Source organism: Flavobacterium sp. HJJ (assembly GCF_015351475.1).
Classification (GTDB): Bacteria; Bacteroidota; Bacteroidia; order Flavobacteriales; family Flavobacteriaceae; genus Flavobacterium; species Flavobacterium marginilacus.
The window spans coordinates 288,012-345,682 of sequence record NZ_JADKPR010000002.1; the positions used below are offsets into that span (position 1 = coordinate 288,012).

The window sequence follows — 57,671 nt, forward strand, 5'->3', positions numbered from 1 at the left end:
CGTTTTTCCGGTTGTCCAGTATAAGGTTGGGTACTTTTCATCTTTGATTACTGCGTAGTAGGAATCGCCGATTTTACGAATGAATACATCGATGGTTCCCATATCCCAATCGAATAGACGGTTTGGAGTTCCTTCGAAGGTTTTTAAATCTTTGGATAAAACATATAAAGTTCGTTGGCTCGCCCAATAGCGTTCCCCATCTTCCTTAGTTCCTTCAAGATGTGGAGTGTGCCACGTCATGATGAATTTTTCAGAATCTTTGTCGTAATACAGTTTTGGGGCGCCAATTCTTTGTAAAGCATTTGAATAACCAGGCGTACTTTTTAAATCAGGAGTGTAATCGGAATGTTTTTTCCAGGTAATCAAATCGTCCGAAACCCAAATGTTTATGCTTTTGGCATCATCACCTGTGTTTCCTGCGATATAGTATTTTCCATCGGGTCCTTTGCAGATGTCGGGATGACCTTTGTATTCTTCAAAAACACGTTTTCCATCATTCAGGTTTTCCCAATGCAAACCGTCAAGACTCACAGAATAATATAATCTGCCGTAATCATTGTGTGTCATGTGTGCAAAAAGATAGGCCTCGTTTTTAGGTTTTTCGTTTCCTTTCACCTGCCCGGGAGGATCCGGCTGTTGTGCATTTGCAGAAAATCCTATCAGAATTACTGCTAAAAAAAAGAGTTGTTTTATTGTGTTTTTTTTCATGTTGCTAAAAGTTTTGGAAGTTTTCTCGCCACGAATTCCACTAATTGTTTTTTGCCACAGATTACACGGATTAAAATGATTTAATCTTTTTTTAATCTTTTAATCTGTGGCAAAATAATTTTCTAATTATCAAATTGACACATTATCTAATTCTTCTTATTTGCTTCCGAAGTCATTTTTTTGATCAAATCGGTTTCGGCTTGAATGTATGGTGTTCCGTCAGTATGCAGTACTTCGTGAAACCAAAGTTTTGGTTCAGCAGTATATGTTTTTGTCCAGCTGTCCCAAGCGTATTTTGTCTGAGTTTTTCCGTCAACAAATCCCCAGTTAATCATACCGACATTGTATTTTCTGGCAATTGGAAGGAATCCTTCGAAAGTGCTTCCGTTTGGTCTCGCCATATATTCTGAACACAATAATGGTTTTCCGTAACGCTGTAATTGTTTGATCACTTTTTCGAAATCCTGCGGTGTGTTGTAGTTATGGAATGAAACAATATCCGATTGTTCGATCTGCATTTTGTGCATTGGTGCCATTTTTGTTTCGTCGCTCCAGTCACCAACCCAAACACCTGAAGTCAGAGGCTGAGACGGATTGCTTTCTCTTGCCCACGCAAAAACATCTTTTAAAAGAGGAAGGATCAAATCGGCTTTGTTTTTAATTTCAACTTTTTCATAAGATGGTCCCGTCATATTATCCGGTTCGTTCCAAACGTCCCAGCCTAAAATACGTTTGTCGTCTTTAAATTTTGCAACCGTTTCTTTTACATATTTCTCTAATCGAGGATATTGTGTTTTGTCCTGAAGCGCTTTTTGTCCCGGACTCTGAACCCAGCCTGAGTTGTGTGTGTGTGGTTTTGGATCACGCTGTTTCCCTAAAGCAGGAAACGGATCCCAGCAGGAATCAAATAAAACAAAAAGCGTTTTGATATGGTGTTTATCTGCAATTTCTAAAAAAGTGTTCATGCGTTTGTAAAGACCTTCTGCATCTTGCTGGTGTAATAAATCGTGTAGATAGACACGCATTACATTCATGCCAAGGCCTTCTGCCCAGCCTAATTCCTGATCAATTCTTTTTGGATCAAAAGTGGCTGACTGCCACATCTCTAACTGATTTATAGCTGTGCTAGGAGAATAATTTGAGCCTACTAACCAAGGCTGTTCTGCATACCATTTATTAGCTTGATCCTTGGTCCAGATTTCTCTTTTTTCGATAGATGCTGTTTCATTTTTATTTTCTTCAGAATTATTTTTTTTGTTGCAGCTAAGCAATGCCAGTCCTGCTAACATAAATGTCAGATACAATTTTACTTTCTTCATTGTCATTTTTGTTATTTTGAACAATTGTTCTTTATGATAAGGGAATCAGATAAGTGGCATCTGATTCCCTTAAAAAAATAATTTTAATATTCAGGGTGTTGTTTTAAGTTTGGGTTGTTTTCTACCTCAACTTGTGGAATTGGCAATCTTTGATTTTTACCAACTACGAAGTTTTTGAAATCAGGGTCACGAAGTGCAATTTTGTCAACAGAAGCTTGAGTATTCAAATCTCCCCAGCGTTTTAAATCTTCCCAGCGAACACTTTCTCCGGCTAATTCTAAAACTCTTTCTATTTTCAAGCGCTCTAAAAATTTATCATGATCGTTTCCGATTTCAGGATGAGCAGATGCCAGTGTATTCATGTTTACACGTGCTCTAACCATATCTACATATTGATATGCTTGTGCTGTATTTCCAGTTTCATTTAAAACTTCGGCATAACGCAATAAGATATCAGCATAACGGATTAGTCTGTAGTTTACCTGACTGTAATAATCTTCATTGTTTCTGTAATAATCTCGGGCACCTTTTCTGAACCAGGCTTCGTTGTTGTTCCATTCCCAGTTTTTACCGTAAGTTTTATCTCCAAAATCAGCTTCTAACTCTGGATAAAACAAAGTATATCTCAATCTGACATCCAGGTTTCCAGTTTTGTTTTTCTCTTGTTTGAAGGCATTTACTAACCAAAAACGAGCCTGACCATCTGACCATCCAATACTTCTTGGTGCAAAAAATTGAGCACGGTTGCTTGAAACGGCAGCACTTTGACTTTCGTCAGTTCCGCCTTTTCTTTGATCTCCAAACTGAATTTCAAAAACAGATTCGCTGTTGTTTTCATTTGCATCTGTAAAGTTGTCTCTGTAGTTTGAAACCAAACTGTACTTTGCACCAGCTCCGGAAATTAAATATTCCAAAGCCGATTTTGCTTCAGGCCATTTGTGTTGCTGCATGTATAATTTTGCTAAAAATGCTTTTGCTGCACCTTTATCAGGTCTTCCTGTTTGATCTGAAGCCCAATCTGCAGGCAAATCAGCGAAAGCCTCATTTAAATCTTTTTCAACCTGAGCCCATACTTCGGTCACATTTTTTTGTTCCGGAAGGTCATTTGGCTGTGAAGGAGTCAAAACGATTGGAATATTTTCCCAAAGAATAGAAGCATAGTAGTAGTGCAGGGCTCTTAAAAACTTGGCTTCGGCTAAAATTCTCTTTTTGTTTTCTTCATTTTGAAAAGGAATGTTTGGAACATTTGCTAAAACCTGATTACATCTGAAAATAGCTTTATAAGTATCTCTCCAAGTAACCACGTTTCCTTCCCAGAAATTGTAATTGATGTAATTAAATCTGGTCCAGTCTGCAAGTTCAATCCACGGGCTGTTGCTGTAACCTTCATCAGAGGTTAAATCCAGACGGAAGTAAATCCATCTTGCCCATAATCCATCTTTATAAAACATGGCATAAATGGAGTTTACTCCTGCCTGTGCATCACTTTCGGTTTTCCAATATTGTTCTGTTGTCAGAGCATTTGGATTGTCAAGATCTAATTCTTTTTCACATGAAGCGGTGAAGAAAAGACCCGTAAAAACTGCTATTATTAATACTATTTTTTTCATTACGCGATTTTTTAAAAATTAGAAGCTAAATTCAACACCAAATGAATACGTCTGTAAATTTGGGAAAGCCCCATTGTCAACACCTCTTTCAAAAATGTTACCGTTACTGAACTCAGGATCTAATCCTTTGTATTTAGTAATTGTAATTATATTTTGTGCAGATAATGTCAATCTAGCTCTTGTAATTCCAGATTTTGCCAAAACACTGCTTGGAAGATTATATCCAAACCCAATATATTTTAGACGGATAAAATCACCGTTTTCTAAAAATCTGTCGCTGTCTCCTCTTGAGTTCAAAGTTGTTCCTTTTACAATTCTTGGGAAATCAGTATTTGGATTTTCAGGAGTCCAAGGCTGGATTCCTCTTCTGTAGTTACTGTCATCATCAAAACGGTCTACAACACTTCTGAATCCGTTATAAACAGTTGCACCGTGAGAAGCAATCCAGTTCATAGAGAAATCAAATCCTTTGTATTCTGCTCCTGCATTGAATCCCATTTCAAATTTCGGCCAAGGACTTCCAACGATGTCTTTGTCTTCGTTTGTAATTTCTCCGTCACCATTTACATCTTTAAAACGGATATCTCCCGGCTGTGCATTTGGCATAATTACTTTTCCTCCAGCATTTTTGTAACTGTCAATTTCCTGTTGATTCTGGAACAAGCCATCTGTTTGTAAAACATACCACATACCTACTGGATTTCCGGCACGGGTGATAGTATTTCCCTGAATGCTTTCGTTTTGTCCGTTTCCTAATGAAACCAGTTTGTTGTTTACTTTTGTAAAGTTGACTGATGCATTGAATGAAAAATCATTGATTTTTTTGCTATATGCCAATTCTAATTCGAAACCTTTATTTTCAACAGTTGCAGCATTTGAAATTGGATTTCCGCCATCATTACCTGTTGTGAATAAAATTGGGAAACCAAATAATACATCTTCTGTACGGGCAATAAAGTAATCTCCTGTAAAACGTAAATCGTTCTTGAAGACACCTAAATCAACACCCACATTGGTTTGTTTTAATTTTTCCCAGCGCAATTGCGAATTTGCCAGTCTTACCTGAGCAGCAGATGGATACAATGTTTGTCCGTCTCCCAGAACGATAGCTCCATTAGTATTGATGAAACCTTGATATTCGTAGTTTCCAATATTTCCAGAACCTAATTCTCCATAACTTACTCTGGCTTTTAAATCGCTGATAAGTTCTGATTTAAAGAAAGGTTCGTTGCTGACTCTCCATCCTGCGGATACGGAAGGAAAATTACCCCATTTGTTTTCATTGCTGAATTTTGAAGAACCATCACGTCTGAAAACAGCGTTGAACAAATAACGGTTGTCATAATTGTATTCTAATCTCCCTAGGTAAGAAGTCAAAGCAGCTTCATTTCTAAATCCGCCGACTTCCGGTGAATTTCCTAAATCCAAAACATCAAAATACTCGCCTGTACTTGGGTTTACCAAAAGATTCCTCTTTGTTCCATTAATCTGATTGTAATTATCTTTTTGGAATGTTTGCCCAACTAAAGCCGTAATACTGTGTTTTCCGAAATCCTTTTTGAAGTTTAAAGTATTTTCATAAAGCAATGTTTCAGATCTTCCTTTGTTTTGGTTGATGAAAGACTGCTCATAAGGCTGATTTAATGTCCAGTTTCCTAATTTTCTCATGAAATTATAGCTGTCAAAGCTGGTTTCATATCCAAAATTGAAACGGTATTTCAGCCATGATGCCAATTTTAATTCAGACCAGATATTTCCTCTGATTCTGAAATTTTCGTTTGTCGCATTAGCAAAATCAGCAAGAGCCAGCGGGTTTGTACCAAATGTATTGGCAACACCTTGTTTACCGTAACCATATCCTCCAGGATTGCTTGCATCGTGAACTGGAATTGTAGGTAGTAATCTGTACACATCAATAATTGGAGCTCCAGACATTTCATCTGTTTTTGCGTTGCTGATGGCTAAGTTTTCTCCAATGCTGAAAATTCCTTTTGTTCCGCTTGAATTTACCCTGAATGAGATTCTGTCGAAATCAGTTCCTTTAACTGTTCCTTCATTCCCGAAGTAATTTCCTGACATGAAAAATGATGAGTTCTCATTTCCTCCAGAAAAACTTGCATTATAATCCTGAATCATACCCGTTTTGAAAACTTCGTTCTGCCAGTCTGTGTTTACTGCCATATTTAAGTTTTGTCTTGGTATTCCGGCATTATCATAAGCCATGTTGTTGTATTTTGCAAATTCTTCAGTTCCCATTAAATCATAACGAGGCATTGTAGTAAAACTGGTTTTTGCTGAAACTTCAATCTTAAGCGGTCCTTTTTTACCTTTTTTAGTAGTAATGATAATTACCCCGTTTGCAGCTCTGGAACCATAAATAGCAGCTGCCGACGCATCTTTCAAAACCTGAATGCTTTCTATATCATTAGGATTAAAATCTCTGTTTGCTGTAGTTACTAAACCATCAATTACATACAGTGGATTGGAACTCTGAAGATTTTTCAGACCGCGAATTTCAATATTAGCTTCCTGACCCGGACGTCCGCCGCCACGAACCTTAACGCCGGGAACCGTACCTTGAAGTCCCTCTGCAACTGTTGTAATTTGGCGTTTTTGAATTTCTGTAGTTTTTACCAGTGAAACAGCTCCAGTAAGGTCTTTTTTGTGCTGTGAACCGTATCCGACAATTACTATTTCATCGAGTTTTGTAGTAGCTTCACCTAAAGTTACATTAATAGTAGTTTGGTTATTAATACTGATTTCTGTTGTTTTAAATCCCTGTGAGCTAAAAACTAAAGTCTGGTTTGAGCCTGCTGTGATTTTATAACTTCCGTCAAAATCAGTTACTGTGCCGTTTTTTGTGTCTTTGATTTTTACATTGGCAAATGGAATCGATTCTCCGTTTGCAGCGGTAACTTTACCCGTAATGGCAGTTTGCTGCTGGGCATACGTTTGCTGTAATAATAAACTAAAGAAAAACAAGAGGTAATATCTCTGCTTTAAAATTTGAGTGAACTTTGTTTTCATTGATTTTTCATTTTAGATAGTTTTCAATTTTTGGTTGGTTTTACAATAAATAATTAAAATTTTAATCATCTCTGATTCGGGCAGAAAAATAATTGACTCTGCTCGTAAAGAATAATGTGTTCATTTTGGTTTAAAATTATATTTGATGTTTTTTTTCAAATTAAATTTTACAGATAGTATATTTTTTAAGCCTAAAAATTATCGATATCATTTATTTGAAAATTCAAAGTAGGTGATTTTAATTCAAAATAAAATGCTTCATTTGTGTCAATATTTATCTCAAATGGTTCAAATTGTATAAAAAAGACCAGAAAAATAAGGGCTTGCAACATTTGGTAGAATATTGACACGATTTGATTAGATCTATTTTTATTATAAAAAAATATAACGATGCGTAAATTCTTTCTTTTTACATTTTTATTCTTTTTTTCGATAAATTTTATCGAGGGTCAGGAATATTATTTTAAACATTTTCAGGTTGAAGAAGGACTTTCTAATAACACTGTTTTAGCTTCAGCACAAGACGAAGACGGTTTTATGTGGTTTGGCACAAAAGACGGTCTGAACCGATTTGACGGATACCGTTTTAAGACTTATAGAAGCCAGTCTGACCCGATTCACAGTCTGGGAAGCAATTATATTCAGTCAATTCACGCTTATAAAGGAGTGATTTGGGTAGGAACAGATAAAGGTTTGTACCAATACAATAAGAAGACCGATAAGTTTATGGTTTTGAACGAAGCTATAAATGACAGGATAAATGATATCAATCACGATAAAAAAGGGAATATCTGGTTTGTATCCGGCAGTATTCTTTATAAATATTCGACTTTGAGCAAGGAGACCAAAACCTTTAATCCAAATAAATATTTTGTGACGACCTCTATTTCAAGAGATGAAAATGGTGAAATATGGGCTTCATCATTAAATAAATTATATCATTACTCTGAAGAAAGCCTTTCATTTGAAAATGTTGCTATAAATCCGCCGGCTAATAAAGCCAGTTTTAGGATTACATCTATTTATGCTTTTAATAAAAATACAATTTTAATTGGAACGCAGGATCATGGCGTATTGGTATATGATTTAAAAAGCAAAACCACATCGTCACTGCAATTTGCCGGAAAAGATCCGGTTTTTGTTCGTCAGTTTAAAAAACGTGGCAACGATGAGGTTTGGATTGCAAGTGAATCGGGTGTTTATGTTTATGATTTTAAAACTAAAAGAAACATCAATCTTAGAAAAAATTATAACGATCCTTATGCTATTTCAGATAATGCTTCCTATTCGATCACGATCGATAAAGAAAACGGAGTCTGGATTGGAACCTACTTTGGCGGTATCAACTATCATCAAAAACAATATACCCAATTTAAAAAGTATTTCCCTCAGAAAGGTCAAAACTCGATAAGCGGGAGCGCAGTCAGAGAAATTCACAAAGACGATCAGGGCGATCTCTGGATTGGTACCGAGGATTCGGGCTTGAACCGTTTTAACCCGAGGACGCAGACTTTTACTTCCTATTTACCGAACGGGAGCAAAAGTGGCATTTCGTATTATAACATTCACGCTTTAATGCCCAGAAAAGATAAGATTTGGGTGGGGACTTTTGAGCATGGTCTCGATATTCTGGACCGAAAATCGGGAAATGTAATCAAACATTATAGTGCCAATGATCCTTCGACCGGTTTGCGAAGCAATTTTATTTTTTCATTTAGCGAATTGCAGAACAAAGATCTCATTGTAATTACTACGATGGGGCTTTACCGTTACAATGAACAAAAGGATTATTTTGATATTTTGAAGACATTTCCGGAAACGGTTCATTATACTACTTTCAAGGTTGACAGTGAAGGGAATTACTGGGCAGGAAGTTACAGGGATGGGTTGTTTTTTTATAATCCAAAAACGAGAAAAAAAGAAGTATTTATCTCTGATTATAAAAATCCAAATAGCATCAGCAATAATTCTATCAACTATATTTTTGAAGACAGTTCGAAAAATTTATGGATTGCGACTGAAAATGAATTGAATTTATTTGATAAGAAAACCCGAAGCTTTAAAAAGTTTACAACCAAAAATGGCCTTCCGAGTAATGTTGTTTATTCGATTTTGGAAGAGGCCAATAAAAATCTGTGGCTGACCACTTCTAAAGGGCTGGTGCAATTCAGTCCGGATCATAAAAGCATCAAAATTTATACTACTGCAAATGGCTTGTTAAGCGATCAGTTTAATTATGCATCAGCTTTTAAGGATTTAAACGGCGATATGTATTTTGGGAATCTAAACGGAATGATCAGTTTTAATCCAAAGAATTTCACTAAAAATAAATATACGCCTTCTATTTTCATTACCAATCTTCAAATTAATAATAAAGATGTCGATCCAAATGAAAATGATTCTCCTATAAAAGAGTCGGTTTCGCATATTGATGAATTAGAACTTGATAATAATCAGTCGTCATTTAATATTGAATTTGCGTCGCTCAATTATACTGCGCCCGAACTTACAGAATATTGGTATCAGCTTGAAAACGTAAACAAAGACTGGGTTTATCTTGAGCGAAACAATAAAGTCTTTTTTACGGAACTGGCTCCGGGTAATTATGTTTTTAAAGTAAAATCATTAAACAGTTTTGGGGTTTGGAGCAAAGAGATAAAATTAAAAATCAGGATTCTGCCTCCATTTTGGGCGAGTTCGTATGCTTATTTTTTCTATCTTTTATTGATTTTAGGATCGTTTTACTATATCATCCGTTATTCGCAAAACCTGACTCAGATCAAAAATAACCGCAAGATCAAGCATTTGAATGACGAAAAAGAAAAAGAAATTTATCAGGCTAAAATTGATTTTTTTACCAATGTTGCGCACGAGATCAGAACGCCTTTAACACTTATAAAAGGACCGTTGGAAAAACTTTTGGCAATGGATTATCAGTCTGCCGAAGTTCCTCAGAACCTTTCTATAATGAAGAAAAATACTTCCAGATTACTAAAACTGGTGAATGAATTATTGGATTTCAGAAAATCTGAAATTGGGGGATTGAAACTTACTTTCGTAGAAGCCAATATTTCTTCACTAGTTAGAAATCTGCATTTAAGGTTTACGCCGCTTATTGAAGAAAGAGGAATTGACTTTGAACTGGCATTAGGCGAGAGAGACATTTTTGCTTTTGTTGATAAAGAAGCTTTCAAAAAAATCCTTAGTAATTTAATAAACAATGCTATAAAATATTCTAAAGATAAGGTTTCAATAACGCTTTTCAGAGATGAAAAAAAACTGACTCTGATCGTTAAAAATGATGGAAATCTGATTCCGTTTCAGCTCAAAGACAAAATCTTTGAACCCTTTTTCAGAGTTGATAATACTGATAATTCGTCTGGAACAGGAATCGGTCTTTCGCTGGCACATTCGCTGGCACAACTGCATAATGGAAATCTGCAGTTGCTTGCCAATGTTAAATGGAATGTTTTTGAGCTTACTGTTCCATTGCATCAGGAAGAAGAATTTATGCTTTACACTGATTCAGAAAAGGAACCGAGCCAGTCTGAGTCTGAAATAGCCGAGTCCGAGACAAAACTCGAAAAACCTCAAATTTTAGTGGTTGAAGACAATCTGGATCTTTTAAATTTTATTACTGCCGAAATGGTTTCAAATTATACTGTTTTGAAAGCTGAGAATGGTGAAGACGCATTGAAAATCATTCATAACGAAAATATTCAGCTCGTTATAAGCGATGTTTCAATGCCTGTTATGGACGGAATTACAATGTGCAAAGAGATTAAGACAAATTTAGAAACCAGTCATATTCCAGTTATTCTGCTAACGGCCAAAAACTCGCTTAAATCACAGATAGACGGCTTGGAAGTTGGTGCCGACGCTTATATAGCCAAACCTTTTTCGACGGATTATTTAAAAGTTCAGGTTAATAATCTGATTGAAAACAGAAGGCAGATTATGAATTATTACGCAAGTTCGCCTCTTTCGCACATCAAGAGCATTGCGCATAATAAGACTGACGAAAAATTCCTGAAAAAACTCGATGAAGAAATCCTTAAAAACATAGTCGATCCTGATTTAAGTGTAGAATCTCTGGCAGAAATAATGAACATGAGCCGTTCAACTCTGTATAGAAAAATTAAAGACATTTCAAATCTGAGTCCGAACGAGCTGATTAATATTGTACGTTTAAAAAGAGCCGCAGAACTGCTTTTGAACGGAAATTACAAAATGTATGAAATTGCCGAAATGGTAGGCTATAGATCACAGACGAGTTTCGGCAGAAATTTTCAAAAACATTTTTCGATGTCGCCATCTGATTATATCGCGATGAATAAATAAGGAGTAAAAATTTTGCATTATAAAAAAACCGTCCAGTTTTATTAAATGGGACGGTTTTTTTATATGTGCTGTTTCTATATGTGTTATCAATTTGAAATAATCAGATAATTGATTTCAACCGGTTTCAGTATTTTGTCTTCGCTGACACAATCGACCAAAAAGCGCAGTTCTTCCAGTTCTTTTCTGTTGAGCAGAATAATAAAATTAGACTGCAGAGTAGGAATTGGAATTTTCTTTTCATAAATGGAATTTTTATATTCCCTTTCCCAATAATCAATGTCAATCTGATCGATATAATTGGCAAAACTAGTCATTTCAATGCCGCTCAAGTCAAAGGTAAGATTATTGAACAGCAGCTGATACATATCTCTATGCTGACAAAAGAGCAAAATGCCATTTGAAGTCCGGTTTAATACTTTTAGATTGCACATAAGTGTGGTTCTTTGAATTATTATTTTTATTCAGTCCTTAGCTTTTAGTCCTTAGTTGTACAGCATAGAAAGAATCCGTTTTTGTGAAATTTCGAATCTAGACTTAGAAGCTAATCACTATTTAATGACAAATGAATCAATGATTGCATCAACTTCTGCTTGCGTTGCAGTTGGTTTTAAATCAAATAAAAGAGAGAAAAGTGATTTCTTGTTTACTTTATTCTGCAGCGATAAATCTTTATTGCTGCCATAAACTTTCTCCCATTTGCTTCTCACTTTTGCCCAGACTTCCTTATTGTTTTTCCACCAGTTTTGTGCCAATAGACATTTGCTGTCTTCCACTTTAGTATAAACATCAAATCCTTTTTCTTCGGCCAATAGATAATCTTTTCCGCTTTCGTCCCTTACTAGTTTTTGATTATCCTGCTCGTGATTCCAGCCGGTAGGGGTGATTTCGTGAATGTTTCTTCTTTTTAGAACGTTGTAATCGTTTCTTTTAGTGTGTTCTCTTCTTGGCAGCGGTGCATCAGCGGTGTTTAGCCAATAGTTTTTCCCGTCAATATGTGCCCAGCTTGAAGAGCCTTCGTATCTCGGACTGTCATCCACCTGATATACTTTTTGTGACCATTGTCCTTTTACGTTTTTGGCTGTCAATTTGTTAAACTTCCACGTATTGTCTTTGTAAAAAGAATATAAATCGGTGTTTTCATAAAGCCAGTCCTGTCTCCAGTGCTTTACAATGTCGTTTTCTCCCTTCCCAACAATTAACAAATGCTGTAATACTATTTTGCTGGGTTTGTCCTCCAGTAATTCTATCCATTCAAGTGCAGATTCATGTTTTGTTTCTGATGGTTTGTAGCTGGCAGAATCTTTTGGATACTTGAAAGTTTCAGTGAAGTTGAATTTTACTTCATAGCAGCCACACATTGACTTGATGGCTTTTATGTCTTCTTTTTTAGCGTCTTGACTGAATCCAATAAGGCTTGTAATAGTCATTAATACAGTTAGATAAGTCTTTTTTGTGTTCATAATTGGGTTTTTATTTTTAAAAATTTTTTGACAAATATATTAAATTTATTTAGAATAAATAAAAATAACTATATATTTGCAATGCTTATTAAGATTAAATAAAAATAATGAAACATAGAATTACTTTCTTTTCTGCTCTCCTTTTTTATCAGATTTCTTTCGCCCAGCAAAAGAAAAAAGATAGTATTCAAACTAATGAATTGTTAGAGGTAATGGTGGTTACAGGAACAAGAACAGAGAGAGTTCTTTCGTCATTGCCGTTACCGATGACCATAATTACTTCGGCAGAAATTGCTAAAACTGGCGTAACGAGATTGAATGAAATTTTAAATGAGCAGACAGGAATTATCCTGATTCCGGACGAAAGTGGTTTTGAGGGTATTCAGATGCAGGGTTTAGATTCGGCTTACACGATGGTTTTAATTGACGGCGTCCCTTTGGTAGGAAGAAGTGCTGGAATTCTGGATTTGTCAAGAGTTTCTGTTGGAAATATCGAAAGAATTGAGATTGTAAAAGGAGCTTCATCTGCTTTGTACGGTTCCGAAGCCATGGGCGGAGTGATTAATGTCATTACAAAAAAGCCGAAGAAAGATATGTTTTCGGGCAGTCTTTCTTATCGATATGCTTCTTTTAATACTAATGATGCTAATGCAAATCTTCTTTGGAAAAAGAAGAAGTTTTCGGCTAATTTGTTTGCTAATTTCTATTCCTCTGACGGATACGATTTAGATAAAAGTACGCCTTTAAAAAATCTCGAAAATTTTTACAATTATACCATTCAGCCCAAGCTTTACTATGATTTTTCAGAAAATCTAAAGCTGATTGTGAGCAATCGTTTCTATAATCAGAAAATGGATAACGTTGCCATAATTGATGCTGAAAATTACAAAGGAGACGCAGCAGAAAACGAATGGAATTCCCAAGTAAAATTGGAACACAAATGGAATTCAAAACTCTATTCAGAATATGAATTATATGCCACTAATTATAAAAATGATTCGTTTTTGAATGATGAAAACGATGTTCTTTATGATAAAACCTACTATAATCAATGGCTTTTTCGACCAGAAGCCAGAACAACTTTGGCAATAAATAATGACAAGCTTACTGCTGGAATAGGACTGAATTATGAAACTTTGGACAGAACTTATTTTAGTAAAAATGTAGAATTCACTTCTGAATATGTTTTTGTGCAATACGATTGGAATCCAAGCGAAAAATGGAATATTCTTGCGGGATTTAGATATGATAATCACAGTGAATATGCCTCGCAGTTAAGTCCAAAATTAGCCGTAAATTATAAAATCAATACTGATTTTTCTGTAAAAGGATCTGTTGGTTACGGTTACAAAGCGCCTGATTTCCGCCAGCTGTATTTTGATTTTTCTAATCCGTCGGTTGGTTATACGGTTTTGGGCTATAATGTTGCTGAAGATCGTTTGAATCAATTGGATGCTGAAGGCCAAATTTTGAAAAGAGTAGAAGGGATCAGTTTTAATACTCCATTGGAAGCCGAAAGTGCCGTGAATGTCAATTTTGGAACTTTTTACAAAAGAAACAAACTGAAAGTTGATGCAAACGCATTTTACAATTCGATAAGTAATTTGATTGATACGAGAGTGGTGGCTCAAAAAAACAATAGCCAGAACGTTTTTAGTTATTTCAATGTCAGCGAAGTTTTTACTTATGGATTAGAATTTAATTCGGCCTATAATTTTACCAATGAATTTTCTGCATCATTTGGTTATCAATATTTGACTGCGAAAGACAAATCGGTTGTCGATAATTTTGAGAATTATCAATACATCAGAAATGCTGAACTGCAAACCATTAAAATTAATAAATCGGATTATTTCGGTTTGTACAATCGTTCGAAACATACTGCCAATATTAAAATGGCATACACGATTCCGAAAATAAAAACAGATGTCAATCTGCGTGTTTTTTACCGAAGCAGATACGGTTTGTATGATACTAATGGAAATCAGATTCTGGACAAACACGACACTTTTGTAGATGATTATTTTACAGCTAATTTATCTGTTTCAAAATACATAACAGACAAAATACTATTTCAGGCTGGTGCCAATAATTTACTTAATTATACCGATCCAAGTCAGATTCCAAACCTTTCCGGAAGACAGCTTTTTGCACGAATTCAATACAATTTTTAATTAACCCTTATTTAAACACTTTTACAATGAAAACAAATTTTTTAAAACTTTCGATTTTAGCCTTGACACTTTTTATCGCATCGTGCAGTAATGATGATAATGATCCAATACCTGCTGTAGTAACTCAAAAATTTTCTAATCTTTATGCACCGCAGACAGGTGGACAAGCAGTACCAGCGGGTGGCGAATTTACAAAATTCAGTTTTTCTGAAAACAAAGTTGTAGCCAATGATAATTGGGATATTGCTTTCCGAGGAACGACTATAATCGTAAATGGAGGAGCTAAATACAATGCCGCAGATGCAGGTGAACCAGCGAGAACAGGATCAGGATTAGTAAGTTCTGTTTCTGGAACATTTGCTAGTGTAACTACTTTTCCAGTGGCAACTAGTTTTAAAGCAGATGCAACTTCAGTTTATGCAATTCCTACAGGAAGCGGAAATGGTTGGTATTCGTATAATTCAACAACACACATTATTTCGGCTATTGCAGGAAAAGTATTTGTGGTAAAAACGCATGATGGCAAGTATGCAAAATTCGAAATCTTAAGTTATTATAAAGATGCGCCTGTAACACCAGATGCTACATCTGTGTCGCCTTATTATACTTTTAATTTTGCTTATCAGGCAAATAGTACAACGACATTTTAATTAGATAAGCAAATTAGTTAGTTTTGTTTTTTTTGAAGAAGAGAGCAGTGCAAATGGGCAGCCCTTTTTTTGACATACTAATAACGGAATTTTGAATCTTTTTATGTAAAAAATTAAGGAGAGACCGTCTCAAACTACAGACCGTCTCTCCTCTGGTTAACTAATGGTTAGTTGATTTTTTTTTTTGGTTTTTTGAGCTACAGCGATTTTTAATTCATTGCTAATCCTTCTGATTTGCTTATTTTAGTAATCTCGCCTATTGAACTCACTAATATATTTTGAGTTTTGTTATTTTTTTTAAGTTTCAAAAGGTATGCTTTTTTCAATATTTGCCCTTTTTCTTGTGAATATACAAACTTACTTTGGGTAACTGTCCATTCAGGATAGGCAAGATAAACTGTTTTCATAAGTTCTCTCGGCAATTCCACATTTACATATTTTTCGGAAACAGACATTAATATTCCTTTTTCATTGTAAGTAGCTGTTAAAGATCCCTTTTTGCTTTCTAAAGTCACTAAATAGCTGTCAAAATCTTTGTAGCCATCATCCACTTTATACGAAAGAAATTCGTTTTGGGTATTTCTGACAACTGCATCAGGATTGTTGTCTGGGATGTATTTAGTAAAATCATTTTTTGATGATACTACTACTTCAGGCAGCTCTTCAATTTTTGTTTCTTTATTTACTTTTTTTTCTTGTGAATAAGATACAGTAAATAAGCTTACACATAAAGCGAAGGTGATAATTGTTCTCATAATTTTTTTTATTTTTTATGTTATATTTTTGTGTTTTTTATGTTTTTTTGTTAGGATAAAAGTATAAACTATTTTTCAATCGACAAAATATTTTGTTATTAAATTTATAAAAAAAATGTGTTTTTTTTATAAATATCAAAATATATAACGTTTTTTATGTTTTTAAATTAAATTATATTTAGTATTTTAACAAAAGTTATTATTTTAAAACTGCTCTTTCTGCAAACGGCTAATTAAACGAAAACGTTTGAATTAAATTGATGCTAAAAGTGTAAAAAATCCGACAAAATTATCCATTTATAGATTGCGGAAAGAAGTAGAATAGAAAATCTTAAAATGATATTTATAGTTTGGATTTTTAATTCATTTGGGTACTGATAAGGAATCAAAATTTGTTTTTTGTATAGTTGAAATACAATTTTTTTACGGTTCATTTTGGCAGTTTTCTGCAGGTTTGTGAAATTCCTGCTGAAAATTGTAAAGGTGTTTCTTGAACGACAAATTTTATTTCAAAATAATAAGCAGATGGCTTTTTTGCTTTAATTTTCAAAACAATTGATTTTTTATTTTCTAATACTATTTAAACTTCAATATCAAATCATTAAATTTGCGCCTTAATTTAAGAGAAACACCATTATGTTCGATAATTTAAGCGATAAACTAGACAAAGCCTTTCATATATTAAAAGGACACGGGAAAATCACTGAGGTAAACGTTGCAGAAACTTTGAAAGAAGTTCGCCGTGCTTTACTTGATGCCGATGTTAACTTTAAAATTGCCAAAGATTTTACAACCAAAGTAAAAGAAAAAGCAATTGGTCAGGATGTATTAACGACATTACAGCCCGGGCAATTATTGGTAAAGCTTGTTAAAGATGAGCTTACTGAACTGATGGGCGGTGATGTTGCTGGTGTTAATCTTCAGGGAAATCCATCGATTATATTAATGTCAGGTTTGCAGGGATCTGGAAAAACTACTTTCTCTGGAAAATTGGCAAATTATCTTCAGACAAAAAAGAATAAAAAACCGCTTTTGGTTGCTTGTGATATCTATCGTCCGGCGGCGATTCAGCAGTTGTATGTTGTGGGAGATTCGATAGGAGTTGAGGTTTACTCTGAACCAGAAAATAAAAATCCGGTTGAGATTGCACAAAATGCAATCAAACATGCCAAAGCTAATGGATTCAATGTTGTAATTGTCGATACAGCAGGGCGTTTGGCTGTCGATAAGGAAATGATGGATGAAATTGAGAAAGTTCACAAAGCAATCCAGCCACAGGAAACTTTATTCGTTGTGGATTCTATGACAGGTCAGGATGCTGTGAATACTGCAAAAGCATTCAACGATATCTTAAATTTTGACGGGGTTATCTTAACTAAATTAGATGGTGATACCCGCGGAGGAGCTGCGATTTCGATTAAATCAGTAGTGAACAAACCAATTAAGTTTGTTGGTACAGGCGAAAAAATGGATGCGATTGATGTTTTCTATCCAAATCGTATGGCAGAGCGTATCCTTGGTATGGGTGACGTTGTGTCTTTGGTAGAGAGAGCTCAAGAACAATATGACGAAGAAGAAGCTAGAAAAATCCAAAAGAAAATTGCTAAAAACGAATTTGGTTTTGACGATTTTCTTTCACAGATTCAGCAGGTTAAGAAAATGGGTAATATGAAAGACTTGGTAGGAATGATACCGGGAGCTTCAAAAGCAATGAAAGATATCGAAATTGAAGATGATGCTTTCAAACATATTGAAGCGATTATCCATTCGATGACACCGATTGAAAGAAGCAAGCCTGCCGTAATTGATGCCAAAAGAAAAATTAGGATTGCCAAAGGTTCCGGGACAAAAGTGGAACAGGTGAATCAATTGATGAAACAGTTTGAGCAAATGAGCAAAATGATGAAGATGATGCAGGGGCCGGGAGGAAAAAACTTGATGAAAATGATGGGCGGAATGAAAGGCGGAATGCCTGGAGGTATGCCAGGAATGAGATAATAAACATAGTTTCAAGTTTCAGGCTGTTGGTGCTGAAACTTGAAACTTTTTTAATTTAAATAAACAAGCTTTTTAGACAATACACAACAAACAATAAACAGTAAAAATGCAGCTACTCGACGGGAAAAAAACATCGGAAGACATTAAAAATGAAATCGCAGCCAAAGTAAAAACAATGAAAGATAATGGGGAAAAAGTACCTCATTTGGCAGCAGTTATTGTGGGAACAGACGGAGCAAGCTTAACGTATGTGGGAAGCAAAGTGCGTTCCTGCGAACAAATTGGTTTCGAATCTACTTTAGTAAGCCTGCCAGCCGATATCACCGAAGAAGCTCTTCTTGCTAAGATTAAGGAATTAAACGAAGATGATAATCTTGATGGCTACATCGTTCAGTTACCGCTTCCAAAGCATATTGACGAGCAAAAAATCCTGATGGCTATTGATCCTGACAAAGATGTGGATGGTTTTCACCCTGCCAATTTTGGAAAAATGGCTTTGGATATGGAAACGTTTTTGCCGGCAACTCCATTTGGAATAATGGAATTATTGGAGCGTTATAAGGTAGAAACAGCTGGAAAACATACCGTAGTTATCGGGCGCAGCCATATTGTGGGCCGGCCAATGAGTATTTTGATGAGCCGTAAGGGAAATCCTGGTGATTCAACGGTTACTTTGACGCACAGCAGAACTAAAAACTTGGAAGAGTACACCAAAAATGCTGATATTATTATTACGGCTTTAGGAGTGCCTGAGTTTTTAAAGGCTGATATGGTAAAAGAGGGCGTAGTAGTAATTGATGTGGGAATTACCCGTGTTGAAGACGCTTCAAATCCAAAAGGATATAAAATTACAGGTGACGTTGATTTTGACGGCGTAAGCAAAAAGTCATCTTTCATCACTCCCGTTCCAGGCGGTGTTGGGCCAATGACAATTGCAATGCTGTTAAAAAACACATTATTGGCAAGAGAAATCAGAAGCAGAAATAAATAAAATTGTTTTAGACAATTTATCCGTATAACCTCAAATGAAAGTTTGAGGTTTTTTTTGCTTAAGACTTTATTAAATATCCATTCCTTCCTGATGTTTTTAAAATATAAAGGATATTTTTGCAAAACTTAAAATGAACAGCTCAATGGACGATTATTATTCGGAAATATTGAAAGAATAAAGCACTTGAAAAACTTTCAAGATGCTATAACTTAACCTATGGAATTTTGAAATGAAGGCTTTTTACAAAAACAATAACGGATTAATCGAGTCTAAAGAGTGGACTCCAAACTGCTGGATAAATATTGAATGTCCAACAGAAGACGAAAAAAAATACCTCTTAGAAGAATTACAAATCCCTGAAGAATTCTACAATGATATCGAAGATATTGATGAAAGACCCCGTATAGAAGTAGAGAATGGCTGGACTTTGATTATTATTAGGATTCCAGTAAGTACAGATAATGTAAAACTGCCTTTTAACACAATTCCTGTTGGTGTTATTTTTAAGGAAGAAATTTGTGTTACCATTAGTTTTCATAAAACGGAAATGCTGACGGATTTTGTAATCTACACTCAGCGGAAAAATAAAGACATCAAAGATAATTTTGATTTGGTTTTAAAACTGCTCTTATCATCAAGCGTTTGGTATTTGAAATACTTGAAACAGGTTAATCAAAAGATAAAATTGGCCGAAGATAATTTGGAAGAATCTATCAAAAATGAAGAATTACAAGCCTTGCTGCAAATAGAAAAATGTTTGGTTTTTTTTATGACTTCCTTGAAAGGCAATGATATATTACTCCATCGAATCAAGAATGTTAAATCCCAAAGAGATTCTTATGACCCTGAATTGTTGGAAGATGTAGAGATTGAGTTGCGTCAAGCGCAAGAAACAACTAATATTTATAGCGACATTTTAACAGGAATGATGGATGCTTACGCCTCGGTTATTTCTAATAATTTGAATGCGATTATGAAACAGATGACTTCTATCTCCATTATTTTGATGATTCCTACAGTAATTGCCAGTTTGTATGGGATGAATGTGCCAAATAACTTAGAAAACAATAATTACGGTATGCCAATTATTATACTTGTTTCAGTTTTGCTTTCTATGTTTGGTGTTTTTTTATTTAAAAGAAGAAGATGGTTTTGATACAAAGAAAAAGCCGTTTCAATCAATTGAAACGGCTTTTTTAGTTTAATAATCTCTTCTCTTCTTAAATCGGGGATCATCCTTTTTGATGAATTCAGTTCTTCTTTTTTGAGGTTCTGGTTTTGGCAAACTTGCTTCCTCTGTTTTGCTGGAAGGTTCGATTAATTGGTTAAGTTCTTTTATTTCGGCATCGGTTAAATCGCGGTAGCGTCCTATTGGAATGTCCAGTGAAATATTGATAATTCTGATGCGTTTCAGAGCGGTAACTTCGTAGCCTAAATATTCGCACATTCTTCGGATCTGGCGGTTTAAACCTTGCGTCAGAATGATTTTGAAGATGTATTTACTAATTTGCTCTACTTTACATTTTCGGGTTACAGTGTCTAAAATAGGTACGCCATTGCCCATTCGCTCAATGAAACGGTCGGTTATGGGCTTGTTCACCGTTACGGTATATTCTTTTTCGTGATTGTTGCGTGCCCGCAGTATTTTATTAACGATATCGCCATCATTGGTCATGAAAATTAATCCTTCACTGGCTTTGTCTAAACGGCCGATTGGAAAAATGCGTTTTGGATAATTGATGTAATCCACAATATTATTGCGGACTTCCAGATTGGTGGTGCATTCTATTCCTACTGGTTTGTAGAAAGCAAGATATATAGGTTTTTCGGTTTTCTCACGGATTAGTTTTCCGTCTATACGCACTTCGTCATCTGGCGAGACTTTCGTTCCTAGTTCCGGTACTGCTCCATTGATGGTTACCCGGCCTTCTTCTATGAATTTATCGGCTTCACGGCGGGAACAGTAGCCTGTTTCGGCAATGAATTTATTGAGACGTTTTAGATTTTCTTCCATAGTGCAAAAATAGTCAAAATTTAGACTTCTTGGATTTTTAGATTTTTAGATTGCTTTTTTTTGATAGTTATGCAGTTTGCTAATCTAAAAATCTAAAAGTCTATTTTTCAAATAAAAACTGATAGATTTCCTTATATAGTTTATCGTCGTGCATGGAATGGCCTAAATCTTTGGTAGTGATGAATTTTCCTTTTTTCCAGCCGCTGGCTATTTTTTGTCCTTCAGAAAACGCAACTACTGTATCGGTGGTATCGTGGGCGATGATTCCGTCAATTTGGATATGTTTGGCAAATGTCTCTCCTGAGAAATCTTCCAGTCTGAAATTGAAATTTTCCAGATATCGTTTTTCTAAAAGTGCAAACATTTTGCGGTTGAGACTCAGCATTTCAATATAATTAGTGATGAGTGTTTTTAAATCGGAAGGTGCGCCGAGAATCACCATTTTTTTGATACTGGTTTCTGGATGCAGATACTGATGATAGACACAGGCCGAACCGCCGATGGAGTGCCCGATAATGATGCTAGGACTGTATTTCTTTACAGCTTTATTGATGAATTCGACATAGCGGGGTACGTTGAATTCTTTGCCGCTGCTTTGTCCGTGTGCAGGGGCGTCTATTGCGATGATGGTGCTTCCTGATTTTTGGAGATAGGGAAGGGTTTTCTCCCAGCGGGCCGAATTGCTTTCCCAGCCGTGAACTAAAAGAATTTTGGTGTCATTTCCTTCCCAGGTATAGGTTTGGAAATAGTTTTCGTCATGCTGGAATTTTTCTTTTATGGTGCCCTGAAGGATTTCTGGGAGCTGGTTTTCCTGAATTTTACCTACTCTGGGGTTGGTAAAAAGTTTATACGATAGGTTCAGCGCATTTTTTGGATGCACAAAACTCAATAAATTAATGTATTGCCCAACAGATTTGACAAATAGAAACTGAATGCTTTTTTTTAGGCTCAAAATAATGTAGTATAAAAAAAGTCCCGATTTAATCGGGACTTAGTTGTTTTTTAGAATGTAGCAAATAATTGCTCCATTTTCTCTCTTTCTTCTTGAGCCAGAATGGTGTCGACTAAAATTCTTCCAGAGTGCTCATCGATTAGGATTTTCTTTCTGGCTGCAATTTCAACCTGTGTCTGTGGCGGAATCGTGAAGAATGATCCAGCTGATGCTCCTCTTTCGATAGAAACAACTGCAAGTCCGTTACGAACACTGCTTCTGATTCTTTTGTAAGCTGCCAAAAGACGCTCTTCGATTAATGCTTCAAATTCTGCTGATTTTTCAGTCAGGAATGCCTCTTCTTTTTGAGTTTCGGACATGATAGCATCTAATTCTGATTTTTTATGTTTTAAATGAGATGATTTAGAATCTAATTTTTCTTTAGAAGAACTAATTGCCTCTTTTTTGTGCTCAATAGAAGCTTTCATTTCTTTAATTTGCTTTTCTGCTAATTGAATTTCTAATTCCTGAAACTCAACTTCTTTTGTCAAAGAATTGAATTCTCTATTGTTGCGAACGTTTTCTTGCTGCTTAGTGTATTTTTTGACAGCTTCTTTGTGCTCATCAATTGCATTTATTTTCTGCTTGATAAGGTTCTCGATTACCTCAAGTTCTCCTTTCAATTTCTCTGAACGAGTGCTTAAACCAGCAACTTCATCTTCAAGATCTTCAACTTCTAAAGGAAGCTCTCCTCTAACGTTTCTGATTTCGTCAATTCTAGAGTCAATTAACTGTAAATCGTAAATTGCTCTTAACTTGTCCTCAACACTTAATTCTTTCGTATTCGCCATATTCTATAAGTACTTAACTGGATTTGTATTTTCTTCCGATAAAATGATTGCAAAATTAGGGATTTTTTTTCTAAGATAATCAACAATATACTCTTTTGTATAGCGTTCGCTTTCAAAATGTCCGATATCAGCCAATAAAAGCTTGTTTTCGGCTTCGTAATATTGATGATATTTTAAATCAGATGTCAGATAAGCGTCAGCTCCGGCCTGAATTGCATTTTTGATGGCAAAACTTCCAGAACCGCCCAAGACGGCTACTTTTTTAATTTTTTTGCCTGTAAATGCTGAGTGGCGGATTCCGACGGCCTGCATTTTGTCTTTGGCGTATGCTAAGAAATCTATCTCGTCCATTTCTTCCTCAAGCTCGCCAATCATTCCTAAACCAATATGGTTAAAGGTGTTTTTCATATTGTAGATTTCGGTGGCAACTTCTTCGTAAATATGGTTTTCTCTTAGGGCTTTTATGATTTTGGACTCCAGATGTTTGGCGTAAACCACTTCGATTTTAACCTCGGTTCCTCTTGATAATACGCCTTTTTCTCCAATGGTTGGTTCACTTTTTTCGTTACCCTGATACGTAAAAGTTCCTTCAGAGTTGAAACTGCATTTGTCATAATTCCCAATGCTTCCTGCACCTGCATCAAACAAAGCGTTGCGGACTTTCTCGGCATTGTCTCGGATGGTGTAAGTAACCAGTTTTCGGATATGATTTTGTTTTGGGATTAAAATCTGGGTTTTTATGAGTCCCAGAGTATCGCAGAATATTTTATTTACTCCTTCAGGATGATTGTCCAGTGCGGTATGAACAGCATAAATGGCGATATCATTTTTGATGGCTTTGAGCAGGGCGCGCTCTACATAATTTTGTCCTGTTATTTTTTTTATTCCATTGAATAAAATAGGGTGGAAACAAACCACCAGATTACATTTTTTGGCAATGGCTTCGTCGATTACATTCTCCAAAGCATCATGGCAGACCAAAATTCCGGTTGCCGTTGTATTTTCGTCCCCAATTATTAAACCTACGTTGTCAAAATCTTCGGCATAAGCCAATGGAGCCATTTCTTCAAGAACAGAAAGGATTTCTTTTATTGTACTCATTTTTTAATCTTTTCAGGGTATTTGTTAGCGGTAATTTTTATAAACCAATAACGTAAATTGATCTAAATTTATTTGTAAAGTTACCGTTTGTTTATTTTTTAATAATTTCCGTTCAAAGATAAAATATTATACTTTCGTAAAATGAATTTACTTCGAAAAATATTGTTTCCATTTGCCATTTTGTATGGCTTTATTACTAGTATTCGAAATTATCTTTTCGATATCGGAATCTTAAAATCACATTCTTTTAATTTACCAATTATAGCTGTGGGAAACCTTAGTGTCGGCGGAACAGGAAAAACACCTCAGATTGAATATTTAATTCGGCTGCTTTCGGATAAATATAAAGTGGCGGCATTGAGCAGAGGTTACAAACGGCAGTCAGAAGGGTTTATTTTGGCAAATTCTGATTCAAATGCCTTGGAATTGGGCGATGAACCATTTCAGTTTTATCAAAAATTCAAAAATATTCAGGTGGCGGTCGATGCCAATAGAAAAAACGGAATTGAACAGCTGCTTTCTCATTCAAATCCTCCAGAAGTCATTTTGTTAGATGATGCTTTTCAGCACCGGAAGGTAAAAGCGGGTTTTTATATTATGCTTACCGCTTATGGAGATTTGTATTGTGATGATTATATGTTGCCAACAGGAAATCTAAGAGAGAGCAGAAGCGGTGTAAAAAGAGCTGCTATTGTGGTTGTTACAAAATGCCCTTCAGACCTTTCGAAAGAGAAGCAAAACACCATAAAAAAACAGCTGAATCTCTCTCCAAATCAAAGTTTGTTCTTTACCTTTATTGCTTATGATGATGTCGTTTATTCGAACGAAAAGACGATAAAAGTAAGCGTAATTAAAAGCCGGGAAAAATTGCTTTTGGCAGGAATTGCAAAACCCGAGTCGTTTTTTGCTCATTTGAAGCAAGCTAATGACGAATGCCTGACTTTTCCCGATCATCATCATTTTAGCGAAAGCGAATTACAGGAAATTAAGAAAAAAGCAGGCGATAAGATTATTGTAACAACAGAAAAAGATTTTGTCCGATTGAATGGAAGTATTTTGAGTGAACAGCTTTATTATCTGCCAATAAAAAGCACGTTCCTTTCAGACGGAGATAATTTTGATGAAAATATTTTAAATTATGTGGGATCAAGTACAGGAAACCGTTAGTTTTATTAAAGAAAAAATAAATTTTACTCCAGAGTTTGGGATTATTTTAGGATCAGGTTTGGGAGGTTTTACCAATGATATTGAGATTGAATATACATTGCCGTATGAGGAAATTCCAAATTTTCCAGTTTCTACGGTACAAGGGCATAAAGGAGCATTGGTTTTTGGTACAATTGGAAGTAAAAAAGTAGTTGCAATGCAGGGCCGCTTTCACTTTTATGAAGGCTATTCGATGAAAGAAGTGACTTTTCCAGTACGGGTGATGAAATATTTAGGTGTGGAAAAATTAATTGTTTCCAATGCTTCAGGAGGAGTAAATCCAACTTATAAGGTCGGTTCGATTGTGATCATTAAAGATCATATCAATTTTATGCCGGAGCATCCTTTGCGCGGAAAAAATGATGAGCGTTTTGGTCCAAGATTTGTGAATATGAGCCAGCCTTATTCTGTTGAAATGATTGCCAAAGCCAAAGCAATTGCAGAAGAATTAAACATAGAGGTTCAGGATGGGATTTACTTGGGGTTACAGGGACCAACATTTGAAACTCTTGCTGAATATAAAATGGTTAAAATTCTAGGTGCTGATTGTGTGGGAATGTCAACCGTTCCCGAAGTAATTGTGGCGCGTCATATGGAATTAGAAACCTTTGGTGTGTCTATTATTACTGATATGGGCGATGAGGGAAGTATATTGACAATTTCACACGATGAGGTTTTACAGGCGGCCAAAGAAGCCGAACCTAATCTGCGGATGTTAATTAAAGAGTTAATTGTAAACGGTTAAGAATTGCTGAAATTTTGTGCAATCGTAGTGTAAAAATCTTCAGGGATAAAAGGTTTTGTAATTACATCTGTCATTCCAAAAGAGATTAGCATTTCTCTGTTTTCATTTAATGAAATAGCAGTCAAGGCAATAATAGGTGTTGAAGTGTCAAATTCTCTGATCTGCTGTGTTGCAATAGTGCCGTTTATTCCCAATAAATGTACATCCATTAAGACTAAATCGTAAGTATTATTTTTTAATACTTGAATAGCTTCTTCTCCATTGTCCAAAATGGTGCATTCCATGTCTTTTCTTGAAAGCATTTTTTTGGTTATCATTTGATTGATTTTATTGTCTTCAACTAATAATATTTTTTTGTTTTTAAATATTTCGGGATCGTAATTTTTAATTTTGGATTTAATTTGAATAGGTTTTGGGTCTTTTTTAAAATTCAGTTCAAATGAAAATGTTGAACCTTTACCGACAGTGCTTTTCAATAGGATGCGCCCGCCTAAAATGCGGACAAGTTTTTTTACAATAGTCAATCCTAGTCCTGTTCCTCCAAATTTTCTATTGATTTCGACTGATCCCTGCGAAAAACTTTTGAAAACCGTTTTTAATTTGTCTTCAGGAATTCCAATACCGGTATCAACAATCTGAAAATAGATAGCTGCATTTTCATTTGTATAATTTCTTAAACGCGCAATAACACTGACCGTGCCATTGTTCGTGAATTTTAAAGCGTTGTTAATTAGATTCATGAAAATCTGAGATAATTTCGTTGGGTCTCCAATTAAATTTTCAGGAATAGCAGGGTCAATTTTAAGTACGAATTTATTGTTGTTTATAGTAGCTATTTCTTTAAGAGAATTTTGAATGTCTATTAATAACTGCTTAAGATTAAAGCTGATGTACTCAATTTCTAATTTGTTGGAATCAATTTTATTAATTTCTAAGATGTCATTAATAAAATTAGTTAAGTAATTTCCCGAAAACTGTAATGACTTTAAGTAGTGCATTTGTGTTTTTTTAGGGTTTTCTTCTAATAATAAATGGGTTATTCCGTTAATAGCGTTCAAAGGCGTTCGGAGTTCGTGGCTCACAGTTGATAAAAATTCAGATCGGGCTTTTGAGGCTTCTTCAGCTTTGTTTTTGGCAGCAATCAATTCATTGTTTTTTTCTTTCAGTAATGAATTGGTCTGATTACGTATAATATTGTTTTTGTACAATGATAAACTCAGCAGAGAAAGAATAGAAATTATAGCAATGGCTAATATGCTGATGAGTCTGGAGAATTTATTGTTTTTTTCTTGTTCTTTTTTCTCTTTTTCTTTTTGTAATTTATCGCTAATCCGTTGAGACTCTTTAAATGCTTCATAATCGTTAATACCTAATTTTTCGTCATTTGCAAGAGTAATGCTTTCTTTTAAATTCAGATATTTTTTTAAATAAGTATAGGCGGCGGTTTTGTCTAACAGTTTGTCGTAAGTCGTGCTTATGGCGAACAGAATATTTGACTGCTGGTTAAGATTTTTTTCTTTTTTGTTTAATTCCAGTGCTTTGCTGAAATAATTTAAAGCCAGATTATAACGCTTCTTTTCGGTCTCAATAATTCCTGTCTGATATAAGGCTTCTGTTTTTGTGAAAATACTGCTTTGGGGTTTGGCAATAATGGAGGTGAAGATGGACGATGCTAAGGAAGTATTGTTTTTATGTTTTGAGAGTATCCCTTTTTGCAGATTGATTTGGTCTGTATATTCTTTAAGATTTAGTTTTTTTTGAATTTCTTCAGCTTTTAGAATACTGCTTTCAGCGAGAGTATATTTCTTTTTTTCTATATAAGCCAGTCCGAGATAATAATAGGCTTCTGCTGTTTCTTTGGAAGATCTTTCAGAAATAGTATTGAGTATTGTGATGCTCTTGCTGAAAACTTCGATAGCGTCATTTTGAAGCTTTAGATCGAAATAAATTTTGCCTAACTTTAAAGTCTGATTAGCTTCGGCTTTGATTTTATTGGTCTTCCTGCAATAATTAATTGACTTTTGAGTGTATAATAAAACATCTTTGTAATTATTTTCTTTTTCATTGTCAGCTATCAGTTTTGAGTAATAGGCAACACTGTCTATAGGCGCTTTTTTTTGCGGATATAGTTGTGTTTGAATAAAAAATAATAATAGTAAAAAGTACTTCATGGGTTGCTATTTATGGATATACCTTATCTTTTCATAGTAACTCGTAGGTTATTACTTATGTTTTATGTGCTCAATTTGTGTTTTTATTAGAATTCAATAATAAAATTAAATCAATGATCCGGGAAGAATAACCAATTTCATTATCATACCAGCCTACAACTTTTACCATCTTATCGATTACTGATGTAAGCTGAGAGTCAAATATACATGAATTTTTGTTGCCAATTACATCTACAGATACAATTGGATCTTCGGTGTATTCTAAAATGCCTTTTAAATTGGTCTTTGATGCTAGTTTAAAAGCATTGTTTATCTCTTCAATAGTAACAGTCTGTTTTACATTAAATGTTATATCGGTCAAAGAACCATCTGGTACAGGGACACGAATGCCGCATCCTCCCATTTTGCCGTCAAGTGATTTGAAAATTTTGGTCAAAGCTTTTGCAGCGCCGGTTGTTGTCGGAACAATCGATTGGCTTGCTCCTCTGGCTCTTCGTAAATCTTTGTGAGGCTGATCATGTAAGCTTTGATCAGTTGTAAAGGAATGAATTGTTGTGATGTAAGCTTGTTCTATGCCACATAATCCCTCTATAACTTTAATCATAGGGGCAGCATTGTTAGTAGTACAGCTGGCATTGGATATAATCGTTTCGGTTCCGTCAAGAATTGATTCATTAACGCCTAATACAACTGTTTTTATGCTGTCAACTTCAGCTGGAGCAGAAAGAATCACTCTTTTGGCTCCAGCTAAAACATGAGCATTTATTTCATCAAAAGTTTTATATTTTCCAGTAGATTCTATAACAAAATCGATGTCAGTACTTTTCCAGTCTAAGTTTGAAATATTTTTTTCATGAAAAAATAAAAAATGTTTTCCGTCAATTTCAATCCCTTTTTCATCATAGCTTACTGCAAATGGCAAAACACCGTGAATACTATCGTACTTTACTAGGTGAGACATGGTTTTTTTATCGGCAATGTCATTGATAGCAACTACTTCAATAGCAGGGTGATTTAAAAGAAGGCGGAATAAATTTCTTCCAATTCTTCCAAAACCATTAATAGCGATTCTTGTTTTCAAGTTTAAATTCTTTAACCGTTTAACTGTTTCATTGACTGAACAATTAAACGATTCACCGATTAAACGTTCTGCCGAATAAACAATTTATAAAATATGTTTTTGCGCTTTGTATGAAGATCGGACTAATGCACCGCTTTCGACATGACGGAAACCCAGTTCCAATCCGAATTTTTCATATACCTTGAATTGATCCGGCGTGATGAATTCTTTTACTGGAAGGTGTTTTTTGCTAGGCTGTAAATATTGTCCAATAGTGACAATGTCCACATTTGCGGCACGCAGATCACGCATGGTTTGAAAAACTTCTTCTTCTTTTTCGCCAAGACCAAGCATAATTCCAGATTTTGTTCTGTTGATGCCTTTTTCTTTAAGGTATCTCAAAACTTCCATACTTCGGTCGTATTTAGCTTGGATGCGCACTTCGCGGGTCAGTCTTCTAACAGTTTCTATGTTATGCGACACCACTTCAGGGTTGGCTTCTATGATGCGGTCAATGTTTCTTTCGATGCCTTGAAAGTCAGGAATCAAGGTTTCCAAAGTTGTATTTGGATTCATTCTGCGGATGGCTTTTACAGTTTCAATCCATATAATTGAGCCTCCGTCTTTCAAATCATCTCTGTCAACGCTTGTGATAACAGCGTGTTTTATATTCATTATTTTGATAGAACGGGCTACTTTTTCAGGCTCATCCCAATCTACAGTTTCGGGTCTGCCGGTTTTTACGCCACAAAAACCGCAGGAACGTGTACAGATATTTCCAAGTATCATAAATGTTGCAGTTCCTTCTCCCCAGCATTCTCCCATGTTTGGACAGCTGCCAGAAGTACATATAGTATTTAAGCTGTATTTGTCAACTAAACCGCGAAGTTCAGTATATTTTTTTCCTATTGGCAGTTTTACCCTTAACCATTTTGGTTTAGCTGTACCCGCTTCGGCACCGTCTTTGGCTGCAGCTGGTAATGTATTATCTAAAACAGTTTCCATATTTTAATTTTCAGACTGCAAAGATAAGGAATGTAGTTTTAGAATTAAGGTTCCATTTTTATGAATTTTGACAAAACTTGTTGTGCTGTCAGCTCTGTTTTTTAATTCTAACTTAAAAAAAAGAAAAGACAGATAAAGCGGATTTAGATATTTACGACATTAAATTTAAATATTTAAATAATTCGGGATTCCGTTGTTTTTAAAGTTGTAGTATATTTGTACACTCAATTAAATATAAAAAAAATGAACACTAAAACATTACTATCAGGTGCATTGGTTATTTTGTTTGGGCTGTCTAAGGTTCAGGCTCAAATTAATTTTGGAGAAAAAGCATTAGGAGCAGTTCAAAAAGGAATTACAGCATTCACTTTTACTGATGCCGATGCAGCAGCTTTATCCAAACCAGCGGTCGATAAAATGGATGCCGAAAATAAAGTAGCACCGGCAACAGATCCTTACGCAATTCGTTTGGCTAGAGTTTTTGGAAAATATACGAAAGGGGAGTTTTATACATTAAATTATAAAGTATATTTAACCAAAGATGTTAATGCATTTGCTACTGCAGATGGAAGCGTACGTGTTTTTTCGGGATTGATGGATATAATGGATGATAATGAGCTGATAGCGGTTATTGGGCACGAAATTGGGCATGTTCATAATCATGATTCCAGAGATGCGATGAAAGCTTTGTATCAAAAAGAAGCTTTGATCGATGCGGCATCTTCGCAGTCTGTTAAAGTTGCAGCTGTTACCGACAGCCAGCTGGCTAAAATTGGAAGTGCAATGATTGACAGCAAATACAGCCGTAAACAAGAATCAGAGGCCGATTTATTTGCTTATGATTTTATGAAAAAAAACGGCTATGATGTAAATGCCGAGGAGTCTGCATTTAGAATATTGGCAAAAATGAGTGAAGGTGCTGAAAGTTCTTTCATCGATCAGATGATGAGTTCACATCCTGATTCTAAACTAAGAGCTGATACTGCTAAAGCAAGAGCTGAAAAAGATGGTTTGTATAAGCTGTATGTGCAAAAACCAATTGTAAATACTATTCCAAAGAAAACAGTAACTACGACTAAAAAGAAAACGACAACTGCTAAAAAGAAATAATAAATCTTAAAAGTTTAGAACAAAAAAAGAGAAAGCTGAATTATTGTCATTCAGCTTTCTCTTTTTTATTGGTTAAAATTTAATTTGTTTGAATTGTTATTGGCAGGTTGTAAGAAGTTCGTACTGCTTTACCGTCAAGAATTCCTGGACTCCATTTGGTTTTTAATGATTTCAAAACGCGGATTGCTTCTGTTCCTAATCCGTAACCAGGATCTTTTAATACTTTAATGTCTGTCATGCTTCCGTCTTTCTCAATAACAAAAGAAACACTCACACGGATAACCATTTCGCTGTCCAGCTCTGGTTTTTCAAAATTATTGCCTACATAGGTATAAAACTTGTTGATTCCTCCTGGGAATTCAGGTTTTTTATCTAACACAGCGCTATTCATAATTGCATTGGTGGGTACGCTGGGAGCTTCGGCTCCTGTACCTGTTCCTGCTGAGGTTCCTGTGCCTACGCCTGTTCCGCCTGGAACTGCAGTACTGTTGTCAGTAGTGTTTTTGAGCTGTTCATTGGTGGCAATTGGCTCTATCGTTGCTTCTGTAGAGTGTGTAATTATAGGGTTAATCAGCTGTTGATCGGTATTAATGTTTTGTGCAATTGGTTCTTCAACTGCAGGCATAGCAGCTTCTTCCGGTTTTGTTTCATTTGGTACAATAGGATCAACAAGGTCTACGACAACTATCGGTGGTAAGTCTGGGACTATATTAGTAATCGGGTTTCCTGGATTCAGATAATTATAAATCATTGGGATACTTATTGCGGCTGTCAATAGCGATACTCCCATGAAGAGTGCAAAAAAGGTTGTTTTAGTGTTTTCCTGACGTAAATGATACGCGCCGTATTCTTTGTTTCTGTTTTCGAATACGATGTCAGTCCAGCTTGTTTCGTAGAGGTTTAGTTTAGACATAATTTATGGATTTAATGGTTAAAGTAGAGATTAAATCATAAGCTAAAGCGGTTTTTTATTTCTAACGCAAATAACAGGAATTTTAGTATGTGTGAATATAATTATTTTTAATAAAGTTGTTAAATAGGTATCGCTGTAAGTAAATATAGTAATATTTATTGAATATAACTATTGTTTTTTAACAAATTAATTCTGTTAATGTGAATTAATATGAAGTCTTATAATGGAAGGGAGTAAAGTATTTTTGGGATAAAAATTCAGTAAACTATTTTGGTAAAATTACCTTCTGTTCTGAATAATTTCTGAAAGTAATTTTTTGGCACGAAGCAGTTTGATTTTTACATTGCTCAAAGGTTCGTCAATTTTGTTCGCAATTTCCTGATAACTCATTTCCTGAAAATAGCGCAGTTGAATTACCTCCTGATAATGAGGTTTCAGTTCTTTGATAAACCGCAATAGCTGTGACAGATTCTGCTCGGTAATTAATACATCTTCTGCCGATGGAGTAGTATCGGCAACATTATAGGCAGTCTGGTCTTCTTCGTCGGTAATTTCAATAAAAAGGCTCGATTTTTTTTTGCGGATCAAATCAATATGAACATTTTTTGCAATAGAAATTAACCAAGTGTTAAATTGGAATTCTGGGTTGTATGTAGCTATTTTGTCAAAGGCTTTAGAGAAAGTTTCAATGGTAATGTCTTCGGCTGTGGTTTCGTTTTCGGTTCGTTTCAGCATAAAACCGTAGACTTCATTCCAGTAGTAATCCAATAGAAAAGTAAAGGCAACCTGGTTTCCTTTCTTAGCTTTTTCTATTTGTTTGCTTATTTCCAATGTGCAGGTTTTGAAAAAATATTGGTTATGAAAACATTAATCTGAGTGAATATAAGTATAATTTCAATAATAGGATACCAATACATTACATCTTTTTCTTTTAATTTTCCAGAAGCAAAGCCAATGACAATCCAAGTAACTAAATATCTAAAGCCGATAAGGCTTAATACTAATATCCATTGAAATTGAAAAACCAATAATGCAATTGGTAACAGCAAGAATAATAATTGTGAAATAAAGAACAGTCCGAGCTGTATTTTGTCGAATGCTTTATAATATTTAGCAGTGGCAACATGCCTTCTTTTTTGAATAAACCAATCTTTGTAACTGGTTTTTGGAGCTGAGTATGTAAAGCTGTCAGGTGAAAAACTAATACTTGTATTTTCTGAATTTGCAGCTTGGTTGATGAACAAGTCATCATCCCCAGAACGAATCTGAATATGATCTATAAAACCGTTTACATTGAAAAACTCTTCTTTTTTGTAAGCTAAATTACGGCCCACACCCATATATGGCTTGCCTGTTTTTGCCCATGAAAAATACTGAAGAGCCGTAAGCAGCGTCTCAAAACGGATTATTTTGTTTAGAAAAGAATTGTTTATTTTTTCATATCCGCCGTAACCCAAAACAATGGTTTCTTCTTTGGTAAACTGTGCACTCATCGAAGTTATCCAGTCTTTGGAAGCTGGGTAACAGTCTGCATCTGTAAAGAGAAGATATTCTTTTTTGGCAGCTTTGATTCCTAATGTCAAGGCGTATTTTTTATTTCCCCAGAAAGCTTCGTTGTTTTTTACTTTAACTAATTTAATGTTAGGATATGTTTTTTCAAATTCTTCAAAAATATCCAAAGTAGTATCGCTCGAAGCATCGTCAATCAAGACGATTTCGAAGTCGGGATAATTCTGTTCGGCCAATAATGGAATATATTTAGCGACATTTTCCTCTTCGTTTTTGGCGCACACAATTACCGAAATTGGAATATTTGTAGGTTTAATTTCCTGTGCTCTGGCAAAAGAAAACTTTGCAAAAACAATGAGATAATAAAAAAGCTGAACAGCAACAACAGCAATAAAAAAGTATAAAATAATGTTTAGCATCTTTTATTTTTTGGCTTTTAAAACGATTACAAATGTAATTAGCAATTGTCAATTATCAATGTAAAATGACTAATTACTTTCTCAATTTAGACATTTCTTTTGCTACAGCCTTAGATTGAGGTTTTTCTGTTTTTTTCAATTCCGAAATAATATTAGAATAATTTTTATCATCTCTATTTTGTGACATTTTATTTTTGGCCTGTATCTCTTCAATTTTAATTTCAAATGCCACAATGCCTCGTGTCTGCATTATTGTTTTCTTGGATAATTCCGAAACTCGGACTGGACATTTGGAGTTTTGCTCGTATTTGTCTACCAATTTCGTTAAAGAATCGATTACTTCATCTCCTTCTATGATTTTGATTTTTCCATAAACATGTACTGCTGAATAATTCCAAGTGGGAACATTTTCGTGATCGTACCAAGACGAAGATATGTAAGCGTGAGCTCCTGTAAACACTGCCAAAACTTCATCGTTTGATTCAAAAGCAGTCCATTGCGGATTTTCTTTTGAAATATGACCGTGCAGAATTTCTTCTCCGTTTTTGTTGTAATCCAATTCTAAGGGAATATGCGTGGCAAATAATTTCCCATTGGTTTGATTGATGAGAAGTCCAAATGCATTTTCTTTTAGAAATTTTCGAATGGAGTCTTTGTCTTCGTTCTTGAATATATCCGGGTTGTACATTTTTTAAAATTTTAGAGTGTTTTTTGAAAGCAAACAGCATCTAAACGGTTTGCGTATTTGCCGTAGTTAGGTATTCTTCTATAGTTTGATTTCAAGTAAAAGGAACAGGCTTCTTGGTTTTTTACACGTGTTTCCAATACTAATTCTTCATAATGCTGCTCTTTTGCTTTCGACTCCAAAAATGATAAAATGGCTTGTCCGATATTTTTCCCAGGGTATTTGGCAAACATTCGTTTTACTTCTCCAGCTTTTTCTGAAAGCGGTCTAATCGCTCCGCATCCCACAATCTCAGTGTTTAATACTGCTACGACAAATACATGTTTTGGATTGTCAGATTCCCAATCCGTAAATGAGTTTTTGCCGTCACTGCCAAAGCGCTCATAAAGATTTTGCGATAATTCCTCTATTATTGCGAAAGCTTCGGGGGCATTTGGATCTGAAATTTTGATTGTCAGCATTTTTTTGGACGAAATTTTTTTAGTGCTAAATTATATTTACTTCCGCTTCAATATGAATGCCGAAGGTTTCAAAAACGGTTTCCTGAACAGTTTTGGAAACATTCAAGATTTCCTGCCCCGTTGCGCCTCCGTAGTTTACTAAAACCAATGCCTGATTTTTGTGAACTCCAGCATCGCCAAAACGTTTTCCTTTTAAACCAGCCTGTTCAATCAGCCAGCCTGCAGGAACTTTGACTTCGGTTTCGGAAATGTCAAAGAATCGCATTTCAGGGAATTTCTGGTGTATTGGTTCAAAATCGGATTTTAAAAGTATCGGATTTTTGAAAAAACTACCACTGTTTCCTAATTCGGCTGGGTCGGGTAGTTTGCTTTTGCGAATGGCAATCACGGCGTTACTTACGTCTTTTAGACCGGGAGATGTGATGTTGTTTTTGGCCAGTTCGGCGAGAATGTCACCGTAGGATGTATTTATTTTATGGTTTTGTTTCGTTAGTTTGAAAATAACAGAGGTTATGATGTATTGGTCTTTTACCTCGTTTTTAAAAATACTTTCTCGGTATCCGAAATTACATTCTTCCTTGGTAAAAGTTTTTATTTCCTGAGTTTCGATATGTATTGCTTCGCACGAAACAAAAGTGTCTTTGATTTCTGTGCCATAAGCACCAATGTTTTGAACGGGCGTTGTCCCAACATTTCCCGGAATAAGTGACATGTTTTCGAGTCCTCCAAAATTTTGTTCAATGTTCCAAAGCACAAATTGATGCCAGTTTTCACCAGCTTGTCCTTCGATCCAAACGAAATCAGCATCTTGTTTTATTATTTTTTTTCCTTTTAAATCAATGTGGATTACAAGCGCTTCGATATTTTTTGTCAAAAGCATATTGCTTCCTCCGCCAAGGATGAATTTTTTTTTGTTTTTATTTTGTTCCAAAATACTTTTCAATTCTGCTAAGCTGTGGACGGCGACAAATTGTTCGGCTTTGGCTTCAATGCCAAATGTATTGTAGTTTTTTAAAGAAAAATCATTTAAAATTTTCATTAAGAATTGGATTTAAGAGTGTTTTGCTTTTGGGAATTATTCAGTGTATAAAGCTCTTTCGATAAAATTATTGAAAGGTTTTAAGGCTAGCATTTTTTCTGCCATTGTCGCAACAAAATCTTTTTGTGTAACCAATTTGGTATCGAATGACTGCGTTGCCGTAAAGCTTTTTAATTTCAAAAATTCAATCGCTGGATCTTCTTTGTCGTAGCCTTTTGGCGGATTTTTTAAAGTCGAATTTTCGTCTCTGTTTAGACTTTGGTAAACGGACTGGAATTTTTTGTCGTTCAGGATTTCGACCAGATCATCATAGAAAAAATGGATTTCTTTCCTGATTTTTTGAAGCTGATCCGGCTGAGGGCAATACATTCCGCCGCCAACAAAACATTTTCCGTTTTCTATATGAAGATAATAACCCGAAGCTTCGGTGTGTTTTGAGCCTGCAGAAATCCAGATTCCCAAATTTGTTTTGTAAGGAGATTTGTCTTTGGAAAAACGAACGTCGCGGTTAATTCTGAAAACGCAGTTTTTGACTTCCAGCATTTCCAGCGAAGAATCAAGGGGTTTCAATGTGTCGAGTAAAGAAGCAACCAGTTGATGGTAGTCTTTTTTTACGGCTTCATAGCGTTTTTTATTTTCGAGAAACCAATCACGGTTGTTGTTGGCTTTTAAATCTTCGAGGAATTGTAAGGTGTCTTTTGAGAGCATGGCCTGATTATTGTAATTGGGTTTTTAATTCTTCTTCACTCACGAATCCTGATTTTTGCCACTTTACGGCTTGTTTTTCGTATGAAAGCAGAGTAGGAAGTTCACTGATTTTTAGTTCCTGCATAATGGTTTTGTTTTCGTCGGCATTCAGGCGGATGATGGTTACTTTATCGGCCATTTCTTTCTGCATTTTTAGAATGTAAGGCTCCATTTTTTTGCAGGGAGCACACCAAGGTGCATAAAAGTTTACTACTATTTTTTTATCGGATTTTAACAGTTCAGCATATTCCTGACTGCAGATACCGATGATTTTGGTGTCTGGTTTTGCCAGTCCTGCAGCTTCCCATTTGAGCATTCCGCCGTCAAGATTGTAAATAGAGGTAAAACCCAGTTCGGCTAGTTTTGCAGATGCTTTTGCACTTCTTCCGCCGCTTTTGCAGTATACAAACACGGGTTTTGTTTTGTCGTATTTATCTGTTTTTAAAACAAAAGTGCTGCTGAGAAAGTCAACATTATCTGAGTTTTCAATATGTCCTTTTGCATATTCATCGGGTGTGCGGACGTCCAGAATTTGTGCGTTTGGAGTGGCTTTTATTTTTTCAGAATAAGAGGTAACATCAATGGTTTTAACATTTGTCGATGTTTGTCCGCTGCAGGAGAAAACAATGAAGGATATGATGAATAAATAGAGTTGTTTGATTTTCATTGGAAATTAGTATTAATTGATGTAAAATTAAGCAATTTTTGCCTTTTTGAATCTTTAAGGAATCTCAAATCACAAATTGAAAATAGCGAAGCTCTGAATTAGTTGTTTTCTTTCTGTTCCAATTCTTTTTTGATTAATTCTTCCAATTGGTTTTTGGGCAATAATAACTGATATTCAGCTACGCCAATCGGTTTGTTGATGTCTTGGAGTGCAATTTCTACATCTAGATGATTTTTGTCGGCACACAAAATAATTCCGATGGGCTGATTTTCATCAGTTTTTCGTTCAAATTTGTCTAGCAGGGTTAAATAGAAATTCATTTTTCCGATATATTCAGGTTGAAATTCACCAATTTTTAGTTCAATGGCTACAAGTGATTTCAAGTCCCGATGAAAGAATAGCATATCTACAAAATATTCTTTCTCATTATATTCCAAACGATATTGATTGCCAATAAATGAAAAACCTTTGCCGAGTTCTAAAATAAATTGTTTTATTTTTTCGACTAGCCGATTTTCCAATTCTCGTTCTTTTAGGCTTTTTGTAATGCCCAAGAAACCTAAATTGTAACTGCTTTTTAGTATTTCGTTTGCATATTCTGCTATATTTTCGGGTAATGTTTCTTTAAAATTATGACTTTTTTCAATTGTATTTTCTTGAAGATAGGCTTTGGCTTTGATATAGTTTAGTAAAATATCTCTCGTCCAAGCATTCCCACTGTTTTTGATGCGTAAAACAAAGCTTCTTCGTCAGAGTTTGTTTTGCTTATTATAAGTAAAATATGACGCCAAGGCAAAACTGCAACGCTGCGTTGCAGTTTTTCATTTGCATTATAAAACCGATCATAAAACTTCTTCATATTCCACAAATTTCGTGGTGATAGCCCTATTTCAGGGAACTCTTTTTTAAGATCTGCAGATAGTTTTAAAATTATATTATTGCCATAGGATGATGCCTGCACTTTTTCGGAGAGTAATTGACCAATATTCCAATATACTGAAATAGTTCCTTGATTTATTTTGATGGCAATATTTTTTCTGGCTGTATTTATTTGAGAAATGCAACTGTTTAAAATTTCATTATATACTATTGTTTTATCCATAGCTGTATTTTGTAATTGCAGTATTTTCTTTCTTAAGGGTAACTCTAATATACCAATTTTTTTCTAAATTTTCAATCACAAATTAAAAATCGTATAACTCTGCATCGTCGATTTTACAATGGCTTCTGTACGTTCAGGGTGAGTGTCGGAGATGAAAAGCTGTCCAAAAGTATCATTGTTTACCATTTCGATGATTTTGGAAACGCGGGTTTCGTCGAGTTTGTCGAAGATGTCATCAAAAAGCAGAATGGGTTTTACACCGCTTTGTTTTTTCAGGAATTCGAACTGAGCGAGTTTTAAGGCTATCAAAAATGATTTCTGCTGGCCTTGGGAACCGAATTTCTTGATGGGATGATTGTCAATTTCAAAAGAAAGATCATCCTTGTGGACTCCCATGCTCGTGTATTGCAGTATCCGGTCTTTGCTGATGCTTTGCTGCAATAGCGTCAATAAATCATTTTCGAATAAATGACTTTCGTAAATGATTTGAACCGATTCCTCTGAGCCTGTGATGTTGTGATGATGAAAGTTGAAAATAGGAATAAACTCGGCTATGAATGCTTTTCTTTTTTCGAAAATGGATTGGCCAAATTCGGTTAGCTGTTCATTATATATAGACAAGGTGTCGTTGTCGTAAGTGTGGTTCAGGGCAAAGTATTTCAGCAGGGCGTTGCGCTGGCTCATTACTTTTTGGTACTGAATGAGCTGCTGCAGGTAGTGCGGATCCAATTGGGATATTACGCTGTCCATAAACTTTCTGCGGGTTTCGCTTCCTTCAACGATTAAATCTCTGTCGGCAGGCGAGATAATAACTAGTGGAATAAAACCGATGTGATCCGAGAATTTATCGTAGGCTTTTCCGTTGCGTTTGAGGACTTTTTTCTGGCCTTTTTTGAGACTGCATACAATCTGTTCGGTTCTTTCGTTTTTTTCGAACTCAGCGTCAATCACGAAAAATTCTTCGCCGTGCTTGATGTTTTGAACGGCAAGCGGATTGAAATAGCTTTTTCCGTAAGACAAATGATAAATGGCATCCAGTACGTTTGTTTTTCCGATGCCGTTTTTGCCTACAAAACAATTGATTTTGCCGTCAAATTCGAAATTGGCTTCGGAAAAGTTTTTGTAATTGAATAAGGATATTTTTTTTAAATACATCTGAATGTCTTACTGGAATTTTTGCCTTTGAAGCCTTTTTTTGGATGGTTTCTTAGAGGGCGCAAATTATCGAAAATTATCGAGATATTTAAAGAGGGAATTGATTTAAGATTTTCGATTAGCGATTTTTGATTTAAGATTTGATGCTGTACTGTATTAACTTCCTAAAAACTAAATTCTTCTGTCTGCAATCTAGATTTTTCTGTCACGTCCGCTCGCTCGGTGAGGGATTAGGAATAAGCTGCCGAAGCAGCATGGATAGCCCGACCGAGTTGAGGAAAGGGGCTGTGTAATCATTACCATAAGTAAACCTCTTTTTTCAATGGGGGCACGCCCTTATTATTTGGATTATTGGGGTGGTTTTTTGGATGAAAATTGCGATGAGAATATTTTTTTTCAATTTTTAATATAAAATCGATTTTTTTTACGTGCATTACAATAAAAATTTTATTTTTGCCGTTCACTAAATTAAATTTTTAAATGGCTACTTACAATAAAAGAGGATATAAAGCACCAAAAGAAAAGGAAGTAAAAGACGATGCAGTTGAAAATGTAATCATTGACGAAAAAGACAGTGCTACGGCTGAGGTTTTTTCGAAATTAGATGAGACGGCTTCTAAGACAGAAGACTGGGTTGCTAAGAATCAAAAAATTATAATTGGGGTTGTTGGAGCTATCACATTGATAACCGTTGGATATTTTGCTTATCAAAAATTCATTTCTAATCCTAAAGAAGACGATGCTGCTAACGAAATGTTTGTTGCTCAGTCTAACTTTGAGAAAGCTGTTAATGGTGTGGCAAGCGATTCATTGTACAAATTGGCATTGAACGGTTCTGAAGGAAAATTTGGTTTTGTAAAAATTGCTGATGAATATTCTGGAACTGCTGCTGGGAATTTAGCTAACTATTATGCTGGTATTGCTTACTTGAATACGGGTAAATATGATGAAGCGATTAGTTTTTTGGGTAAATTCAGTTCAAGTGATGTGATGCTTAGTGCTTTGGCAAAAGGAGCTATTGGCGATGCTTATTCTCAAAAAAATCAGCCAAAAGAAGCTTTAGAAAATTATATCAAAGCTTTTGAAGCTAGTAAAAATGATTTCACAACGCCGCGTTTCCTGATGAAAGCAGGTAAAGTAGCATTGGCGCTAGGAAATAAAGCAGATGCTTTGAAATATTTTACAGATATTAAAGAAAATTATGAAAACTCGCCAGAAGCTGCTACAGTTGATGGTTTGATAGGTTTGTCACAGTAATCTAGACGGCAGTTTTCAGATAGCAGTCTATCTGCAATCTTAAATCTGCAATCTGCAATCTTAAATAATATGGCTACCGTAAATAAAAATTTATCCGATTACGATAAAAACACAATCCCAAACGCGAAAGACTTTCGCTTTGGGATTGTTGTTTCAGAATGGAATGATAATATCACTGAGGGACTTTATAATGGAGCACTTACTGCATTGCTTGAAAATGAAGTTCTTCCTCATAACATTATCCGCTGGAATGTTCCCGGAAGTTTTGAGCTGATTTATGGTTCCAAAAAAATGCTGCAGACACAGAATGTAGACGCTGTAATTGCTATTGGATGTGTAATTCAGGGACAGACAAAACATTTTGATTTTGTATGTGAAGGAGTGACGCAGGGGATTAAGGATTTGAATGTTCAGACTGATATTCCGGTTATTTTTTGTGTATTGACAGATAATACGATGCAGCAGTCTATTGACAGAAGCGGCGGTATTCACGGAAACAAAGGTACAGAAGCGGCTGTTGCAGCGATAAAAATGGCTTATATCCGTCAGCAGGCTTCGTTAAGTCATAGAATTGACGACCAGCATTTATTGTCTTCCGGCGCTTTGAGAATCGACAATCTGCCTTTGCAGATAGAAGAATAACTTTTTCTTTGGATTAGCTGTTAGCTAATTTTAAATAACTAATACAAACCTATATTGTTCATGGAACGGTATAGGTTTTTTTATTTTTTATAAAGAGTTGATAAGGTATAGTCTTGATGAAAAGTTATTTAGAATTGCTGCGGTTTTTTTGGTTTTTTTTATGAGTGCCAAAAAGATAAAACCCAATAGAAATTCCTTAAATTTGTATTTCTTTTGATTTTTTTGTCAGAAATCTGAAATCATTAATCTACAATCTAAAATCTTTCAATGTCGAGTATAATTCAATTGCTTCCCGATCATGTTGCTAATCAAATTGCCGCTGGTGAAGTGGTGCAAAGACCCGCTTCGGTAGTAAAAGAGCTGTTGGAAAATGCGGTGGATGCAAAAGCGACCGACATTAAATTGATTATAAAAGACGCCGGAAAATCACTGGTACAGGTCATTGATAATGGTTCAGGAATGAACGTGACCGATGCGCGTTTGTGTTTTGAGCGCCATGCTACTTCCAAAATCCGCCAGGCCGAAGATTTATTTTCACTGCATACCAAAGGGTTTCGAGGTGAAGCTTTGGCATCCATAGCCGCGATTGCGCATATGGAAATGAAAACTAAATTGGAGCAGGAAGAACTGGGAACTCATATTATTATTGAAGGGAGTAAGTTTATTTCTCAGGATGTGGCTGTTTTGCCCAAAGGAACTTCATTTGCAGTCAAAAATTTATTTTTTAATATTCCGGCCCGCCGTAATTTCCTAAAATCGGATACGGTAGAATACCGCCATATTATTGATGAATTTCAGCGCGTGGCTCTGGCACACCCAAAAATTCATTTTACGTTTTATCATAACGGAAGCGATATGTATAATCTGCCTCCGTCGAGTTTAAGACAGCGGATCGTTAATTTTTTTGGCGGAAAAACCAATGAGAAACTGGTTCCCGTTATGGAAGATACCGAGATGATGAATATTCAGGGTTTTGTGAGCAAGCCTGAATTTGCCAAAAAGAATAGGGGAGAGCAGTTTTTCTTTGTTAATGACCGTTTTATAAAAAGTCCATACCTGCATCATGCGGTTATGGCTGCTTATGAAGGTATTTTGAAAGACGGTTCCCAGCCAAGCTATTATCTGTATTTAACGGTACCGCCGAATACTATCGATATCAATATTCATCCTACGAAAACGGAAATTAAATTCGACAATGAAAGTGCGATGTATGCTATTTTAAGAGCTTCGATTAAGCATAGTTTAGGGCAGTTTAATGTAGCTCCTGTTCTGGATTTTGAAAGGGATGCCAATTTGGACACGCCTTACCATTATAAAAATCTGGAGGCCGAAGTGCCAACTATTCAGGTTGATCGTACTTTTAATCCTTTTGCAGAAGACAAACCTGCAAAGAGTTTTTCGCCAGCTTATAAAAAGCCGGAGTCAGCAGCCAGCTGGGAAAGTCTGTATGTAGGAGTTAAACACGATACAGAAGTTATTTCCGGCGATGATTCTTTTGAGTCAAGCGAAAGTGATTCAGGTTTTGCGAGTAGTGAATTTACGTTTGAAAACGAAGAGGTAACTTCATCTCTATTTGATGATGAGGAAGTGGAGCAGACAGTTCATAAAACGTATCAGATTCATAAAAAATATATTGTTTCTCCTATTAAGTCAGGTATGGTTATTGTGGATCAGAGCAGGGCACATCAGCGTATTCTGTACGAACAGTTTTTAGTTAATATGACAGTGCAGCACGCATCGAGCCAGCAATTGCTGTTTCCTATTAATTTGTTTTATTCAGCACAAGAAATGGAACTTATAGCCGAACTCCAGCAGTCACTGGTCAATACGGGATTTGTTTTTGAAGAATCGAATACAGATCATATCGTGATTTCGGGCATTCCCGTGAATAGTACTGAGAGCGATGTAGCGGCAGTTTTGGATCAGCTTTTAAGTGATCTGCATAATGGAATTCCAGAGAACAGTTTCAGTCAAAATGATACTATTGCCAAATCAATGGCCAAAAGCCTTGCTATCAAAACAGGTGCTTATTTGACCGAGAAAGAGCAGGAGAATTTAGTGAATGGTCTTTTTGCCTGCAAGGATCCGAATGTTTCCCCATTTCAAAAACCAACTTTCATCACGATGCGTGTGGAAGATTTAGATAAAAAATTTGCGTTATGATGAATATTACCCCGGTTGTAAAACAACTACTGATTATTAATATTATCTTTTTTATTGGTTCGCAATTAGTGCCGGTAACATATGATCTTTTTGCTCTTTATTATCCTGAGAGCGATAATTTTAAAGGCTGGCAGCTGATTACGCATATGTTTATGCATGCACCTTTTCCTAATGTTGCACATATTTTGTTTAATATGTTTGCACTTTATTCTTTTGGCAGTGCTTTGGAACATTTTTGGGGAGGCAGAAAATTTATTTTCTTTTATATCTCTTGCGGATTAGGAGCTGCATTGCTTCATTCTGGAGTTAATTATTTTGAAATTCATTCTTTATTGTCTGAAGTTTCCAGTTTGAATTTATCAAATTCAGAAATACATCAATTGCTAAATGCTGATTATAGTGCGTTATTTGATGCAAATGGTAAAATGATGCCTGGCGAAATAAATTCAATATTAGAAAGAGTGCACTGTACTCAAGAGCAATTCAATACTATTGTTAATGCATCAATGCTTTCAAAAGGAGTAGTTGTTGGTGCATCGGGAGCGATTTATGGTTTATTGGTAGCTTTTGCTTGTATGTTTCCAAATGCTGAATTAGCTTTGATGTTTATCCCAATTCCTATTAAAGCTAAATATTTTGTGCCAGGAATATTGGCAATTGATTTGTTTTTAGGTTTTAAAGGGCAGTCTATTTTTGGCGCAGGCAGTACTGGAATAGCTCATTTTGCTCATGTCGGCGGAGCTTTAACAGGCTATCTTATGATGTGGTACTGGAGAAAAAACCAGTTTAATAATAATCGCTGGGACTAATTTTTCAAATTTAAAAAGAATATTCAAAAGATTTTATAACTGAAACTGTGTAACCGAATAATTTAAAGTATGAACATTTTAGACGATTTGAAAATGCAATACAGATTAGGCGGAATCGCCATGAAAATGATCTATTGGAATGTGGGCTGTTTTTTGGTTTCGCTGATTTTTTTCTATCAGTTCAGTTCAGGAGGATTTATTTTTCCCAATTGGATTGCTTTGTCATCAGAACCATCTGTTTTTGTGCTAAAGCCTTGGACTTTTTTAACGTATGCCTTTCTTCATGACGGTCCTTTGCATTTGATTTTTAACATGATTGTGCTGAATTTTTCGAGCTACTTATTTTTGACATTTTTCTCCTCCAAGCAGTATTTAGGAGTATATATTTTGGGAGCCATTTTTTCAGGGCTGATATTTGCTTTGTGTTTTAATTTAATGCATTACAGCGGTGTAATTGTTGGAGCGTCTGCAGCAATTATGGCAATTTTAATGGTCGCAACAACATATAATCCTTTGATGGATGTGAGGCTGTTATTGATTGGTAATGTCAAATTATGGCATGTTACAGCAGTAATTGTTGTTTTGGATTTAATGCAGTTTCGCTTAGGAAATTCAGGAGGGCATATTTCACACTTGTCTGGGGCTCTTTTTGGTTTTATATATGTGAAGTTACTGCAAAATGGAATTGATTTGAGTAAGATAGTAACTGCGGTTTTGGATTTCTTTGCTAATCTTTTTAAAAAGCCTACTACGCCTTTCAAAAAAGTACATAAAAATTATAAAAAACCAGCTGAAAAACCGATTTCTAAAATAGTCGTAAAAGATAAAAAACAGCAGCAGATTGACGAGATTTTGGATAAAATCAGCCAGTCTGGTTATGACAGTCTGAATCAAGAAGAAAAAGAATTCTTGTTTCAAGCCGGAAAATAACCTAAATTTATCTAATTATTGAAGTGTAAATCGAGAACTTTCAGTTTGCAAAAGTTCAAAATACATTAAAAAATGAAGAACCTTTCATGGTTTAATAAAGGAATGTTTCTTTTGAATTTAGTACTTATAGTGCTAACATTCATTGCTTATCTGCTTCCTTTTTTGGCACCAAAAATCTTTCCCGTTTTATCGGTGTTAACTTTGTTTATGCCATTGGTTTTTCTTTCCAATGGATTGTTCTTTTTGTACTGGGCAATTCAGTTTAAAAAACGAATGATTTTGTCTGGTATAGTTCTGCTGGTTGGGATTACTTTTTTTAATAAGTTTTATAAATTTTCAGCCAAAGATTTTCAGGAAAGCGACAAGGATTTTACTGTTATGAGTTATAATGTGAGACTGTTTAATGTGTTTAAATGGCTTGACCGCGACGATATTCCAGACACTATTTTAGAATTTATCAATACTCAGAACCCTGATATATTATGTATTCAGGAGTTTTCAAATTCTGCAGATATTGACCTAAAAGTGTATCCTTACAAGTATGTTTTGATGGAGGGTAAGCAAATTAAAACCGGTCAGGCAATATTCTCTAAGTTTCCTATTATTGATCAGGGACTGATAGTATTTCCTCGTTCGAACAATAATGTTGTTTTTGCTGATATTAAGAAAGGGAAAGACATTATAAGGGTGTATAATATGCATTTGCAGTCTATAAAAATTTCACCGGAAGTAGGTGAGATTTCGGAAAATATTGATGTAATTGATCAGCAAAAATCTAAATATCTTTATATCAGAATCAGCAAAGCTTTTAAGCAGCAACAGGAACAAGCGGCTATTTTTAAAGAGCACGTGAAAGACTGTAAATATCCGATTATTATCTGCGGCGATATGAATAATAGTGCTTTTTCATACGTATACCGCAATATAAAAGGAAAATTAAAAGACAGCTTTGAAGAAGCTGGCAAAGGGTTTGGGGCGACTTATAAATTTAAATATTATCCGGCTCGAATAGATTATATTTTTGCTGATGAAAGTATGGAAGTGAAACAGTTTGAAAGTTTTTCTGATTTTCAAAATTCGGATCATTTTCCAATCATGGCAAAACTATCGATGGAATAGTAATTTAGACTTTTTTTGAATATTTTGATATCTCTGTGTGTGTCTTGTAAATCTTCAAAAAGAAGTAGAATTTATCAGATAAGAATCTGATTTTTTAAATAATCCATCGCAAATTTTCCTTCATTGAATAATAAATCAAGAACACTTAAATTGTTCAAAAAACCATGTTTATCATCAAAGACTTGAGGGTAAGGTTCGAAAACTGAATGGTCTTTTTTGCCATTTACTAAATAGCGGAAATCAGTAATCTGCTGATTATCTATTTTATGAAAATATTCAGCTGTTGTGTCAAATTCTAATTTCATCCGCAGGCATTTACAGGTTATTTCCAATGCCTCGAAATTTAAATCCATCAAAAAAGTGTGTTTTTTTTGAAAAATTGGAATCAGATCATCTTCAAAATATTCAAAAAAAGGAGAACTTCTGTAAGCGGCTTCCAGAGATTTAAAATGTTGTTTTTGCCAGTCAAATTCCTGTTCAATCTTAATATCTTTTGTTTTCTGATGACTTAAATTAGAATGTTTTACAGGGATATTCAATAGCTGAATACCATTTGGGCTATAAATATATGTTCTGTTTCGATTGGTCTGCTTTTGGAAATTATCTTCCATTTCAAACGTGATACTGTCTGACTGCGCCATAGCGGCTAAATTGCTTATGGATGGAAAATAAGATGGATGCAGTAATGTTTTCATTTTTTTTTAAAGTTTCAAGATTCAGATATAAGGTTTCAAGTTTAGGCTGATGCCTGAAACTTGAAACCTGAAACTTTTTTAACTATTTGTTTTAGCTTTTCTTTTTTTCCAAAAATATTCACCAACAAAAAAGGCAGCAAGTGCAATCAGGAATATTTTAAAATAGGATTGTGGCTGCCCTTCACCGTCAACAGTTGTAAATACTCTGTCCCAGCGGATTTTCCAATTGCTTTTTGGACCGTTAATGCCATCGATACTCATCCAAATGAATATTGGCTTACCAACAATGTGGTTTTCCGGAACGTAACCCCAATAACGGCTGTCTTCAGAGTTATGGCGGTTGTCTCCCATCATCCAATAGTAGTTTTGACCAAAAGTATATGTTGTAGCCGCTTTGCCATTAATTATGATTTCATTGCCATTCACTTTCAGGTCGTTTTTCTCATAATCAGTGATGATGGTTTTGTAAAAAGGTAAAGACTCTAATGTTAATGCAACTGTTTTTCCTTTTTGAGGGATATAAATTGGTCCAAAGTTATCTTGGCTCCATTGTTTAGTATGTGGAAAAATTCCGCTGTCAGCATTTTTATAAATAATTCTGTTTACACCTTTTATACCAGGTATGTTTTTTAATCTTTCAGCTCCGGCAGATGTTAATGCACTTATAACTAATGTGTCTCTAGTCTGCTGATTTAAGAAATAACCGCCGTCAGTGATATCCATATCTTTGAAAAGATATTCAAAGTCTATAGGTGTTTTACCATCTAAAATTACTTTGTATGAATACTGAGGTTTTGCGCGTTCAGGTAAAGCCAGTTCTTTTCCGTTAATATATACTAATCCGTCTTTTATTGATAAACTATCACCAGGAATGCCTACACATCTTTTTACATAATTTGATTTTTTATCAATAGGTTTGTCTGCTCTTAGTCCAGAGTGGTCTCTAAATTTATATACAGTATCTGCCGGCCAGTTAAAAACAACAATATCTGTACGGTTAATATTTTGTATGCCAGGAAGTCTAAGATAAGGTAATTGAGGCCAGTTCAAATATGATTTCTGCTTAGTCAAAGGGATGGTGTCATGTACCATAGGCATTGCAACAGTGGTCATTGGAACTCTGGCTCCATAATTCATTTTACTTACAAATAAAAAGTCTCCTACTAATAATGATTTCTCTAATGATGAAGTAGGAATGGTGTATGGCTGGATAAAGTACGTGTGCACAATTGTGGCTACAATGACAGCAAATAGTAATGAGCTGATTGTGTCGGCAGCTTTATGCTCTGGATCTGCATTTCTGTCAGCTATGTATGTTAATGATTGTGTGTAATTAAGGTAAAAGATATAAAATCCTAAAGTCGCAATTACAATCAGGGTGTCTAGAGTGTTTTTTTTGCCAAAACTGCGAATAGTTTCCACCCAGATAACAGGAAACATTATCAAATTAATAATTGGGATGAAAAGTAATATAGTCCACCACGTTGGACGTCCGATTATTTTCATTAGAACAATAGCATTGTAAACTGGAATGGCAGCTTCCCAGCGTTTTCTCCCAGCACTTTCATATAATTTCCAAGTTCCTAAAAAATGAATAACCTGAACAGCGAAGAAAAATAAAATCCAATGATTTAGTGTCATAATTTGAAAAAGTTTATTGTTAAAATAGAAGATTAGATTTGAGGGTGAAATTCTATTCTATGATTGTTGTTTATGCATTTAGTACATCTTTCATGGTGAATACGCCATGCTTTCCAGCAAGCCATTCAGCAGCGATTACAGCTCCAAGGGCAAAACCTTCTCGATTATGAGCGGTATGTTTTATTTCGATAGAGTCTACTTCAGAGTTATAAGTGACTGTGTGTGTTCCGGGTACTGTTCCGGTTCTTATGGCTTCAATGTGAATTTCATTTTCTTTTGGTTTGTCCAATGTCCAATTGGAATAACTGCTGTTTTTAATAACACCTTTGGCTAGTGAAATTGCTGTTCCGCTTGGAGCATCTAGTTTTTGATCATGATGGATTTCTTCCATGTCTACTTTGTAATGGTCGAATTTTGACATGATCTTGGCTAAATATTCATTGAATTCGAAGAATAAATTAACGCCAAGGCTGAAATTTGAACTTGATATAAATCCTCCATTTTTTTCGGAACAAAGAGCAATCATTTCGTCATAATGCTCCAGCCAGCCGGTTGTGCCTGAAACCACAGGAACATTAGCGTTAAAACAGCTGGAGATATTGCTTACGGCAGCTGTCGGTACGCTGAAATCTATAGCGACATCGGCAGTTGACAGTCCGTCATATGTATTGAATTCATCTTTCTTTAAAACAATTTCATGACCTCTTTCTAAAGCAATTCTTTCAATCACCTGTCCCATTTTTCCGTATCCTAAAAGCGCAATTTTCATTATGTATATTTTTTTAATTTTTATAAAGAGACAAAATAAATTTTGAATCTAAAAACGATAATTAAGTGTTAGTCCTAAATTTGATTTGAATGTTACAGCATCAGGAGTTATTTCTGGTCTTATAGATAAAGTCTGATTAACATTAAATTGGATTAATGCTGCATCTACATTGGCATCAATAATATTTAGTACATAAAAGCCAATTACAAAAAGTCCTGATAAAGAAGCGTTTCTTTGGTAAAATTCTTGTGCAGAAATTAATGATTTGTCGCTAAATTTGGCATAATAGGGATCGGGATTTCCAGCTAGGCGGCTTTTGTAAGCATCGCGGTATTCGTGGTACTTCTTTTTGTTGTCGGCATATAAATATAAACTGGTGCCCATTGCTCCATAAACTAAGGGTATTTTCCAGTATTTTTTATTGTATGCCTGGCCTAATCCGGGTAATATAGCTGAATAAAAGGCTGCCTTTGCTGGTGTCAAAGGATCTATGTCTATTGATTTTAAAGTGTCTTTAGGCTTTAAAACAGTTTCGGTTTTTGCTTGTGCAAAAACCGAAGCGTTTCCTATGAGAAAAAGCAATAACCCTATGGAAATGATTTTATTCACTACCCTTCTATTAATTTTATAATCCTGTTGAAGTCCTCCTCTGAATGAAAAGGTATAGTGATTTTTCCTTTACCATTTCCAGCTACTTTCACATCAATTTTTGTTCCAAAATATTTGTTGAAAGTGCTCACATCTTCGTCGTTAATTTCAAAAGATGCTATTTTCGCAGGGATAGCAGGCTTTGGTTTTAAACTTTCATGGTAATTCTTTACCAAAGTCTCCGTTTCTCTTACTGAAAGATTTTGGCTTACTATTTTTTGGTAAATATCCGTCTGTACATCATGATCGTCAATGTTGATGATAGCACGGCCATGACCCATACTGATAAAACCGTCACGAATTCCAGTCTGAATGATTGGATCTAATTTTAAAAGTCTTAAATAATTGGCAATGGTAGAGCGTTTTTTACCTACTCTTTCGCTCATCTGTTCTTGAGTTAACTGAATTTCGTCAATAAGTCTTTGGTATGATAGCGCAATCTCTATTGGATCCAAGTCATGACGCTGAATGTTTTCAACCAAGGCCATAACTAGGGAATCATTATCGTTTGCAATACGGATATATGCAGGTACAGATGTAAGTCCAATTAATGCTGAAGCACGCAGACGGCGTTCTCCAGAAATTAATTGGTATTTGTTAAAGTCTAATTTACGGACAGTAATAGGCTGAATTACCCCTAATTCCTTGATGGAAGTGGCTAGTTCGCGTAATGATTCCTCGTTGAAATTACTTCGGGGCTGAAATGGATTTATTTCTATAGCATCAATTTCAAGCTCTATAATATTCCCGACAACTTTATCTGCATTTTTATCTTCCACCGATTGAATATCGTTTTCAGGATCTTTTAATAATGCAGATAAACCTCTACCTAAGGCTTGTTTTTTTATTGCTTTTGACATACAGCTATTTAATGTTTTTCTTTATGATTTCTTGAGCTAAATGAATATAATTTACCGCTCCTTTGCTTGTTGCGTCATAGTTGATGATGCTTTCGCCAAAACTTGGTGCTTCACTCAGTTTTACATTTCGTTGTATCACGGTTTCAAAAACCATATCATTAAAGTGTTTTTGAACTTCTTCTACAACCTGATTGGATAAACGCAGTCTGGAATCAAACATAGTCAATAATAAGCCTTCAATATCCAGATCAGGATTGTGTATTTTTTGAATACTTTTTATTGTATTCAATAATTTTCCTAAACCTTCTAATGCAAAATATTCGCATTGAATTGGAATAACAACTGAATCTGCAGCAGTTAAGGCGTTTAAGGTCAAAAGTCCAAGAGACGGTGCACAGTCAATCAGGATATAATCGTATTGCTCTTTTACGTTTTCCAATGCAGTTTTGAGCATATATTCTCTGTTTTCTTTATCCACCAGTTCGATTTCAATCGCAACAAGATCGATATGTGCAGGAATTAAATCAACATTTGGAGAGGAACATTTTATTACAGCCTCCAGCGGTGTGTGGCTGTGTTCGAGAATTTGATAGGTCCCAATTTCAACTGTTTCGACATCAATTCCTAATCCAGATGTGGCATTTGCCTGTGGATCAGCATCGATTAGTAATACTTTTTTTTCTAATACACCAAGTGAAGCAGCTAGGTTAATAGAGGTTGTTGTCTTTCCAACCCCCCCTTTTTGATTCGCAATCGCTATGATTTTGCCCATTTATTTTCTAAATTTTGAACGGTAAAAATACAATTATTTATGGGTTTTGAAAATCTATTTTGTTAACAAAAAGAAATAGTTTTAAGACTTCTTTTAATATCTCGATAATTTCATGTATTCTCTACTGTTTTTGTGTTTGGAGGAACAAAAAAGAGAACTGTATTAGCTCTCTTTTGGTGTTATATTTTATTTATTTGCTTTAAAAAGTAAGAATAATTTTAGATACTAACGATTTTTTTTAGCTTTAATCATCATTTCTAACTGATCCCAAAGTTCTTCAGGAATTGCTTCCAATAAATTAAATTGTCCGGCACCTTTTAGCCATTCGCCGCCATCAATAACAATTACTTCACCATTTACATAGGCTGAAAAATCAGAAACTAAATAAGCCGCTAAATTGGCTAATTCCTGATGATCGCCGACTCTTTTTAGCGGGACTTTTTTGGCCATATCAAATTTCTCGGCCAGATCTCCAGGTAATAATCGATCCCAGGCTCCTTTGGTAGGAAATGGACCGGGAGCAATAGCATTGGTACGGATGCCGTATTTTGCCCATTCTACAGCTAGACTTCTCGTCATGGCTAAAACTCCTGCTTTGGCAGTTGCGCTGGGAACCACATATGCAGAACCTGTCCAAGAATAAGTTGTAACGATATTTAAAACTGTTGCCGAAGTTTGTTTGGTATCAATCCAGTGTTTTCCAAAAGCAAGTGTACAGTTTTTGGTTCCCTTCAAAACAATGTCGATTACAGTGTCAAAAGCATTGGCTGATAAACGCTCTGTTGGCGAAATGAAATTTCCAGCCGCATTGTTTAGCAATACATCAACTCTGTTAAAAGCTTTCAATACTTCCTGAAGCATATTTTCTACTTCTTCATAATGACGTACGTCACACTGCAAAGGGAGACAAGTTCCTCCTGTTTGAGTTTCCAATTCTTGTGCAGTACTTTTCAGTTTGTCTAAATCTCTTGAAGTAATGGCAACTTTTGCTCCTAATTCTAAGAAATATTTGGTCATCGCTTTTCCTAAACCGCTTCCGCCTCCTGTAACTACTATTACTTTGCCTTGTAAAGCATCGTCTCTTAACATTTTATCGGTATAACTCATAATTTTTTATATTTTGAATTGTAAATATAATAAAATAAAATAGTATGCATGCATAATTAATTTTAAAGCATTTGCATTGAAAAAAAAGATAAACACGAATCTCACCAATTAATACTAATTTTTACCAAAATTGAAACCAAATTTTACAAATTTTTACAGCTTAGGAGATTTTGTGTAATTGAATAGCAATCTTAATTCGTGCAAATTCGTGTAATTCGTGTCAAAAATTTTTAAAAGCAAATGCCGTGAATTAATTTGAGAAAGGCTAATTTTCTGAGATACTGTGTGGTTAAGTTTAGGGTGTTTATTATCAAAGACTTAGATATTTAGTAGCTATTTTTAAATGGTACACAATCTTCTTGATGCTTCTTCTAGTGTGAAATCGTCTTTAGCAAAACAGAATCGTATTAGTTTTAAATCTTTCCCATTTTCATAAAAAGTAGATATAGGAATGGCAGCCACACCGTAATCCGTTATTAATCGTTTGCAAAAATCTACGTCATTTTCATTCGAAATATTAGCATACGATGCTACTTGGAAATAAGTTCCTTCGCAGGGCATTAATTCGAATCGGCTGTTTTTTAATAATGATCTGAAATAATCTCGTTTTTCCTGATAGAATGTGCTGATTTCGTTTATATTGACACAGTCTAAATATTCTGAAACAGCTATTTGACAAATGCTGTTTACACTAAAGACCAGAAATTGATGCACTTTTTTGATTTCTTTCATTAAATGAATGGGAGCGACGAGATAACCAATTTTCCAGCCTGTTACATGAAATGATTTTCCAAATGAGGAAACCGTGATACAGCGGTCAAGGAGTTTTGTACGGGTGTGGGTCGAAATATGTTTATCTTCAAAAGTAATGTATTCATAAACTTCATCCGAGAGCAGTAATACATTTGGGTGTTTTTCTAAAAGGATTTCCAAATTTTCAAAATCGGATTTATTTAGGATTTTACCTGTTGGATTGTGTGGATTATTGATGATAATCATTTTTGTTTTTTCGGAAAAAGCATCGGCAATCTTATCCCAATTAGGCGTGTAGTCGTTATTGAGTGCCACCCGAACGGGTTTTGCCTCGCTTAGTAAAATTGGTGCTTCGTAACAATCGTAGCTCGGGTCAAGAATGATTACTTCGTTATTTGGTTTCAGCAAAGCCAGCAATGTAGTGAATATGGCTTGAGTAGCTCCGGCTGTCACGAGCAGTTCGGTTTCGGGAATGATGTTCCTGCTGTATGATGATTTTATTAATGCGGTGATTTTGCTTAGTAAAGGCGGATATCCCGACATGGGCGTGTATTGGTGGACATCCTCATTTGCCAGTCTCGAAACGATTTGGGTAAGTCTTTCGTCAACGGGAAAGTTTGGAAATCCCTGCGAAAGATTGATTGCATTATGCTCTGACGCCATTTTTGACATTACGGTAAAAATACTGGTCGTTACATTTGGTAATTTACTCATGTGATAGATGAATTTATTCAGTTATATGAAAGTGGTTTTTAAAACCAAATTATACTAATGCCAATTTGTCTAAATGACGATGAGGGATTTTGATGGATAATTTAGTGAGAATATAGAATGGGATTGATCATGGTTTTTGAGGAGTCCCTTGATTCATCTTTTCCAAATCCTGTTTAAATTTTTCGATATAAGGTTTGAAGCGTTCATCTTTGTCAACTTGAGTGAGGTTTAACCACTCGTTGAATTTTTTTAAGTTATTCTGGCTGTAGAAGGCGCATAAAATATTGAATGCGTTTTCAGACTTATAAGTTTTGTCGGTTATGTCTTTTTCTATTTTATAATAGGTTTTTATTGCATCAGGGAGCTGGTTGTTATATACTTGGGAGTAAAGTAATTGTTTGTAGGCATATGCATCGTCCGGTGTTTGTTTAATAGCTTCTTTCAAAACAGTAATGGCGTTTCCATATTGTTTTTGACAATTGTATGAAAAGGCAATCTCGGTTTTAAGGCCTTTGTAATTTGGGTCGATGGTTTTTACTTTTTCCAGGTAAGTTAATCCTTTGGCGCATTCATTCCATATGTTATAAGTAATGGCCCATCTGAATAATTTATCGGCTGCGTTTTCGCTTTCTTGATAAGCTTTGAGCCAATCGGGAGTTTTTGAAATATCAAATTCGGCAAAATAAGATTCGGGAATGATTGCTACTAATGATTTGTTGGGCTGTAATCGGAATTTCATAGTCCTATCTGCTTCTTTTTTGCTAATAAGAAATTTTCCGCTGCTGTTTATTTTGAAGGTACCGGCAAAATCGAAAGTTAAGCCTGTCTGATTATCCATATACACAAAGCCATAGCTGTAGGAACCGGATAAGTCGGAGGGAAAGACAACCCACTTATCTTCGCAGTCAATAGGTTTTAAATTGAAATCTAATTTGTCTTGAGCTGTACAGCAAATGCTTGTAAATAAACTTATAATTAAAATGAAGATTTTCATAGTTATTTGCTGATTTTAAAAGGAAGACTTAATGTGTTTTTATTTTCAAAATTAAGAAAAATTGTATTATGCCCTTTCTGGCTGGCTAATTGTTTTTTCAAAAAATAAAAACCTATTGCGTTAAAATAGACTTTTTGTCTTGCACTAGATTTTCTGCGGGTTTGCATGCCCAAATTTTGATTTAAGAGGGAGTTTAATTATTTTGAAATGATATAATATAAAAACAGCTCTGAAATTTTAGAGCTGTTTTGTGTTTTTTCAGTTGAAAATTATTGCTTTATGAATTTATAAGTAGTTGAAAAACTATCTGTTTTAAGATTGCATAAATAAATGCCTTTGGATAAGCTGGCTACATTAAGAGATAATTTTTCATTGGGAGATACGCTTTTCGAGGAAGAGATAACTTTTTCTCCAGTAATAGTGTAGACAGTTATAACAGCTTCTCCTGAAATTGAATCGGATAAATTAATGTTCAAAACAGTATCAGTGATTGTAGGATACAGTTTTATATTTTCATTTAAAGTCTGATCTTCAATACCTAAATTAGTGCAGCTCGTTGATATGATGCCTGCAGCAGTAACATTTAAGGTGGCACCGGCGCCACAATTTGAATTTGGTATATAGGAAGCTATATTGGCTGTAGAAGTTATACCATTTAGACTGTCGTATATATCTAAATGGTATAACACTGCTGTAATAGCACGTTACGGATAGCTCAAGAGCATAAAAAAGGCCAGCTTATTTCTGCAATTAGCTGCGTGATTTTTTTTAATTAAATTAAACGCCTAAGATTTTTTACATTTTATGGATAATAAAAATAGTGGGGCGTTTGTGCAAATCGATTGTTTCTTTTTTCCAAGCTGCGATTTTCTTTGTTTTTATGTATTCTGTTGGCAGAGTGATATCAGCGGCGATGCATAAATGCGTTTCGGGATGCAGGGTTTGAATTAAATCTTCCAGTAGTTTATTGTTACGGTACGGTGTTTCAATAAAAATCTGTGATTGGTTTTTTTCAAAAGAAATACGCTCTAAACTTTTGAAGCTGGCTCTTTTTTCGTCTTTTTCAATCGGTAAATAGCCGTGAAAAGTAAAGCTCTGTCCGTTCATCCCAGATGCCATCATGGCTAATAGAATAGAGGAGGGGCCAACTAGCGGAATAACCTGAATTCCTTTTTCATGTGCTAGTTTAACAATTACTGCGCCAGGATCGGCTACACCCGGACAGCCGGCTTCGCTCATGAGTCCCATATTTTTTCCTTCCAAAAGCGGTTTGATAAACTCTTGATGTTCTTTGGATTCGGTGTGTTTATTGAGGATGAAAAGCTTTAACTCCGATTGTTTTTTCTCTGGATTGGTGAGCTTGATAGATTTTCGGGCAGTTTTGTCGTTTTCAACAATGTAATGATCTATTAAATCGACACATCTTTTTATGGTCTGCGGTAAAACATCCATTGGGTCGCAATCGCCCATTGTAGTTGGAATTAAATACAGTTTTCCAAAAAGAGATGCTGATTTCATAAGGTGATTTTTTAGGAATGAAAAGTTTTATCCTTATAAGAATGATTTTTTGCTAGTGCGCTGGCAAAGTTATGAAAATAACAGATTCAGTTTTATTCTGAATGTTTAGCAATCAGTCTTTCAGCTATTACTTCACAGGCTTCGTCAAGCATTTGGTATACCATGTCAAATCCATTTGCTACTCCATAGTATGGATCGGGTACATCTACATTCTCGTCTGGAAATATGGAATCTAAAATGAGCTGGACTTTGTTTTTTTGAGTTTCGTTTAGTGCCAGATGAATTACATCATTGTAATTGCTCTTGTCCATTACAAAAATATAATCAAAGGTATCAAAATCAGCTCTTGAGAACTG

At 35.1% G+C, this 57,671-nt stretch carries 52 protein-coding genes (2 of these 52 cut by a window edge); 15 read left to right on the forward strand and 37 right to left on the reverse strand.

The features are described from left to right. The 4 genes from IRZ80_RS03060 to IRZ80_RS03075 form a co-directional block, all read right to left on the reverse strand. A protein-coding gene (locus tag IRZ80_RS03060) for a glycoside hydrolase family 43 protein (protein ID WP_194640083.1) crosses the window boundary here: on the reverse strand, nucleotides 1-708 show its 5' portion. 345 nt of this gene lie to the left of the window's left edge; the window shows 708 of its 1,053 coding nt (coding positions 1-708); it begins with the start codon at nucleotides 706-708; the stop codon falls past the left edge of the window. Between the two features lie 146 nt (nucleotides 709-854). Then, entirely contained in the window at nucleotides 855-2,027 is a 1,173-nt protein-coding gene (locus IRZ80_RS03065) for a cellulase family glycosylhydrolase (protein ID WP_194640084.1), read from the reverse strand. Between the two features lie 83 nt (nucleotides 2,028-2,110). Beyond that, a complete protein-coding gene (locus tag IRZ80_RS03070; RefSeq protein ID WP_194640085.1) occupies nucleotides 2,111-3,637 on the reverse strand; it encodes a RagB/SusD family nutrient uptake outer membrane protein in 1,527 nt (508 codons plus the stop codon). Nucleotides 3,638-3,655: 18 nt separating this feature from the next. Further along, nucleotides 3,656-6,664: a SusC/RagA family TonB-linked outer membrane protein gene (locus IRZ80_RS03075; RefSeq protein WP_194640086.1), complete on the reverse strand. Its 3,009-nt coding sequence runs from the start codon at nucleotides 6,662-6,664 to the stop codon at nucleotides 3,656-3,658. Between the two features lie 390 nt (nucleotides 6,665-7,054). On the opposite strand from IRZ80_RS03075, the gene IRZ80_RS03080 reads away from it, so the two are divergent. Next, nucleotides 7,055-11,005 (forward strand): hybrid sensor histidine kinase/response regulator transcription factor, encoded by a 3,951-nt coding sequence (locus IRZ80_RS03080; RefSeq protein ID WP_194640087.1) that lies wholly within the window; start codon nucleotides 7,055-7,057, stop codon nucleotides 11,003-11,005. A gap of 86 nt (nucleotides 11,006-11,091) precedes the next feature. Here IRZ80_RS03080 and IRZ80_RS03085 read toward each other — a convergent pair whose 3' ends face one another. Both IRZ80_RS03085 and IRZ80_RS03090 read right to left on the reverse strand, forming a co-directional pair. Beyond that, nucleotides 11,092-11,436 (reverse strand): DUF6686 family protein, encoded by a 345-nt coding sequence (locus IRZ80_RS03085; protein ID WP_194640088.1) that lies wholly within the window; start codon nucleotides 11,434-11,436, stop codon nucleotides 11,092-11,094. A 117-nt stretch (nucleotides 11,437-11,553) separates the two neighbouring features. Continuing rightward, nucleotides 11,554-12,465 carry a DUF6607 family protein gene (locus IRZ80_RS03090; protein ID WP_194640089.1) on the reverse strand — a complete coding sequence of 304 codons (912 nt, stop codon included), beginning with the start codon at nucleotides 12,463-12,465 and terminating at the stop codon, nucleotides 11,554-11,556. Between the two features lie 107 nt (nucleotides 12,466-12,572). Between IRZ80_RS03090 and IRZ80_RS03095 the strand changes: the two genes are divergently transcribed. Further along, a complete protein-coding gene (locus IRZ80_RS03095) occupies nucleotides 12,573-14,639 on the forward strand; it encodes a TonB-dependent receptor plug domain-containing protein (RefSeq protein ID WP_194640090.1) in 2,067 nt (688 codons plus the stop codon). Between the two features lie 26 nt (nucleotides 14,640-14,665). Further along, a complete protein-coding gene (locus tag IRZ80_RS03100) occupies nucleotides 14,666-15,289 on the forward strand; it encodes an HmuY family protein (RefSeq protein WP_194640091.1) in 624 nt (207 codons plus the stop codon). A 209-nt stretch (nucleotides 15,290-15,498) separates the two neighbouring features. On the opposite strand, the gene IRZ80_RS03105 is transcribed toward IRZ80_RS03100, so the two are convergent. Continuing rightward, nucleotides 15,499-16,044 carry a hypothetical protein gene (locus IRZ80_RS03105; protein WP_194640092.1) on the reverse strand — a complete coding sequence of 182 codons (546 nt, stop codon included), beginning with the start codon at nucleotides 16,042-16,044 and terminating at the stop codon, nucleotides 15,499-15,501. A 636-nt stretch (nucleotides 16,045-16,680) separates the two neighbouring features. On the opposite strand from IRZ80_RS03105, the gene ffh reads away from it, so the two are divergent. The 3 genes from ffh (at nucleotide 16,681) to IRZ80_RS03120 (ending at nucleotide 20,189) form a co-directional block, all read left to right on the forward strand. Beyond that, nucleotides 16,681-18,042, forward strand: coding sequence for a signal recognition particle protein (gene ffh / locus IRZ80_RS03110; protein ID WP_194640093.1), 1,362 nt, complete (start codon nucleotides 16,681-16,683; stop codon nucleotides 18,040-18,042). A 106-nt stretch (nucleotides 18,043-18,148) separates the two neighbouring features. After that, nucleotides 18,149-19,033, forward strand: coding sequence for a bifunctional 5,10-methylenetetrahydrofolate dehydrogenase/5,10-methenyltetrahydrofolate cyclohydrolase (locus IRZ80_RS03115; RefSeq protein WP_194640094.1), 885 nt, complete (start codon nucleotides 18,149-18,151; stop codon nucleotides 19,031-19,033). Nucleotides 19,034-19,262: 229 nt separating this feature from the next. Then, nucleotides 19,263-20,189, forward strand: a complete 927-nt coding sequence (locus IRZ80_RS03120; RefSeq protein WP_194640095.1) for a magnesium transporter CorA family protein — start codon at nucleotides 19,263-19,265, stop codon at nucleotides 20,187-20,189. A 45-nt stretch (nucleotides 20,190-20,234) separates the two neighbouring features. On the opposite strand, the gene rluF is transcribed toward IRZ80_RS03120, so the two are convergent. The 4 genes from rluF to IRZ80_RS03140 form a co-directional block, all read right to left on the reverse strand. After that, nucleotides 20,235-21,047, reverse strand: a complete 813-nt coding sequence (gene rluF / locus IRZ80_RS03125; RefSeq protein WP_194640096.1) for a 23S rRNA pseudouridine(2604) synthase RluF — start codon at nucleotides 21,045-21,047, stop codon at nucleotides 20,235-20,237. A gap of 100 nt (nucleotides 21,048-21,147) precedes the next feature. Next, nucleotides 21,148-21,999, reverse strand: coding sequence for an alpha/beta fold hydrolase (locus IRZ80_RS03130; protein WP_194640097.1), 852 nt, complete (start codon nucleotides 21,997-21,999; stop codon nucleotides 21,148-21,150). Between the two features lie 50 nt (nucleotides 22,000-22,049). Further along, a complete protein-coding gene (locus IRZ80_RS03135) occupies nucleotides 22,050-22,829 on the reverse strand; it encodes a zinc ribbon domain-containing protein (RefSeq protein ID WP_194640098.1) in 780 nt (259 codons plus the stop codon). 3 nt (nucleotides 22,830-22,832) lie between these two features. Further along, a complete protein-coding gene (locus IRZ80_RS03140; RefSeq protein WP_194640099.1) occupies nucleotides 22,833-23,930 on the reverse strand; it encodes a Nif3-like dinuclear metal center hexameric protein in 1,098 nt (365 codons plus the stop codon). Between the two features lie 141 nt (nucleotides 23,931-24,071). On the opposite strand from IRZ80_RS03140, the gene lpxK reads away from it, so the two are divergent. Both lpxK and IRZ80_RS03150 read left to right on the forward strand, forming a co-directional pair. Then, on the forward strand, nucleotides 24,072-25,097 hold the full coding sequence (gene lpxK / locus IRZ80_RS03145) for a tetraacyldisaccharide 4'-kinase (protein ID WP_194640100.1): 1,026 nt from the start codon (nucleotides 24,072-24,074) through the stop codon (nucleotides 25,095-25,097). Further along, nucleotides 25,069-25,881: a purine-nucleoside phosphorylase gene (locus IRZ80_RS03150; RefSeq protein ID WP_194640101.1), complete on the forward strand. Its 813-nt coding sequence runs from the start codon at nucleotides 25,069-25,071 to the stop codon at nucleotides 25,879-25,881. Before lpxK ends, IRZ80_RS03150 begins: the two co-directional genes overlap by 29 nt. Here the strand turns inward: IRZ80_RS03150 and IRZ80_RS03155 are convergent. From IRZ80_RS03155 to lipA, 3 genes are all read right to left on the reverse strand, one after another. Beyond that, entirely contained in the window at nucleotides 25,878-28,052 is a 2,175-nt protein-coding gene (locus IRZ80_RS03155) for an ATP-binding protein (protein ID WP_194640102.1), read from the reverse strand. The genes IRZ80_RS03150 and IRZ80_RS03155 overlap by 4 nt on opposite strands. Nucleotides 28,053-28,122: 70 nt before the next feature. Then, nucleotides 28,123-29,133, reverse strand: a complete 1,011-nt coding sequence (gene gap / locus IRZ80_RS03160; protein ID WP_194640103.1) for a type I glyceraldehyde-3-phosphate dehydrogenase — start codon at nucleotides 29,131-29,133, stop codon at nucleotides 28,123-28,125. Nucleotides 29,134-29,217: 84 nt separating this feature from the next. Then, entirely contained in the window at nucleotides 29,218-30,117 is a 900-nt protein-coding gene (gene lipA, locus IRZ80_RS03165; RefSeq protein ID WP_194640104.1) for a lipoyl synthase, read from the reverse strand. A 243-nt stretch (nucleotides 30,118-30,360) separates the two neighbouring features. Here lipA and IRZ80_RS03170 point away from each other — a divergent pair, with 243 nt between their 5' ends. Further along, nucleotides 30,361-31,227 carry a M48 family metalloprotease gene (locus IRZ80_RS03170; protein ID WP_194640105.1) on the forward strand — a complete coding sequence of 289 codons (867 nt, stop codon included), beginning with the start codon at nucleotides 30,361-30,363 and terminating at the stop codon, nucleotides 31,225-31,227. Between the two features lie 79 nt (nucleotides 31,228-31,306). Here the strand turns inward: IRZ80_RS03170 and IRZ80_RS03175 are convergent, their stop codons facing one another. From IRZ80_RS03175 to recF, 11 genes are all read right to left on the reverse strand, one after another. After that, nucleotides 31,307-32,140 carry an energy transducer TonB gene (locus IRZ80_RS03175; RefSeq protein WP_194640106.1) on the reverse strand — a complete coding sequence of 278 codons (834 nt, stop codon included), beginning with the start codon at nucleotides 32,138-32,140 and terminating at the stop codon, nucleotides 31,307-31,309. Between the two features lie 279 nt (nucleotides 32,141-32,419). Further along, the gene (locus IRZ80_RS03180) at nucleotides 32,420-32,971 is read right to left on the reverse strand and encodes an RNA polymerase sigma factor (protein ID WP_115815085.1); all 552 of its coding nucleotides are present in this window, start codon (nucleotides 32,969-32,971) and stop codon (nucleotides 32,420-32,422) included. Then, nucleotides 32,962-34,068, reverse strand: a complete 1,107-nt coding sequence (locus tag IRZ80_RS03185; protein WP_194640107.1) for a glycosyltransferase — start codon at nucleotides 34,066-34,068, stop codon at nucleotides 32,962-32,964. Before IRZ80_RS03185 ends, IRZ80_RS03180 begins: the two co-directional genes overlap by 10 nt. 73 nt (nucleotides 34,069-34,141) lie before the next feature. Further along, the gene (locus IRZ80_RS03190; protein ID WP_194640108.1) at nucleotides 34,142-34,756 is read right to left on the reverse strand and encodes an FMN-binding negative transcriptional regulator; all 615 of its coding nucleotides are present in this window, start codon (nucleotides 34,754-34,756) and stop codon (nucleotides 34,142-34,144) included. A gap of 11 nt (nucleotides 34,757-34,767) precedes the next feature. Next, nucleotides 34,768-35,214, reverse strand: coding sequence for a GNAT family N-acetyltransferase (locus IRZ80_RS03195; RefSeq protein WP_194640109.1), 447 nt, complete (start codon nucleotides 35,212-35,214; stop codon nucleotides 34,768-34,770). Between the two features lie 25 nt (nucleotides 35,215-35,239). Beyond that, nucleotides 35,240-36,253, reverse strand: coding sequence for a UDP-N-acetylmuramate dehydrogenase (murB, locus tag IRZ80_RS03200; protein ID WP_194640110.1), 1,014 nt, complete (start codon nucleotides 36,251-36,253; stop codon nucleotides 35,240-35,242). A gap of 36 nt (nucleotides 36,254-36,289) precedes the next feature. Beyond that, the gene (locus IRZ80_RS03205) at nucleotides 36,290-36,961 is read right to left on the reverse strand and encodes a DUF2461 domain-containing protein (protein ID WP_194640111.1); all 672 of its coding nucleotides are present in this window, start codon (nucleotides 36,959-36,961) and stop codon (nucleotides 36,290-36,292) included. Between the two features lie 7 nt (nucleotides 36,962-36,968). After that, nucleotides 36,969-37,667 (reverse strand): rhodanese-like domain-containing protein, encoded by a 699-nt coding sequence (locus IRZ80_RS03210; protein WP_194640112.1) that lies wholly within the window; start codon nucleotides 37,665-37,667, stop codon nucleotides 36,969-36,971. A gap of 98 nt (nucleotides 37,668-37,765) precedes the next feature. Beyond that, nucleotides 37,766-38,221 carry a PDDEXK nuclease domain-containing protein gene (locus tag IRZ80_RS20895; RefSeq protein WP_228520784.1) on the reverse strand — a complete coding sequence of 152 codons (456 nt, stop codon included), beginning with the start codon at nucleotides 38,219-38,221 and terminating at the stop codon, nucleotides 37,766-37,768. A 131-nt stretch (nucleotides 38,222-38,352) separates the two neighbouring features. After that, a complete protein-coding gene (locus IRZ80_RS20900) occupies nucleotides 38,353-38,769 on the reverse strand; it encodes a DUF1016 N-terminal domain-containing protein (protein WP_228520785.1) in 417 nt (138 codons plus the stop codon). Between the two features lie 75 nt (nucleotides 38,770-38,844). Further along, nucleotides 38,845-39,924: a DNA replication/repair protein RecF gene (gene recF / locus IRZ80_RS03220; RefSeq protein WP_194640113.1), complete on the reverse strand. Its 1,080-nt coding sequence runs from the start codon at nucleotides 39,922-39,924 to the stop codon at nucleotides 38,845-38,847. A 480-nt stretch (nucleotides 39,925-40,404) separates the two neighbouring features. On the opposite strand from recF, the gene IRZ80_RS03225 reads away from it, so the two are divergent. From IRZ80_RS03225 to IRZ80_RS03250, 6 genes are all read left to right on the forward strand, one after another. After that, nucleotides 40,405-41,181: a tetratricopeptide repeat protein gene (locus IRZ80_RS03225; RefSeq protein WP_194640114.1), complete on the forward strand. Its 777-nt coding sequence runs from the start codon at nucleotides 40,405-40,407 to the stop codon at nucleotides 41,179-41,181. Nucleotides 41,182-41,250: 69 nt separating this feature from the next. Continuing rightward, complete coding sequence (gene ribH / locus IRZ80_RS03230) at nucleotides 41,251-41,823, forward strand: 6,7-dimethyl-8-ribityllumazine synthase (RefSeq protein WP_194640115.1); 573 nt, start codon at nucleotides 41,251-41,253, stop codon at nucleotides 41,821-41,823. 267 nt (nucleotides 41,824-42,090) lie between these two features. Next, nucleotides 42,091-43,986, forward strand: a complete 1,896-nt coding sequence (gene mutL / locus IRZ80_RS03235; RefSeq protein WP_194640116.1) for a DNA mismatch repair endonuclease MutL — start codon at nucleotides 42,091-42,093, stop codon at nucleotides 43,984-43,986. After that, a complete protein-coding gene (locus IRZ80_RS03240; RefSeq protein ID WP_194640117.1) occupies nucleotides 43,983-44,795 on the forward strand; it encodes a rhomboid family intramembrane serine protease in 813 nt (270 codons plus the stop codon). The genes mutL and IRZ80_RS03240 overlap by 4 nt, the downstream gene beginning before the upstream one ends. Nucleotides 44,796-44,864: 69 nt before the next feature. Continuing rightward, nucleotides 44,865-45,725 carry a rhomboid family intramembrane serine protease gene (locus IRZ80_RS03245; protein WP_194640118.1) on the forward strand — a complete coding sequence of 287 codons (861 nt, stop codon included), beginning with the start codon at nucleotides 44,865-44,867 and terminating at the stop codon, nucleotides 45,723-45,725. A 72-nt stretch (nucleotides 45,726-45,797) separates the two neighbouring features. Then, on the forward strand, nucleotides 45,798-46,844 hold the full coding sequence (locus IRZ80_RS03250; RefSeq protein WP_194640119.1) for an endonuclease/exonuclease/phosphatase family protein: 1,047 nt from the start codon (nucleotides 45,798-45,800) through the stop codon (nucleotides 46,842-46,844). A 74-nt stretch (nucleotides 46,845-46,918) separates the two neighbouring features. Here the strand turns inward: IRZ80_RS03250 and IRZ80_RS03255 are convergent, their stop codons facing one another. The 12 genes from IRZ80_RS03255 to IRZ80_RS03310 all read right to left on the reverse strand — a co-directional run. After that, nucleotides 46,919-47,539 (reverse strand): WbqC family protein, encoded by a 621-nt coding sequence (locus IRZ80_RS03255; protein WP_194640120.1) that lies wholly within the window; start codon nucleotides 47,537-47,539, stop codon nucleotides 46,919-46,921. Between the two features lie 78 nt (nucleotides 47,540-47,617). Next, nucleotides 47,618-49,180: a signal peptidase I gene (lepB, locus tag IRZ80_RS03260; RefSeq protein WP_194640121.1), complete on the reverse strand. Its 1,563-nt coding sequence runs from the start codon at nucleotides 49,178-49,180 to the stop codon at nucleotides 47,618-47,620. A 70-nt stretch (nucleotides 49,181-49,250) separates the two neighbouring features. Further along, nucleotides 49,251-49,949, reverse strand: coding sequence for a 4-hydroxy-tetrahydrodipicolinate reductase (gene dapB, locus IRZ80_RS03265; protein ID WP_194640122.1), 699 nt, complete (start codon nucleotides 49,947-49,949; stop codon nucleotides 49,251-49,253). Between the two features lie 48 nt (nucleotides 49,950-49,997). Then, nucleotides 49,998-50,558 (reverse strand): DUF5683 domain-containing protein, encoded by a 561-nt coding sequence (locus tag IRZ80_RS03270; protein WP_194640123.1) that lies wholly within the window; start codon nucleotides 50,556-50,558, stop codon nucleotides 49,998-50,000. Continuing rightward, nucleotides 50,558-51,457 carry a ParB/RepB/Spo0J family partition protein gene (locus tag IRZ80_RS03275; protein ID WP_194640124.1) on the reverse strand — a complete coding sequence of 300 codons (900 nt, stop codon included), beginning with the start codon at nucleotides 51,455-51,457 and terminating at the stop codon, nucleotides 50,558-50,560. Before IRZ80_RS03275 ends, IRZ80_RS03270 begins: the two co-directional genes overlap by 1 nt. Before the next feature lie 4 nt (nucleotides 51,458-51,461). Next, the gene (locus tag IRZ80_RS03280) at nucleotides 51,462-52,229 is read right to left on the reverse strand and encodes a ParA family protein (protein ID WP_194640125.1); all 768 of its coding nucleotides are present in this window, start codon (nucleotides 52,227-52,229) and stop codon (nucleotides 51,462-51,464) included. A 225-nt stretch (nucleotides 52,230-52,454) separates the two neighbouring features. Continuing rightward, entirely contained in the window at nucleotides 52,455-53,336 is an 882-nt protein-coding gene (locus tag IRZ80_RS03285) for an SDR family oxidoreductase (RefSeq protein ID WP_194640126.1), read from the reverse strand. A gap of 339 nt (nucleotides 53,337-53,675) precedes the next feature. Further along, the gene (locus tag IRZ80_RS03290) at nucleotides 53,676-54,803 is read right to left on the reverse strand and encodes a methionine aminotransferase (RefSeq protein WP_194640127.1); all 1,128 of its coding nucleotides are present in this window, start codon (nucleotides 54,801-54,803) and stop codon (nucleotides 53,676-53,678) included. A 127-nt stretch (nucleotides 54,804-54,930) separates the two neighbouring features. Further along, the gene (locus IRZ80_RS03295; protein WP_194640128.1) at nucleotides 54,931-55,797 is read right to left on the reverse strand and encodes a tetratricopeptide repeat protein; all 867 of its coding nucleotides are present in this window, start codon (nucleotides 55,795-55,797) and stop codon (nucleotides 54,931-54,933) included. A 269-nt stretch (nucleotides 55,798-56,066) separates the two neighbouring features. Continuing rightward, nucleotides 56,067-56,486 carry a T9SS type A sorting domain-containing protein gene (locus IRZ80_RS21190; protein WP_194640129.1) on the reverse strand — a complete coding sequence of 140 codons (420 nt, stop codon included), beginning with the start codon at nucleotides 56,484-56,486 and terminating at the stop codon, nucleotides 56,067-56,069. A 106-nt stretch (nucleotides 56,487-56,592) separates the two neighbouring features. Then, nucleotides 56,593-57,315 carry an SAM-dependent methyltransferase gene (locus IRZ80_RS03305; protein ID WP_194640130.1) on the reverse strand — a complete coding sequence of 241 codons (723 nt, stop codon included), beginning with the start codon at nucleotides 57,313-57,315 and terminating at the stop codon, nucleotides 56,593-56,595. A gap of 92 nt (nucleotides 57,316-57,407) precedes the next feature. Beyond that, nucleotides 57,408-57,671 carry the 3' portion of a low molecular weight protein-tyrosine-phosphatase gene (locus tag IRZ80_RS03310; protein ID WP_194640131.1) on the reverse strand. 207 nt of this gene lie beyond the right edge of the window, so 264 of the gene's 471 nt are visible here — the last part of the coding sequence; the start codon falls outside the window, past its right edge; its stop codon occupies nucleotides 57,408-57,410.

What these genes read in the sequence shown, in the direction of transcription:
- IRZ80_RS03065 (WP_194640084.1), bottom strand. Translation starts at nt 2,027, where the DNA reads ATGAAGAAAGTAAAATTGTATCTGACATTTATGTTAGCAGGACTGGCA.
- IRZ80_RS03070 (WP_194640085.1), bottom strand. Translation starts at nt 3,637, where the DNA reads ATGAAAAAAATAGTATTAATAATAGCAGTTTTTACGGGTCTTTTCTTC.
- IRZ80_RS03075 (WP_194640086.1), bottom strand. Translation starts at nt 6,664, where the DNA reads ATGAAAACAAAGTTCACTCAAATTTTAAAGCAGAGATATTACCTCTTG.
- IRZ80_RS03080 (WP_194640087.1), top strand. Translation starts at nt 7,055, where the DNA reads ATGCGTAAATTCTTTCTTTTTACATTTTTATTCTTTTTTTCGATAAAT.
- IRZ80_RS03085 (WP_194640088.1), bottom strand. Translation starts at nt 11,436, where the DNA reads ATGTGCAATCTAAAAGTATTAAACCGGACTTCAAATGGCATTTTGCTC.
- IRZ80_RS03090 (WP_194640089.1), bottom strand. Translation starts at nt 12,465, where the DNA reads ATGAACACAAAAAAGACTTATCTAACTGTATTAATGACTATTACAAGC.
- IRZ80_RS03095 (WP_194640090.1), top strand. Translation starts at nt 12,573, where the DNA reads ATGAAACATAGAATTACTTTCTTTTCTGCTCTCCTTTTTTATCAGATT.
- IRZ80_RS03100 (WP_194640091.1), top strand. Translation starts at nt 14,666, where the DNA reads ATGAAAACAAATTTTTTAAAACTTTCGATTTTAGCCTTGACACTTTTT.
- IRZ80_RS03105 (WP_194640092.1), bottom strand. Translation starts at nt 16,044, where the DNA reads ATGAGAACAATTATCACCTTCGCTTTATGTGTAAGCTTATTTACTGTA.
- ffh (WP_194640093.1), top strand. Translation starts at nt 16,681, where the DNA reads ATGTTCGATAATTTAAGCGATAAACTAGACAAAGCCTTTCATATATTA.
- IRZ80_RS03115 (WP_194640094.1), top strand. Translation starts at nt 18,149, where the DNA reads ATGCAGCTACTCGACGGGAAAAAAACATCGGAAGACATTAAAAATGAA.
- IRZ80_RS03120 (WP_194640095.1), top strand. Translation starts at nt 19,263, where the DNA reads ATGAAGGCTTTTTACAAAAACAATAACGGATTAATCGAGTCTAAAGAG.
- rluF (WP_194640096.1), bottom strand. Translation starts at nt 21,047, where the DNA reads ATGGAAGAAAATCTAAAACGTCTCAATAAATTCATTGCCGAAACAGGC.
- IRZ80_RS03135 (WP_194640098.1), bottom strand. Translation starts at nt 22,829, where the DNA reads ATGGCGAATACGAAAGAATTAAGTGTTGAGGACAAGTTAAGAGCAATT.
- IRZ80_RS03140 (WP_194640099.1), bottom strand. Translation starts at nt 23,930, where the DNA reads ATGAGTACAATAAAAGAAATCCTTTCTGTTCTTGAAGAAATGGCTCCA.
- lpxK (WP_194640100.1), top strand. Translation starts at nt 24,072, where the DNA reads ATGAATTTACTTCGAAAAATATTGTTTCCATTTGCCATTTTGTATGGC.
- IRZ80_RS03150 (WP_194640101.1), top strand. Translation starts at nt 25,069, where the DNA reads ATGTGGGATCAAGTACAGGAAACCGTTAGTTTTATTAAAGAAAAAATA.
- IRZ80_RS03155 (WP_194640102.1), bottom strand. Translation starts at nt 28,052, where the DNA reads ATGAAGTACTTTTTACTATTATTATTTTTTATTCAAACACAACTATAT.
- lipA (WP_194640104.1), bottom strand. Translation starts at nt 30,117, where the DNA reads ATGGAAACTGTTTTAGATAATACATTACCAGCTGCAGCCAAAGACGGT.
- IRZ80_RS03170 (WP_194640105.1), top strand. Translation starts at nt 30,361, where the DNA reads ATGAACACTAAAACATTACTATCAGGTGCATTGGTTATTTTGTTTGGG.
- IRZ80_RS03175 (WP_194640106.1), bottom strand. Translation starts at nt 32,140, where the DNA reads ATGTCTAAACTAAACCTCTACGAAACAAGCTGGACTGACATCGTATTC.
- IRZ80_RS03185 (WP_194640107.1), bottom strand. Translation starts at nt 34,068, where the DNA reads ATGCTAAACATTATTTTATACTTTTTTATTGCTGTTGTTGCTGTTCAG.
- IRZ80_RS03190 (WP_194640108.1), bottom strand. Translation starts at nt 34,756, where the DNA reads ATGTACAACCCGGATATATTCAAGAACGAAGACAAAGACTCCATTCGA.
- IRZ80_RS03195 (WP_194640109.1), bottom strand. Translation starts at nt 35,214, where the DNA reads ATGCTGACAATCAAAATTTCAGATCCAAATGCCCCCGAAGCTTTCGCA.
- murB (WP_194640110.1), bottom strand. Translation starts at nt 36,253, where the DNA reads ATGAAAATTTTAAATGATTTTTCTTTAAAAAACTACAATACATTTGGC.
- IRZ80_RS03205 (WP_194640111.1), bottom strand. Translation starts at nt 36,961, where the DNA reads ATGCTCTCAAAAGACACCTTACAATTCCTCGAAGATTTAAAAGCCAAC.
- IRZ80_RS03210 (WP_194640112.1), bottom strand. Translation starts at nt 37,667, where the DNA reads ATGAAAATCAAACAACTCTATTTATTCATCATATCCTTCATTGTTTTC.
- IRZ80_RS20900 (WP_228520785.1), bottom strand. Translation starts at nt 38,769, where the DNA reads ATGGATAAAACAATAGTATATAATGAAATTTTAAACAGTTGCATTTCT.
- recF (WP_194640113.1), bottom strand. Translation starts at nt 39,924, where the DNA reads ATGTATTTAAAAAAAATATCCTTATTCAATTACAAAAACTTTTCCGAA.
- IRZ80_RS03225 (WP_194640114.1), top strand. Translation starts at nt 40,405, where the DNA reads ATGGCTACTTACAATAAAAGAGGATATAAAGCACCAAAAGAAAAGGAA.
- ribH (WP_194640115.1), top strand. Translation starts at nt 41,251, where the DNA reads ATGGCTACCGTAAATAAAAATTTATCCGATTACGATAAAAACACAATC.
- mutL (WP_194640116.1), top strand. Translation starts at nt 42,091, where the DNA reads ATGTCGAGTATAATTCAATTGCTTCCCGATCATGTTGCTAATCAAATT.
- IRZ80_RS03240 (WP_194640117.1), top strand. Translation starts at nt 43,983, where the DNA reads ATGATGAATATTACCCCGGTTGTAAAACAACTACTGATTATTAATATT.
- IRZ80_RS03245 (WP_194640118.1), top strand. Translation starts at nt 44,865, where the DNA reads ATGAACATTTTAGACGATTTGAAAATGCAATACAGATTAGGCGGAATC.
- IRZ80_RS03250 (WP_194640119.1), top strand. Translation starts at nt 45,798, where the DNA reads ATGAAGAACCTTTCATGGTTTAATAAAGGAATGTTTCTTTTGAATTTA.
- IRZ80_RS03255 (WP_194640120.1), bottom strand. Translation starts at nt 47,539, where the DNA reads ATGAAAACATTACTGCATCCATCTTATTTTCCATCCATAAGCAATTTA.
- lepB (WP_194640121.1), bottom strand. Translation starts at nt 49,180, where the DNA reads ATGACACTAAATCATTGGATTTTATTTTTCTTCGCTGTTCAGGTTATT.
- dapB (WP_194640122.1), bottom strand. Translation starts at nt 49,949, where the DNA reads ATGAAAATTGCGCTTTTAGGATACGGAAAAATGGGACAGGTGATTGAA.
- IRZ80_RS03275 (WP_194640124.1), bottom strand. Translation starts at nt 51,457, where the DNA reads ATGTCAAAAGCAATAAAAAAACAAGCCTTAGGTAGAGGTTTATCTGCA.
- IRZ80_RS03280 (WP_194640125.1), bottom strand. Translation starts at nt 52,229, where the DNA reads ATGGGCAAAATCATAGCGATTGCGAATCAAAAAGGGGGGGTTGGAAAG.
- IRZ80_RS03285 (WP_194640126.1), bottom strand. Translation starts at nt 53,336, where the DNA reads ATGAGTTATACCGATAAAATGTTAAGAGACGATGCTTTACAAGGCAAA.
- IRZ80_RS03290 (WP_194640127.1), bottom strand. Translation starts at nt 54,803, where the DNA reads ATGAGTAAATTACCAAATGTAACGACCAGTATTTTTACCGTAATGTCA.
- IRZ80_RS03295 (WP_194640128.1), bottom strand. Translation starts at nt 55,797, where the DNA reads ATGAAAATCTTCATTTTAATTATAAGTTTATTTACAAGCATTTGCTGT.
- IRZ80_RS03305 (WP_194640130.1), bottom strand. Translation starts at nt 57,315, where the DNA reads ATGAAATCAGCATCTCTTTTTGGAAAACTGTATTTAATTCCAACTACA.